Raw genomic sequence first — 56476 nt, forward strand, 5'->3', positions numbered from 1 at the left:
GCACCTGGCAGGACGCATTCCCGGCGCCCAGGCCGCACCGGAGGGGTAATTCCGCCTCCCGATCCTCCGGGCCATGGCGCGCTCAATCCTGGTCGGCCTTTTTCGGGAACAGCCTCTCGAATTCGGGTTCCCCGTGGAGGAGGGCCAGGTCCGGGTCGCGCCAGGCCCAGTCGGAGTCGCGGTAGCCCACCCGCCAGGCCTTCCCGAGGGCGTCGAGGGCCTCGGCCTTCTGGTTCATCTTGCAGAAGGTGCAGGCGGCGTTGTAGAGGATCAGGGGCTCGTTGGGGCGGAGCGTCATCGCCAGCGTCGCCTCCCGTTTCGCCTCCTCGGAGCGGCCCATCTCGGCGTAGTAGGAGGCGACCAGGCCGCGGGCCCGGGCATCCTCGGGCACCTCGTGCAGGTGGGTCTCGAAGGCCTGGATGGCCCGGATCCTCAGGTTGCCCAGGGATTCCTTCTTCGCCAGGGCGCCCAGGGCGTTCATGATCGGCGGGTACACGTTGTAGTCGGTGCCGCTGGCCTCGATGGCCTCCTCGGCCAGGCCCACGACCTCCTGGTACAGGCCCGAGGCGAACAGGCAGCGCAGCAGCAGGTAGTAGGCCCCCTCGCAGTCGCGCTTCCGGCTGATCGCCACGCGGACGATCTGGATCGCGTCGGGGTTCTCGCCGCGGGAATAGAGGATCCAGGCCTGGGCCACCATGGCCTCCGGCAGGTCGGGGCGCAGCGACACCGCCTTCTCGGAAGCCGCCCGCGCCCGCTCGATCCAGGTCTGGTCGCGCTCGTAGAGCCAGTAGCACTGGGCGCAGGCGTTGGCGATGGCCGCGTGGGCCAGGGCGAATTCGGGATCCTGCCGCGTGGCGTCGTGGAACATGTCCAGGGCGAACTCGAGGTCCTGCCGGGTCAGGCGGCGGGCATAGCTCCGGCCGCGCAGGTAGTGGTCGTAGGCCTGCAGGTTCTCCGTGGGCCTGGCCGCGAGGGCCTCCTTCTCCTGGGGCGTCAGCTTGATGCGCAGCGCCTCGGCGATCTTCCGCGCGATCTCGTCCTGGACCTCGAAGACATCCTTCATCTCGCGGTCATAGCGCTCCGACCAGACGGGATGGTCCGTGCGCGTGTCCACCAGCTGGGCATTGATCCGCAGGCGCTCCCCGGCCCGCCGGATGCTGCCCTCGAGCACGTAGGCGGCGCCGATCTGCTGGCCGATCTGGGCCGTGGTGGCGGCCTTGTCGCGGTAGGCGATCACCGTGGACCGCGAGAAGGTCTCCAGCCCCTGGATCTTGGAGAGCTCGGTGATGATGTCCTCGGTGATCCCGTCGCGGAAGTACTCGTCCTCCTTGGCGCCGCTCAGGTTCTGGAAGTAGAGGACGGCCACGGAGTGCTTGGCGCGGGCCGGCGCGCTGCCCTTGGAGTCGGCCAGCTCGGCCAGGCGCCGCTGGCCGGAATCCAGGTCGCGCTTCAGGCGGAGCAGGTCCGTCTTCAGGTCGGTGGCGGTCTGGTAGCGGAGGTTGCGGTCCTTCTCCAGCGCTTTGCCGATGATCTGCCCCAGGGCGGCGGGAACCTCGGGGTTCAGTTCGGACAGGGGCGGCGGGTCGCGGTTGAGGATGGCGTCGAAGACGATGGCCTGGGTGTCCCCCTGGAAGGGCAGCTCGCCGGTGACCATCTGGTAGAGGACGGCGCCCAGCGAGAAGAGGTCCGTGCGGGCGTCGGTCAGCTGCCCCCGGGCCTGTTCCGGGGACATGTAGTGCACGGTCCCCAGCACCATCCCGGCGACGGTGAGATCCCCCCGGTCCAGCTCGGTCTCGACCCGGGAATCCTGGGTGGCGCCGCCCATGCGGTGCGCCAGGGAGGGCATCTTCGCCAATCCGAAATCGAGGATCTTGATCCGCCCGCTGGCGTTGAGGATGAGGTTGACGGGCTTCAGGTCGCGGTGGACGATGCCCTTCGCGTGGGCCGATTCCAGCGCGTCGGCGATCTGGATGCCCAGGTCGAGGGTCGCGTCGAGGCCCAGAGCCCGGCGGCCGATCCGCTCGGCGAGGGTCTGGCCCTCGATGAGCTCCATGATGATGAAGTGCTGCCCGTCCTGCTGCTCGATGGAGTGCACGGTGCAGATCCCGGGATGGTTCAGGGTGGAGGCGGCCCGCGCCTCCCGCTGGAACCGCTCCAGGATGGAGGGATCCCGCTGCATCTCCTCGGAGAGGACCTTCATGGCCACGTGGCGCCCGAGGAGGGTGTCCTCGGCCTCGTAGACGATCCCCATCCCGCCGGAGCCGAGCTGCCGCGTGACCCGGTAGTGGGAGACGGATTTTCCGACCAGTTCGTCTGCCGCCATCATGGAGACCTCGGCTCTTCACGCGGTTGCCTGTCTCTACATATGCTCCGTCCTTCCCCTGTCAAGGGCCGGACTGCGGCTTGGCGGGCCTTTTCAGAAATCGTCAGCGGATTTTGATCCGGCCTTGTTTTTCTTGGTCACGGCCGGTTTCTTCCCCCCGGCGCCGCCGGAGTTGTGACCGATGGCGCAGTGGAGGCCCGGAACCCGGAGTAGCCTGGGGCAGATCTCCACACACCAACACCACGATCTGACCTCCGGGAGGATGTCCATGGGCCACAGTCCCTTCGCCACGGGTCTAGACAAGAACCAGGCCAACCACGTCCAGCTGTCGCCGCTCACCTTCATGGAGCGCGCCGCCATGGTCTTCCCGCGCAAGCTGGCCATCGTCCACGGGGACCGCGCCATCACCTGGTCCGAGACCTACGCCCGCTGCCGCCGCCTGGCCTCGGCCCTGAGGCGCCGCGGTGTGGGCCCCGGCGACACCGTGGCGGCCATGCTGCCCAACGTGCCCGCCATGTTCGAGGCCCACTTCGGGGTGCCCATGGCCGGGGCCGTGCTCAACACCCTCAACACCCGCCTGGACGCCGAGACCATCGCCTTCATGCTCAAGCACGGCGAGGCCAAGGTGCTCCTGACGGACCGGGACTTCGCCCCGACCATCCGCAGGGCGCTGGAGCTGCTGGAGGGCCGGGAGATCCTGGTGGTGGACGTGGACGATCCGGCGGCCAAGGGCGACCTGCTGGGCTCCATCGAGTACGAGCGGTTCCTCCGCGAGGGCGATCCCGACTTCGCCTGGAAGCTGCCGGACGATGAGTGGGACGCCATCTCCCTCAACTACACCTCGGGCACCACGGGGAATCCCAAGGGCGTGGTCTACCACCACCGGGGCGCCTACCTCAACGCCGTGGCCAACGTCCTCAGCTGGAACATGCCGCCCCACTCGGTCTACCTGTGGACCCTGCCCATGTTCCACTGCAACGGGTGGTGCTTCCCCTGGACCGTGGCCGCCCTCTCCGGCGTCAACGTCTGCCTGCGGCAGGTGGATCCCAAGGCCATCTTCGACCTGATCCGGCGCCACGGCGTGACCCACTTCTGCGGCGCCCCCGTGGTCCTCGGCATGCTCATCAACTCCGCCCACATCATCCCCGAGGGGCTGGGCCACCCGGTGTCCGCCGCCGTGGCCGGGGCCGCGCCGCCGGCCGCCATCATCGAGGGCATGGAGAAGCTGGGCGTGAGCATCACCCACGTCTACGGCCTCACGGAGACCTATGGGCCCGCCGGGGTCTGCGTGAAGCGCGAGGAGTGGGAGGACCTGCCCCTGGGGGAGCGCGCCCGGTTGAACGGACGCCAGGGCATCCCCTACCTCCTGCAGGAGGCCATGACGGTGATGGACCCGGCCACCATGGAGCCCGTGCCCGCCGACGGCCAGACCATGGGCGAGATCATGTTCCGCGGCAACATCGTCATGAAGGGCTACCTCAAGAACCCCGCGGCCACGGAGGAGGCCTTCGCCGGCGGCTGGTTCCACACCGGGGACCTGGCGGTGCTGGAGCCCGACGGCTACGTGAAGATCAAGGACCGCAGCAAGGACATCATCATCTCCGGCGGCGAGAACATCTCCTCGCTGGAGGTGGAGGACGTGCTCTACCGCCACCCGGACGTGCTGGTGGCCGCCATCGTGGCCAAGCCCGATCCCAAGTGGGGCGAGGTGCCCTGCGCCTTCGTGGAGCTGAAGGACGGCGCCTCCACCCGGGAGGAGGACATCATCGCCCACTGCCGGGCGCACCTGGCCCGCTTCAAGGTGCCACCCGTGGTGGTGTTCGGCCCCATCCCCAAGACCTCCACGGGCAAGATCCAGAAGTACGTCCTGCGCCAGCGCATGAAGTCCACGGATGCGCTGAAGTGACGGCCTGAGTCAGGATCCGGTCCGGGGCGCCACCGGCGTCCGGAACCTCGCCAGCAGCAGCCCCGCGCCCAGGGAGATGCCGAAGGTGGCGATCCACACTGCCCGGGGGCCGGCCTTGGCGTAGGCCAGCACGCCCAGCCAGGGGCCCAGGGCCAGGCCCAGGGCGAAGCACAGGGAGAGCAGGCCCATGTACTCGCCGCGCCGGTCCGGCGGCGCCAGGGTGGCCACGGCGTCGCTCATGGCCGGGAAGAGAGTCATCTCGCCGAAGGTCCAGATCACGGTGGTGAGAATCAGGAGGCCGGGTCCCGTGGCCCAGGCCGTGAAGCCGAACCCGAAGGCCAGGAACAGCGAGCCCAGGAGGAGCTGGCGGCCGTGGGGCCAGTGGGCCAGGGCCAGGTTGAGGGCCACCTCCAGGGCCACGATGAGCAGGGTGTTCACCGTGAACAGCAGGCCGTAGAAGCGGCTGCCCAGGCCCAGGTCGCGCACCACCCACAGCGGCAGCGTGCCCTCGATCTGGAAGAACACCATCAGCATGGGGACGAAGGGCAGCAGCAGGAAGGCGAGTCGCCGGTCCCGCCAGGGACTCGCGCCCGGCGCAAGGCCCTGGGGCACGGCGGGCCGGGGGGGAGCCTTCAACAGCAGCCCCAGCATGACGGCGCCGGCCAGGGTGCTGAGGCCGTCCGTCCAGAACACCCAGGTGTAGCTGTGGTGGGCGATGACGCCGCCCAGGGCCGGGCCCACCGCCATGCCCAGGTTGACCGACAGGCGATGCAGGGCGTAGACCGCCTTGCGCTGCTCCGGCGCGGCGAGGTCCGCCAGCAGGGCCATGGCGCTGGGCCAGAAGGCCTGGGTGAAGGCCGCCCACAGGAAGATGAGAACGAAGAGCAGGGGGCGGGGACCGGCGAAGGGCAGCACCAGCATCAGCGCGCCGGAGACCCAGAGGCTGGCCTTCAGCACCTGGACATGGCCCAACCGGTCCGCCAGGCGGCCCGCGAAGGGGCCCGCCGCAAGCGCCCCGGTTCCATAGACCATCATGCCGAAGGCCGCCTGCTCCGGCGTCCAGCGGCGCCCCTCCGTGAGGTAGAGCACCAGGAAGGGCAGGGCCATGGTGCCCAGCCGGTTGATCAGCGTGCTGGCGCAGACCAGCCACACCTCGCGGGGGAGGCCTCGGAGGCCGCGCCAGGGGTTCATGAAAAAAAGATCTCCACGAAGGGCACCAAGAAAAGAATCAAGATCACGAAGGATGCTGGGATCGAGGGAGCGTTGAAGCCGGCCTTTCTTCGTGGCCATGCTTCCTTTACTTCGTGCCCTTCGTGGACCCGCTTTTCGCGCGGTCGGACCGGCACCACTCGCTCCAGCTCCCCACGTAGAGGGCCGCGCCGGGCAGGCCCGCCACCTCCAGGGCCAGCAGGTTGTGGCAGGCGGTGACGCCGCTGCCGCAGTGGACCGCCAGGCGCTCCGGGGGCGTGCCGTCCAGCAGGGCCTCGTACTGGGCGCGCAGGGCCTCCGGCGTCTTGAAGCGGCCGTCGGGGCCCAGGTTGTCGGCCCAGTAGAGGTTGATGGAGCCGGGGATGTGGCCGGGGATCGGGTCCAGGGTCTCGTTCTCGCCGCGCCAGCGCTCGGACGAGCGGGCATCCATCAGCTTCCGCGCGGGATCGCGGCGGAGGGTGTCCACGGCCTCCGCGTCCACCATGGGCAGGCGCCAGCGGTCCGCGGGATGGGGCGGAAGCATAGGAACGGCGGGAATCTCGACAGTCAATGTCAAGCCAGCCTCCAGGGCCGCGGCCAGGCCCCCGTCCAGGACGGCCACCCGCTCGTGGCCCAGGGCCCGCAGCATCCACCAGAGCCGGGCGGCGGCATTGCCCCCGCCCTGCGCGTCGTAGGCCACCACCTCGGTGTCCGGTCCGATGCCCCAGGCGCCCACCTGGGCGGCGAAGCGGTCCAGGGGCGGCAGGGGGTGGCGCCCGCCCCGGGCCGGATCATGGCCCGGGTCCGAGGCCGTGCTGAGCTGCCGGTTCAGGTCCGCGTGGAGGGCTCCGGGCAGGTGGCCCGCGGCATACTCCTCCGGGGACTGGCGGACGTCCAGCAGGTGGACGGAAGCGAGGCGGTCACGGAGGTCGGTGGCAGAGATCAGGGGCATCGGACCAGTATGAAGGGTCCGGCGGCGGCGGTACCCTGCTGAATGCGGAAGCCAGGAGCCCCCATGACCGATCCCCATGTTCCCGAATCGCGCTGGCGGACCGTCGCCGCGGCGGCCCTCGTGGGCGGCGGCCTGCTGCTGGCGGGCTTCGTGGCCCTGCGCGGCCTGCGGGGCGGCGGACCGGCCGCCGGCACCGACGTGAGCCAGGTGGCCTTCCGCGACGCGGCGGGGAACCGGCGCACCCTGGCGGACTTCAAGGGCAAGGTGGTGCTGGTGGACGTATGGGCCACCTGGTGCCCGCCCTGCCGCAAGTCGCTGCCGGAGGTGGCGGAGCTCCAGAAGGCCGGCGGCGAGAGCTATGTGGTGCTGCCCATCTCCGTGGACCAGAAGGGCTGGGGCGCCGTCACCCCGTTCCTGTCCCAGAACCCCCACCTGGGCCTCACCGCCTATGTTCCGGACGGGGCCAGCGGCCTGGATCCCTTCGGCGAGATCCGCGGGATTCCCACCACCTTCATCATCGACCGCGAGGGCCGGGTGGCGAAGACCTGGGCGGGCTACGGGGAGGGCATGGCCAAGAGGGCCCTGGAGGAGGCTCTGAAGGGCCGCTGAGGTGGCCGCCCGCCGGGCGCCCGTGGAAGGCCTGGCCGTCTGGGCCCGGCCCCTGGGGCTGCTGGCCCTGATCCTCTTCGGGCCCTTGGCGCTCCTGTCCACGCCCCTGCACTTCCTGGGCCTGACCTGGCTCATGCTCCTGCTCCTGAGCCTCTGGACCTTCCTCGTCGCTGCCTTCATCGGCGCCATGGCCCGGGCGGGCACGCCGGCGACGGTCTGGCTGGAGCGCCGCCTGCGGGCCTGGGTGGCGCGGTTCGCGCCGGATCCCGAGGCCCTCTGGCTCCACTGGGCCCGGCAGGCGCACCGGCCGGAGATGGCCCGGCTCTGCCTGGAGCGGGCCGCGGGCCTGGGCGGGGCCGAGGCCCTGTTCCAGGAGGGGCTGGTCTACCTGGAAGGAGGCTTCGGCCCCGGAGGCCAGCTGGCGGCGGTGGACCGGCTGCGGCGGGCGGCGGAGCGGGGGCATCCCGAGGCGGCCTTCCGGCTGGCGGAGGCCCTCCGGACGGGCCATGGGGTCCTGCGGGACCCGGCCCAGGCCGAGGGCTGGTACCAGCGGGCGGCGGCTTCGGGCTGGGGCCCCGCCGCCGCCTGGCTGGCCCATGCCCATGCGGAGGGGGACGGTGTGGCGAGGGACGCCGAACAGGCCCGGCGCTGGGCCGAGGCCGCGGTGCGCCTGCGGCCCCACGCCTCCGCGAGCCGCAGCCTCCTGCGCCACGACGCGGGCGGGGAGGATCCGCTGGTGCGTGTCGGTGCCGAGGCCGCGGCCCGGGTGGAGGCCGCGGCGGGGCGGGTGGTCGCGCACCGGGCCGGCCGCTGGGCTCTGGGCCTGGGGGCCGTCGTCCTGGCCTGCCTGGCCCTGGGCACCGCGGGGACCTTCTTCTGGGTCGGCTCCTCGAGCCTTCACCACCTGCCCCTGCTCATGCTCGCGCCGCCGGCGCTCCTGCTGGCCTGGCAGGCCTGGCGCCTGCGCAGGGACCGGCCGAAGCAGGGCCGGGACCGGCTCCGCGAGGCGGCCGAGGGCGGCGATCCCGAGGCCTGCTACCGCCTGGGGCTGGCCTACCGCCAGGGAAGCGCCCGCCTGCCCAAGGATGACCTCAGCGCCGCCCTCTGGTTCCGCCGGGCCGCGGAGGCGGGCCACCGCGAGGCCATGCGGGCCCTGGCCGACGCCTACCTGGGGGGGCACGGCGTTCTGCGGGACCCGCGGGAGGCCGCCCGGTGGGCCGAGGCCTCGCGTCAGGCCTTCTCAGGCTGAGGCGGGCGGAAGCTCCGGCCTCCGCATCAGGGCCGCCACGGTGCGGACCACCTGGTCCGGCCCCGCGTCCGTGGGCAGGCTGGGGTGGTCGCCGGGCACGGCCTCGCCCACGCCCAGGAAGGGCAGGCCCGCGACCCGGGCGGCGGCCAGGTCGTGGGGCCGGTCGCCCACATAGAGGTGGGGTCCCGGGCAGCCGTCCAGGGCCCGGCGCAGGAGGTCCGTGCGGTCGTGGCGGGGCAGGGAGCCCAGTCGGGGGATGGCCGGGTCGATGCCCAGGGTGTCGGCCTTGAAGGCCAGCAGGTCCGGGGCGTTGCCGGAGACCAGCCAGACCGGGTGGCGCTCCGCCAGGCGGTGCAGGGCGGCGAGGATGCCGCCGTAGGCCACGGCCTCCCGCCCGCCGGGGGCGAAGGCGGCCTGGAAGCGGGCCACGCAGGCGGCCTGGTAGGCGGCATAGCCTGCCTCGTCGAGCCCCCGGCCGAAGCGCATCCGGTGCAGCTCGTCCACGATCTCCCAGTCCGTGGAGCCCGAGCAGCGGCCCAGGTCCTCCGCAGTGGGAGGGGCGCCCCAGAGTCCGCCCAGGGCCTCCCGCAGCAGCACGAATCCGGAACTGAAGTGGCCGAGGGTCCCGTCGAGGTCGAAGCAGAGCGGCATGGTCCAGGATCGCATGAGATGGCATCCTCGAAGGTGAGGATGGTGGTTCCTTGATCCGACTGGCGCTCCTTCTGGCTCTTTCCCTTTCCGCGGCCCTTCCCGTGGCGGCGCAGGAGGGACTGCGGTACCGCATGCAGCTGTGGATGCGGGGCGATACGGCGCCGATGGAAACGCGCTTCCGCCTGGTGGCCACCGAGGGCACCACCAGCCACAACCGGGTGAAGAAGCCCCGCATGGGCGGCTGGCGCCTGGAGGCGGACCGCGGCCAGGGCACCCCCTATTCCCAGGCCCTGCTGCTGGGCCGGGCGGAGCGGCTGCTCTACCTGGCGGGCCCCGCGCCCCAGACCCGCCGCGAGCCCATCGCGCTGCGCTTCGGCGCCCGGAGCTTGCCCGTCTGGAGCCTGGAGATGCCGAGGGAGCTGCACGCCTCTACCGTTCTGGTGGAGGTGGCGCCGGGTCTGCTGGCCCTCTGCGATCTGAGCGCCCGCTTCGAGCGGGGCGACCTGGCCCGGATCGAGCTGCACCTGGAGAATCTCGACGGCACCGGCTCCCTGGCCCCCGCCGAGGAGGGGACCGTGCTGCTCAGCACCCTGCGCGCCTGGGCCCAGGAGGCGCGGCAGGAACCCGAAGACGGCACCACGGTGCGGTAGCGCACCCCGGGGAGCGTGACTTCCCGGGCCCTCCCCGGGGCAATCCGGGGCACCCGTTCAGACCCCCTGGGGGTATCCTGGAAGGTCGGAGGGAGCATGGCCTTCAGGGACGAATGCGGGGTCTTCGGAATCTGCCCCCAGGCGGAGGCATCGCGACAGACCTACCTGGGCCTCTACGCCCTCCAGCACCGCGGCCAGGAGGCGGCGGGCATCTGCTCAGGCGACGCGGGCGGGCTCCACCTCCACAAGGCCCTGGGCTACGTGGCGGACGTGTTCTCCGAGTCCGTGCTGGATTCCCTGCCCGGCGACGCCGCCATCGGCCACACGCGCTACTCGACCACCGGCGGCAATGTGGCCTCCGCGGCCCACCCCTTTCTCATCCACGGCCGCTTCGGCCAGGTGGCCCTCTGCCACAACGGGAACCTGACCAACACCGAGACCCTGCGCGCGAAGCTCATCGCGGACGGCCACACCTTCACCAGCCCCTCGGATTCCGAGGTGCTGCTGGCCCTCATCAACCGCGCCCAGGCGGACAGCCTGGAGGAGGCCGTGGTGGCGGCCCTGCGCCAGGCCGAGGGTGCCTACTCCCTGCTCATCCTCACGGAGCGCAGCCTCGTCGCCGCCCGGGATCCCCACGGCTTCCGGCCCCTGGCCATGGGCCACATGAACGGCACCACCGTGTTCAGCTCCGAGACCTGCGCCTTCGACCTGGTGGGCGCGGCCTACATCCGCGATGTGGCCCCCGGCGAGATGGTGGTGGTGCCCCGGGACGGCGGCCCGCTGCGCTCCGTCTTCCCCCTGCCCAAGGTCCAGCCGCGGCCCTGCGTCTTCGAGCACATCTACTTCGCCCGCCCCGACTCCCTGGTCTACGGCAAGAGCGTCATGGTCGCCCGCCGCGAGATGGGCCGCAAGCTCGCCCTGCGCCATCCCGTGGAGGCGGACCTCATCGTGCCCGTGCCGGACAGCGGCGTGAGCGCGGCCCTGGGCTACTCCGAGACATCCGGCATCCCCTTCGACTTCGGCATCATCCGCAACCACTACGTGGGCCGCACCTTCATCGAGCCCAAGCAGAACATCCGCAGCTTCGGCGTGAAGGTGAAGTTGAACCCCGTGCGCCACCTGCTGGCGGGCAAGCGCGTGGTGCTGGTGGACGACAGCATCGTGCGGGGCACCACCAGCAAGAAGATCGTGCAGATGGTCCGCGAGGCGGGCGCGAAGGAAGTGCACATGCGCATCGCCTGCCCCCCCACCACGCACTCCTGCTTCTACGGCATCGACACGCCCCGGCGGCAGCACCTCATCGCCTCCTACATGTCCCTGAAGGAGATCGAGGCCTTCGTGGAGGCCGACAGCCTGGGCTACCTCGACATGGAGGACCTGCAGGACTGCATGGGGGATGACGGCAGCGGCTACTGCTACGCCTGCTTCAACGGCGACTACCCGGTGATTCCGGAAACCAAGCCGTGACGCCGTTCAGAGCACGCTGCAGCGGGTGGACTCCTTCGCGCTGAAGGACTTCCCCAGGGCGGAGCCCTGCACATCCGCCTGCTCGTCGAGCATCAAGAGGCGGTTCTGGACCCGCTGGAAGCGGCGCCGGATGTCGATCTTGGTCCAGACGCTGGCCAGGAGCAGCACCCTTGCCCGGACCTCGATGCGGTGATCCATGGCCAGGGGCAGGCCGTCGGGCCCGATCCAGACCGTGGCCTCGTAGTCGGCCTTCTTCAGGTGGCTCCGGGCTTCGTCGTCCAGGTCCAGGTCCATGGCCAGCCGCAGCCGCCGGGCCGGCCGGCCCTCATAGGCCTCGGTCCTCTCCTCCAGCAGCCGCGCCTTCTCCAGCTGCTCCAGCAGGCCCCCGGCGGGCCGCAGCTCGTCCTGGAACTCGCCAGAGTCCCGCTTTCCGGGTCCCGGCCCCCTGGAGGCGCCTTTGGTCTTCGCGGGGGTCTTGGCCGGAGCCTTCTCGGGGGACTTGGGGGAGGCTGGGGCCGGCCGGCTGTCCTCCAGGATCCGGAGGCCCTCCGGCCCGTCCTCCACCACGGTAGTCCGGCGCTCCGTGGTGTCCTTGCCGGACTCCCGCTCATGGCTCTCCGACTCCACCTTCACCCGCACCTTCGCCGGCTCGGGCAGGCCCTTGAGGGCCGCCTTCAGGTCCGAGAGGCCGTCGGCCCGCAGCAGGGCGCCGCAGAGCAGCAGGGACAGGGCCAGGCCAGGGCGCATGGGATCTCCTCGGACAGGGAGGATTACGGGGCGCCCCGCCCTGGGTTGAGCCGCGCTTATCATGGGCCATGTGCCTCATCGCGCTCGCCTACCGCGCCCATCCGGACTTCGAGCTCGTCGTCGCCGCGAACCGCGATGAGTACCACGCCCGCCCCACGGCCCCCGCCGGGGCCTGGGACGACGCTCCCGACGTGTTCGGGGGCCGCGACCTGTCCCAGGGCGGCAGCTGGCTGGCCCTGTCGAAGCGGGGGCGCCTGGCTTGCGTGACCAACGTGCGCCGCATGGTCACTCCGGATCCGGCCGCGCCCTCCCGGGGCGGGCTCGTGTCCGCCTTTGTGCGGGGGGACGCCCCGGTCCGGGCCTACGCCGAGGGGATCGCGGGCCGGGCCATGGCCTTCGCAGGCTTCAACCTGCTGCTCTGGGACGGGAGGGACCTCCGGTATCTGAACAACCACCCGCGCTTCGTGTCCCGGGCGGTGCCGCCGGGGGTGCATGTGGTGTCCAACGCCGACCTGGACACGCCCTGGCCCAAGACCGAGAAGCTCCGGCGGGCCGTGGAGGCCTGGGCGGCCGCCGGGAACGGGGACGAGGCGCCGCTGCTCGCCGCCCTGGCGGACCGGACCCCCGCCCCCGACGCCGACCTGCCGGACACCGGCGTGGGGCTGGAGCTGGAGCGCCGGCTGTCGCCGGCCTTCATCCTCGATCCGACCTACGGGACCCGCTGCACGACCCTGGTCGCCGTCCGCCGGGACGGCTCGGGGCGCTTCACCGAGTGGCGCTTCGATCCCGCGGGCCGGCCCGCCGGGCGCACGGACGAGCGGTGGGCCCCATGACCGGGTCCGGACCGTCGAACACCTCCCAGGGCCGCTTCGAGGACGGCCTCCGCTTCTACGCGGCGGCCCTGGCCCTGGACGTGGACCGCCGGCACAGCGGCGCCATCGTCTCCGCCGCCTGCGACGCCATCCAGTGCTTCCTGGCGGTCTTCGAGACCGCGGCCCAGCGCCACCTGCCCGATCCCGAAGGCGAGACCGCCCGGCTGCGCGGCCAGCTGGAGGCCCTGCTCACGCCCCGCCAGACCCCGGAGGACGCCGCCCGCAACGCCCTGGAGGCCGCCCGTCTGGCCCGGGACCAGGCCGCCCTCCTGCTGCCGCGGCTGATGGACTAGGGTCTGTTTTCAAAGTGGATGCGAGCCGCGACGCCGTCCCCCGCGCGGCCACACCCCACTTTGAAAAAAGGTCGGCTTTATCTCCGTTCATCTCCGTTCATCTCTGGCCTTTTTTTTTCGAAGTGATCCTTGGCTGACCTGGATGCCATCACGAAGCAGTTCATTGGCTGCGCTTTCAAGGTGGGAGCCCCTCACCCAGCGGCTGCTGCTGGCGCTACCGGAGCAAGGCCGCCAAAGATCCGGGGAAGAAATGAAAACCGGAGATGGACAGAGATGAACAGAGATGAAAACAGACCCTAGAAGTTCCCCCGCCCCAGGGGCACGTTCCGGGGCACGGGGTTGCCGCCGAAGCGGTCTACGGGCAGGGTGGCGGAGGCCAGGTCCACCGGGTCCGGCAGCACGCCGCCATGGGCCTTCAGGAAGCGCCGGAGGTCCGCCCGGAACCACACGATGAATTCCTGGAAGGCCACCTGGCGCAGCTCCTCCCTGGTCAGCTCGCCCACCACCTCCACCACCGCCGAGCCGGATTCCTCCGGGGCCCGGTAGGTGCGCCAGGGCTTCGTACCGTCCGCGTTGTCGCCCAGGATCCGGGCCAGGAAGGCGCGGTCCTTTCCGGGTTCCGGCGCCTCGGCGCGGGGCGCATCTCCGGCCAGGAGGCCCGAGGCGAGGCAGAGGCAGGGCAGGAGACGCATGGCTTTGGGATGAGCGCATGCGAGCGGAGGTTCCCGGGTTGGGGCTGTCAGCTCTCAGCTGTCAGCTATCAGTGACTGAAGGCGCCGACAGCTGATAGCCGATAGCTGACAGCCGATAGCTGATAGCTTCAACCCATGCCCATCGCGATCCTCGGACCCACGGCCTCCGGCAAGTCCGCCGTGGCCGTGGCCGTGGCGCGGCGCATCGGCGGCACCGTGGTGAACGGGGATCCCTACCAGGCCCTCGCGGGGCTCCCCATCGGCACGGGGCAGCCGGATGCGGCCGAGCGGGACGGCGTTCCCCACCTGGGCTACGGGGAGCTGCCCCTCTCGACCCGCCCCAACCCCACGGCCTTCGGCGCCTGGGTGCGCGGGCTGCTCGCGGCCTGCCGGGAGCCCGTGCTGGTGACGGGCTCGGGCCTCTACCTACGGGGCATCTGGGGGCAGATGAGCGACCTGCCGGACGTGGCCGCCGCCCTGGTGGACCGGGTGCGGCGCTGGGGTGCGGCGCTCCCCACGCCGGTCCTGCACCGCTACCTGGCTGCCGTGGACCCGGCCCGGGCCGCAGTCCTGCATCCCAATGACACCGCCCGGGTCCAGCGCGCCTTGGCCTTGCACCTGGCCTCGGGCGGGCGGCCTTCGGCCCTGCTGACGGGGGCGGATACGGGCATGCCCGCAGGCTGGCGGGTGCTGGTGGTCGCGCCCGGCCGGGAGCGGCAGCGCGAGCGCGTGGCCGCGCGGGTTGCGGCCCAGGTGGCCGCGGGCTGGCCGCGGGAGGTGGCAGACCTGGTGGCTGCGGGACATGCGGCCGACCTCGAAGCCCTGCGGCCCCTGGGCTACGCGGCCTGGATGGCGGGGGGGGATCCGGCAGACATCCGGGCGGCCGTGGTCCAGGAGACCCAGGCCTACGCCAAGCGCCAGGCCACCTGGTTCCGCAACCAGCTGCCGGGCGCGCCCGCTTGGGATCCCGACACGGAGCCCCTGGAGGCGGCCTTTGCCAGGCTGGGACTGCCGTGACTCCCGTCGTCTGGTACGAAGGGCGCACCTCCCTGGACCTGCTGCGGGGACCGGGCTGGGCCTGGATCGGCCTGCGCTCCGGCGACGGCCTCAACCGCCTTCACAGCGACCTGCTGGTGGCCCTGGACCGCCTCTTCATCGAGCTGCGGGGCGGGGGTGTCCAGCGGATCGCCCTCAGCCATGCCGGCTGGATGGGGGGCCGCGGCCACCACTTCACGGCGGGCGCGGACCTGCATGAGGTGGGCACCCTGGACCCCGTGTCAGCGGAACCCTTCGCCCGGCGGGGCCAGCGCGTGATGGGCCACCTGCTCTGGCCCGGCTGGCGCACCCTGACGCTGATCTCCGGCGTGGCCATGGGAGGCGGCTGCGACCTGGCCCTGCACGGCCAGGAGCGCTGGGCCGTGGCGGCGGACCCGGCCACGGGGAAGGGCGGCCTCCGGCTGGCCCATCCGGCGGCGAAGCACGGCATCCTCACGGGCTTCGGGGGTACGGTGCGCCTGCCGGAGATTCTGGGCCGCGAGGGAGCGGACCGGCTCTTCCGGCATTTCGAGACCTGGGGCGCCGCCGAGGCCCTGACGGCCGGCGCGGTCCAGCGGGTGCTGGACCCCGAAGCGGCGCGCGCGGCGGTGCTGGCCTGGCTGGGCGCTGGCTCCTAGTGCCTCGCGGCCAGCAGGGAGGGGATGGCCAGGGCGGCGAAGATGCCGATGGCGGCGCAGCAGCAGAGCAGGAGGATCGGGGTCAGGGCGGCGCAGATGCCGCGCCAGGTGTCCGTCCTGTGCATGCGGGCCAGACCCATGCCGATCACCACCATGCCCGCGACCTGCACGAGGATGCCGATGTAGGGGATGAGGCCGCCGATCTGGATGAAGGCGGAGGCGTAGCCGTAGGCGCGAACGGTTTGGTTCATGCCCACGCCGGGCCGGAGCCCGCCCCACATCCACAGGAAGAAGTGGTTGAGCATCCCGCCGATGATCATGCCGAGGAACGTGAAGAGGGGCATGAGCAGCAGGATGGCGCCGAAGATGAGGGGCATGACGGCGGCGAGGGTCCGGCCCTCGGGTTTACCGGCCTCCTCCAGGGCGGCGAGGACGATGCCCATGCCCAGGAAGAAGAAGAGCAGGGCCATGATGAGGAAGATGGGGACGGACATCAGCAGGAGGAAGCGCCAGGGTGCGCCAATCCCCGCGGTGACGGGCACGCGGTCGAAGAGCTCCAGCGGGTTGGTGAAGACCAGGCGGAACATGGCGCCCACCCGGGCCCAGAAGCCGGGGATGGCCTCCCGGTCCTCGAAGGGGATGGGGCGCAGAGCCTGCGTCTCCGGAGGCGGCGCGAAGGCCGGGGGCGGCAGGGGGGGCGGTTCGTCCAGGGGGATGATGGGGGGCAGGGCTTCGTTGGGGCCGGTGATCTCGCTCATCCGTCGCTCCGGGGGGGTGCTCCACGCTATCACGCCTCGCGGAAATCCCTCGGCCTCAGGCCCAGCTTCTCCAGGCGGGAGAGCAGGGTGGAGGGGGCCAGGCCCGCCAGGGCCGCGGCGCCATCCGCCCCGGCGATCTTGCCCCGGACGTGGTGGAGCAGGCGTTCCAGGTAGGCGCGTTCCTGGGCCTCCCAGGTGAGGGGGCGCCCGGTCCGCTCCCCCCCGTTCCGGGCCGGAAGGGCCCCGGGAGGCAGGCGCAGCTCCCGGCCCGCCGAGAGGATGGCGGCCCGCTCCAGCACGTTGTGCAGCTCCCGCACGTTGCCGGGCCACGGGTAGACCTCCAGCTGCTCCCGCACGGCGGCGGGCAGGTGGATGGGCGGGCGGCGGTTGTCCCGGGCGAAGCGTTCGAGGAAGGCCTCCGCCAGGGCCGGGATGTCGCCGGTCCGTTCACGCAGGGGCGGGATGTGGATGGGAAAGACGCTGAGGCGGTAGTAGAGGTCCTCGCGGAACCGCCCCTCGGCCACGGCCTTGCGGAGGTCGGCGTGAGTGGCGGCCACGAGGCGCACGTCCACTTTGCGGGGCTTCTCCGCCCCCAGGGGATCGATCTCCTTCTCCTGGATGGCGCGCAGCAGCTTGGGCTGGAGGTCCAGGGGCAGGTCGCCGATCTCATCAAGGAAAAGGGTACCGCCGTCCGCCAGCTCGAATCGGCCTTTGCGGGCCGAGGCCGCGCCGCTGAAGGCGCCCTTCACGTGGCCGAAGAGCTCGGATTCGATGAGGGTCGCAGGCAGGGCGCTGCAGTTCACCTTGATGAAGGGCTTCTCGCGGCGGGGCGAGAGGTGGTGGAGGGTCTGGGCGGCCTTCTCCTTGCCGGTGCCCGTCTCCCCGGTGATGAGCACGGTGGTGGTGGTGGCGGCCACCTGGCCCAGCTGGTCCAGGACGGCCCGCATGGCGGGGCTCCCAGCCCGCATGGGCTCCTGGAGCACGTCCCGCCGCTGAACCTCGCGGAAGTAGCTGACCTCCTCGGCCAGGCTGCGCTCCCGCTCCGCCAGCCGCGCCAGGTGCTCCGCCTGCTTGATGCCCAGGGCCAGCAGGGAGGCGAAGACGCCCACGTGATGCAGGACGCTCTCGGGGTACTGGCGGCACACCATGGCGTCCAGGGTCATGAGGCCGAAGGTCTCGCCCCGGCTGCGGAGCGGCGCCACCAGGCAGCTGTGGCCGTGGGGCATCTCCAGCAGGCCGTGGAAGGTGTCCTCGCCCGGATCGTCCTCCTCGAAGGTGGCGGGCTTGGAGCGGGCCTTGAGGGCATTGATCAGGCGCAGGTTTCCCCGCACGGGGATGCGGGCCTCCGAGAGCTGGGGTGTGGCCAGGGGGCCCACGGCGAAGGCCACCCTCAGGGCCTCGCCCTCGCGGAGCAGCACCGTGGCCAGGTCGTAGGGCACCAACTGGCCCAGGCGCTCGAAGGCGTGGGCCACCATGCGTTCCGGCTCCTCCCCGAGGGTGAGCAGGGCGCCGGCCTCTTCCACCAGGCGCGCCCCGGTGAGGGCGGTTTCCAGATCTGGCGCAGCCATGGGCACCTCTTCTTTGATTATCGGTATGTCGAGAGATAACTCAAATGCCGGGTTCACCTCCTGGCATGGATTTGTGGCGGGGCCCATGCAGCGGACCTGCTTATCGGGGGGTCAGCTTGATCAAGGGTTCTAAAAAGCCTCCATGAAGGACACGAAGGCAGGTTTCGGCATCCGGCCCAGGACATCCGGGCCTTCGGCCCCCGGACGCGCTCCGCGCGACCGGCTTTGCGGGCGGCGGACGTGGCGGCCCCTGGAAGCCACCCGGGACCGCCGCCCGCAAAGGGATGCCGCGGTGGGTCGAGACCCATTCGCGCCCTTTTCGTGCCCGGGAGGGCATCTTCGTGCCCTTCGTGGTGATCTTTCCAGGCGGAGCTTGGCCGGTATGCCGGACAACCATTTTGTACGGTCATGTGCCCTGCTCCGGTGGGAGTTGGCAATCCACAACCCCAGCTCGGACCCTCTGCCCTCGACTAGGGGGCGGGCGCCCACGTTGCCAAGGGCTCCGGTAAACCCCCAACGACATCAAAGGTATACTCCACTGCAAACATTAAGGACCCGCTTGACCCCCGACACGCCTCATTTCGGATCCTACCGACTGCTCGTCCTCCTGGGCGAAGGGGCCATGGGCGAGGTCTGGAAGGCCCTGGATCTCCGCCTCGAGCGGGAGGTGGCGCTCAAGATCCTCAAGGATGCCGACGATCTGCGCCGCAAGGCCCTCATCGGCGAGGCCAAGCTGGCCTGCCAGCTCAACCACCCCAACATCGCCCACATCTACGACGCCGGCGAGGTGGACGGCACGCCCTACATCGCCATGGAGCTGGTGGAGGGGGAGACCCTCCGCGCCCTGGTGGGCCGCCCCCTGGACGGGGCCGCGCTCCAGGACCTGGCCCGCCAGGCGGCCGCGGCCCTCCACCACGCCCACCAGAAGGGCATCGTCCACCGCGATATCAAGCCGGAGAACATGCTCCTCACGGAGGATGGCCAGCTCAAGATCCTGGACTTCGGCATCGCCCGCCGCGGCGTCGAGGACCTGCCCCTGGGCCAGACGTCTCACCACATGACCCTGGTGGAGAGCACGGCGCCGGGCTACAGCCAGGGCACGCCCGCCTACATGAGCCCGGAGCAGGCCAACGGCCAGCCCCTCACGGGCCAGTCGGACCAGTTCAGCCTGGGCGTGGTGCTCTACGAGCTGGCCACGGCCCACCATCCCTTCCGCCGGGCCAGCCTGGTGGACACGCTCTACGCCGTGACGAGGGACGAGCCCCGGCCCCTGTCCGAGCTGCGCCCCGACCTGCCGCGCACCCTCCAGGACGCCATCCACCGGCTGATGTCCAAGGAGGCGCGGAATCGCTTCCCCAACCTCCAGGCCTTGGCGGCGGGGCTCTCCGAGGACAACCCCACGGCCCAGGCGCCCCACCTCAGCCTGTCGGCCCGCCAGCTCCGGCCCTCGAAGCTCCGGTGGGCCCTGACAGCCGCGGCCACCCTCCTGGTGGTGGGCGCGGGGGTGGGCGTGTTCCTCAACCGGCGGGCCCTGGCCACGGGGCTGGGCGCGGCCCGGAGGGCCTCCCGGGAGGACTTCACCAAGGGTCGGCGCGTGGTGGCCATCCTGCCCCTGGAGCAGCTGCAGCCGGACGCGGAGCATGCCTGGCTGAGCAACAGCTTCGCGGACGCCATGGCCTACGGGCTCGTCCGGCGCGAGGACCTGCTGGTGGTGGACCGCCTGCGGGTGGTGGAGGCCATGAACCAGCTGGGCGACACGCCGGGCCGGGCGCCGAAGGCCCTGGGCGAGCTGGGGCGCCAGCTCAAGGCCGAGCTGCTGGTGCTGGGCAGCTATCAGGTGGTGGGCGGCCAGCTGCGCATGGGCGTCCGGGTGGTGGACGCGGCCCTGGGCTCCACCCGGCACCAGTTCCAGCTGGACCGGCCCGTGGCGGACCTGCTCAAGCTGGAGGACGAGCTGCAGCAGCGCCTGCCGCAGGAGATGGGCCTGGGCGGCGATGCCGGAGGGCCCCGCATCCAGGCCCGGAACCCGCGGACCCGCGAGCTCTACACCAAGGCCCTCCAGGTCATCACGGAGGGCAACCAGGACTCGGTGCAGCTGGCCAACTCCCTGTTGCAGACCGCCATCGAGATCGAGCCGGACTACGCCCCGGCCCGGGCCGAGTACGCCTGGACCCTGGCGGAGCTGGGCGCCACGCGGGCGCTGAGCCAGGGGCGCTTCGCCGAGGGCCAGGTCCTGCTGCGCCAGGGGAAGGCCGCCGCCGAGGCCGCCATCGCCTTGGATCCCGGCGCCTCCCAGGCCTACCGGGCCCTCGGCTCCATCCTGCTGCGGCTGGGGGACCTGGAAGGGGCCAGCCGCTCGGCCCTGCAGGCCGTGCGCCTCGATCCGGCGGACCACAAGGCCTACGACGTGCTGGCGGACGTCTTCGCGGGCCTGGAGGGCGAGGACAACCACCAGGCTGCCCGCCGCTACTTCGAGAAGTCGCTCTCCCTGTTCCCCGAGGGCTGGCAGGCCCACCACCGCTACGGCGTGCTGCTGCAGAACGACGGGGAGCTGCCCCTGGCCCTCCAGCATGCGGACCGGGCCCTGGCCCTGCGCCCGGCAGCGGAGTACGCCTACGTCACGGCGGCGGACGCCCTGCTGTGGATGGGCCGGGCGCCGGAGGCGGAGATCCGCCTGCGGGCGGGCCTCCGCGAAGTGCCCGGTTCCAACGTTCTGCGCAGCCTCATGGCCTACGCCGCCTGGGAATGCCAGGACTCCGGCACTGCCCAGGGCTACCTGCGCGAGCTGGAGGGGGCCTGGCCCGCGGACCACTCCAGCACCGTGTTCCTCGCGGGTCTGAAGAAGGCCGTGGAGGGAGATCCCGCCGGCACCGTGGCCCTCTTCCGTGGCTATCGGCAGAAACTCCTGGATTCGGACCTGGCGGCGAAGAAGCACAACGAGAAGCGGGTGCTCTCCGTGAACCTCTACTTCATGGCCCGCACGGCGGCGAAGCTGGGGCAGGCCGCCGAGGCCCGGAGCCTGCTGGACCTGGCGGACCGCCTGCACCCCGGCAAGCGCCGCGTGGCCCAGCAGGACCCGGCCTTCAAGGCAGGTTAGGCGCTCTCAGGCCGCGCTGCGGGCCTCGGCCATCAGGGCCTCGATGCGCCCGCGCACCTCGAGCATGAGCGACTCGCGGTCGGGGTGGGCCGCGGTGTCCACGAGGTCGCCCACCGCCACCACGTAGCGGCCCGGGCGCAGGCGCATGCTCCCCGGGGGCAGGACCTCCCGGCCGCCCACGGTGGCCATGGGCACGATGGGCACGCCCGCATCCAAGGCCAGGGCGAAGCCGCCCTTCTTGAAGGGCAGCATCTCGCCGGTGCGGCTGCGGGTGCCCTCCGGGAAGATCACCACGTTCTTGCCGCCCCGGATCTCGGCGGCGGCCTCCTGGATGCTCTTGATGGCGCGGTCCCGGTCGCCCCGGTCGATGAAGATCACCCCGGCCACCCAGGCGGCCCAGCCCACGAAGGGGATATACTTCACCTCCTTCTTGGCGATGTAGACCGCGGGCACCGGGAGGATCCCGATGAGGACCGGGGGATCCAGCTGGCTCTCGTGGTTCGACATGAAGATCACGGGCTGGCGGCCCTCCCGGACGGCCTCCGGCAGCCGCTCCCAGCCCGTCAGGACCAGGGGGATCCGGCAGAACCAACCCAGGCCGCGGGCGTACAGGGGGCCGATGCCGAAGAAGGCCCGCCGGCGCCCCACGACCGGAACCGCCAGGAGGATGCCGACCACGACGACCGGCACCAGGACCATGCCCCAGACGGCCATCACAACCGCACCCCATCCCGTGTTCCGCCAGTTGGCCACGACGCTCCTCCGTGCTATTCAACCTATCAGTTCTGGAGGCCACCCGTGGGCATCACCGAGCAGATCCTGGCCGATCACGCCGCGCGCAAGGACGCCGACGGCGTCACCTGGTTCACCGAGGCCGACCTGGCGCGGCTGGGCATCCACGACCGGCTCTTCACCATCATGCAGAACGTCCAGCACACGCTGCGGCTACGGAAGGCCAAGCAGGTGGTCGAGAGCCACGGCTGCACGGACCGCTGGAGCCTCGAGGACACGCACTGAGGGCGGACTACGCCCGCTTCAGCCAGCTCTCGCGCCAGTAGAGGATGTTGTTGCGGGGGCAGTTCTTGCTGCACACCCCCCGGCAGGTCACGCCCTTCAGGGAGACCGTGTGGGCCAGGTGGACCATCTTTCCGGTCTCCTCGAGGATGATCCGCTCCAGGGGCTGGTCCACCTGGAAGCGCTTCCCGGCGTGCTCGGACATGCCGGGTTCGAAGGTCAGCCCGCGGTTCTTCCCCTCGGCGTCCAGGGTGGCCCGGATTTCAGGCCCGCTGAGCACCTCCACCCAGTCGCCGGGAAGGAGCCCCAGGTCCCCCGCGGGGGTGCTTCGCCGGGAGCCGGCCAGGGCCCCGGCCGGCCGCCGGCCCAGGAGGTGGAGGAAGCGGTTGAAGGTGGTGCCGAGGAAGATCCGGAGGAAGTCGGGCACCGTCAGCTCGCCCCGGCGGATCTCCAGGAAAAAGTGGGAGAGGTCCCAGCGGGACAGGGGCCGGGAGGCCGCGAGCAGCTCCGTGGACTGGCAGACGTAACGGTCCTCCCGTCGCGTGGGGAGGTCCACCGGGAAGGCCGCGTCTGGAGCCCCGGAAGGCGCCACGGGCCCGTCCGCGCGGAGCCAGGCCTCCTTCCAGAAGAACAGGCAGCCCCGCTGGCACCCATCATGGGCGGACCCGTCACAGCGGAGGTCCTCCAGGAGGATCGTCCCGCCCAGGCGGCGGAAGCCCGCGCCCTCCACGCAGGTCTTGTCCGCGTGGCGGTGGACGCGGGCCTGGGTCCTGCAGAACCGGGCCATCTCCGGCATGAAGGGCAGACCGTCCAGTTTCCCGTCCACATCCAGCGTGGCCGCGATCTCCGCCGCGCCGCGGATGAAGACCGGCTGGCCTTGGGCGTATTCCTGAGGGTTGGTGGAGGTCATGGGGGTCCGCAGGGTGGCGGTGCGCAAAACGCAGGGGGTCTGTGGCCAAGCATAGCCCAGGCCCCCTTGCGCGCACGCCCCTCCCCCCCGGTTACCGGGGTTCCGGCGTCAGGCCTGGGCGACAGCCTCCATGGCCAGGGCCCGGGGATGGAGGATCTGGTTCTCCAGGTAGATGTGCAGGTGCAGGTCCTGCTCCAGGGTCTCGAAGCCGTCATAGAGGGCCCGGAAGGTGTTGCAGCCGTCCGGCGGCACGGTGTAGGCCCCCGTGAGGGCCCGCAGCTCGACCAGCAGGGCGCCCACGGCCTCGTGCTCCATCTCCATGACGCGGATGGGGCTCTGCACGCTGCCGAAGCAGGAGGAGCCGGACTGGCCCGCCTCCATCTGGCGGATGTAGGGGAAGAGGATCTGCTCTTCCTTCATCATGTGGGGCATGAGGTCCGCGACCAGGGCCTGGAAGATCTCGTTCACGCGGGCCTGCTCGGGATGCCGCTCGCCGTGGGCCCGGAGCACCTTGCCCATGAGCATGTCCAGGCGGGGCAGTTCCTCGCGCAGGTAGTCGTGGTGCTTGGCCACGATGTGCTGGGTGAGGTCCGCCAGGGTGGCCTGGGTCCAGTCCCGGGGGGAGGGGATGCCGGCGGCGAAGGGCTCCAGGGTCTCCAGTCCCTTCAGGACCGCCTCCGGGGCCTGGTTCGCCACCTGGCAGGCCTCGCCCAGGCTGCGGTGGCCACCGCAGCAGTAGTCGATGCCCAGGCGCTCGAAGTAGCGCATGGTCTCGGGGCGCTCCAGCACCAGCTCGCCCACCTTGGTGTTCAGTTCCACGTTCATGCCGGCTCCTCGGCGGGGTCCATCCCCTGGCACTCAAGATGAGGCCTTCCACCCGTGAGGATAATCACATCTTGACTAAAAAGGTCAAATTTTCTTAAATAACTCGAACGTCCCATTCAAAGTGTTGATTGTATTTTATTTAATCAACAGTGATGGACTTCGACACGTTCTTGGGGGCGTCGGGATGGACGCCATGGTCGGCCACGGCCAGGCGGTCCAGGTACTCCATCTTCAACACGGACATGCGGAAGGCCAGGCGCTGGAGGACCACGGAGGCGGCGAAGACGAACAGGTTGGCGTCGCCGCAGGGTGGCACCTCGAGGTACTTGGACCAGTAGCGGTCCTGGCCCATGGGTTTTCCGGCCACGGCCAGGGCCAGCTCGGGGTTCTTCTCGGCGATGAGGAGGATGTCCGCGCCGCGGATCTTGTGGGTGTGGATCTGGCTGATGGTGATGCGCACGTCCCGCTCCTCGGCGGGGCACACGAAGAGCAGGGGGTAGTTCGAGAACCGCGTCTCCACCAGCTCCGGCCAGGCCTGGAGGGCTTCGATGCCCCCGGCGAAGGGCCGGCCGTCCCGGTGCTGCTCGTAGACCTCCAGCAGGCCGGCGAGATCCTGGATGGAGAACAGCGTGTTCTTCCCCAGGATGGTGTTGGGCCCGTGCTTGAACTCGGCGGCGTCGTAGCCCTCGGCGTGGTTCAGCACCACCTCGCGGATCTTCAGCGCGCCCTCCCGGGCCAGGCCGATGAGGCCCGTGCCCAGGATGTGGAGGGACGGTTCCAGGTAGAGGCGCTTCGCGGCCTCCTCCACATCGGTCTCGCAGCGGCGCAGGGTCTCGGCGATGAGCTCCTTGGCCCGCTCAAGGTTCGCGGCGATCTTGCGCTCCGTGAGCGAGAAGGAGGCCGCCAGCACGTAGAGGATGGCCACCTGGTTGAGGAAGCTCTTGGTGGCGGCCACGGCGATCTCGGGACCGCAGAGGATGGGCAGGTAGAACTCGGAGAGCTCCTGGGGGATGCGGCTGTTCTCGTTGTTCACCAGCGCGATGCGGCGCAGGGCCGGGACGCGGGCCCGCACATCCTGGAAGATGTCCACCAGATCCTTGGTCTCGCCGGACTGTGTGATGCCGAGGAGCAGGTCGTGAGGCTGGAGGGCGTTCAGGTACATGGACCGGAACTGCCCCGGGTTGCAGGGGAAGACGCCCACCCCAGCCAGACCGTTGAAGAATGTGGCCGCCACCAGGGCCGCGTGGTACGAGGTGCCCGAGGCCACCAGGAAGACGCGGCCGCCCTCCTTCTGGGACTCGCGGATGGCCTGCACCAGGTCCTGGAGGTGCCGCGTGACCCGGCGGCGCTTCTTCCAGACGAAGAGGAGGTCGAAGAGGGCCAGGGCCTGGGAGGCCGAAGGCTCCAGGCGCCCCAGGTCCGCCAGCAGCTGGCGTTCGTCCGAGACCGGCTGGCCGTGGGCGCGCAGTACGTCCGCGTGAGGCTCCACGCGGGCGGCCAGCTCTCGGTGGACGGGGTCCGCCAGCAGGCCTCCGAAGGCCTTCCGCAGGGCCGCCTCCCCCGGGACCTCGTACAGGGCCAGGACCTTGGCCACCAGGGCCTTGCAGAGGTCCTGGCGATCCTCGAAGGCGGCGAAGAGGCCCTCGGTCCCCGCATCGCGGAAGTAGTAGCGCAGCACCTCGTCCAGGTTGTCCGGCGCCGAGGCGATCTCCTGCTCCATGAAGTAGCGGTAGGGCGCCCGCAGCCCCGTGTCGCGCACGTTCAGCTTGGAGCGCTTGGGCCGCGGAACGGAGAAGGCGAGCGACTCTCCGAGGGTGAAGACCAGGTACTCCCGTTCCGTGAACCAGATGCCCTCGCCCTCCGAGAGCGGAATGAGCATGCGGGTTTTGGAGAGCACCGAGGTGAGGTCGCTGGAGACCACCACGAAGTCGCCGTGGGCGTCGCTTCCGATTCCCGCGTATAGCGAGGATCCCGACTTCACCGCCACCACGCCGGGCACCTTGGGATCGGCGAAGGCGGCGGCGTAGGAGCCCTCGGCTTTCGCGTCGGCCTTGCGGGCGGCGTCGATCAGCAGGAAGGCGCCCTCGGGGATGGCGCCCGCAAGTCCGGCGGCGGTATGGGCCGTGTGGCAGGCGGCCAGGGTCGGTCCGGGATCCGCCAGGTTGGCGGCGTAGGCGTCCTCGGTGAGGTGGGTGATCATCTCGCCGTCGTTGTCGGACTTCACGCTGTGGCCCTGGGCCGTGAGCGCGGGCTTGAGCGCGTCCGTGTTGGAGATGTTGCCGTTGTGGGCGCCCACCATCTCGACCTTGCAGCGCACGTGGTGGGGCTGGCTGTTCACGTCCGTCACTGCGCCGTAGGTGGCCCAGCGCACCTGGCCGATGAAGCGCTGGCCGGGCTGCCGGTCGATGCCCAGCTCCGGCACCACGCGGCTGGGGGCGCCGACTTTCTTGAGGAGCGTGATGGCGCCGTCATTGCCGATGAAGGAGGCGCCGGTGGAGTCGTAGCCCCGGTATTCCAGCCGCTTCAGCAGCTCCCCGGCCTCATGGCCCATGGCGGCGACTTCAGTGGCATAGCAGAGCGAGACGATTCCACACACGGGGCGACTCCAGCAGACAGGTCCAAACGACCATCTTGGTGGGTTTCAGGGGCGTGTTCAAACCTGGGAAGAGCTAAAAGATCAACGCCAAGACGCGAAGACGCCAAGAAAGGCTTCCAATCATCTCTTGTCCTTAGGGCTGCCCGAGCGCGCGAAACCGTCGCCTCAACATCTTCGTGTTTTCATCGGTGTGCGCCTGCTCGTACTGCCTGTACTCCGTGAAGGTCATTTTCAGGAGGGACTTGCTCCATTCCTTGTTCTCCACATGCAACCGGTACCACTGGTAGTCGGCCTCATCCCGGATCCAATCCGGAACTGGAGAAGTGCCAAGGTAATCGGCCATCGGGATGCCCCGAATGATGTAGCCATCGACCATTCCTCCGAAGGCATGCGCAAGTTGGGACAGTGGGGAAGTGGATGGACCTCGAACCTGTTCGAAGGGGGTTCCAACCACGTCGAACCCAATGTCACGTCGATAGGTCAACATCAAGCGGTCGAGGAGTCCGCCAAAGGGGAACACCTCGCGCCTGGTGGCTGAATCATAGAAGGGCGCGTGAAGAGACACGATCCACATTCGCTCCTTGAAGGGAGAGCGGTAGATCATGTTTCCCATCCTCGGGAGAGGCCTGTCGGTACCCACCCAATACTCCGTGTGCTTTGTGGTGGCGTGGGCAATGCCGCAATGGACGAGCGCGGGGAGATTCTTCGCGAGAATCTGGCGCTCCAGCACCATGGCCATGCATTCGTCGTAATGATCGGCCTTCTCCAATTCGCGAGTGCGGGCGGACTCGTCGCCGTAATTGACGATCGACCAGTCGATGGCGGGCGCCAGCCCGATCAACCTGAAGGCCCCGCGGGAGGCTGCATGTTCCTTGTTGGATCGCCAGACGGTCTCAAGGATGTCGAAGTATTCTTTGTTGTTCCATATCGGGTTGTCTCGCATGAAAAAGCGAAGCGCCTTGGCCCGATCGAAGGTCGGTTGGGTGACCAGGCGATTTGCCTCTTCGGTCGCTTCAACGGTAAGGAATTCGGTGGCTAGGTAACGCACATCAGTACGCGTGTGTAGCTCTGGAATCAAGTCCAGCACAAGCTGGGCGTCATGGCGGATTCGATGAAACTCTCCGAGAACGACCCATCGTTTTCCCTGGTTGAAGGTGTCAACCACGTAATCCACGGGATTCTTAGGGTGAGACTGCCAATGCGCCAGGAGGGCGGTTGGCATCGGGGGAACAGGGCATTGATTCGCCTGCGCTGCGAGTGATGGGGAAAGGAACAGCGATAGAACGAAGGTCCTGAGGACACTCATTCCCATAAGCCACCTCGGGATTCGGTCCTCATAGGCTATGCGGGCAGGGAAGGTTCTGCGCTGTGGTTGTGATCGAATTCCGCTTAAGGAGGCCATGACTTCGTGGCCTGTTGATCCTTTATTCGTGTTCTTCGTGGAGATCTTTGATTCAGGGTACCGGATCGATGCCCCCGTCCGTCAGGGGCGAGCACCGGATCAGGCGCCAGGTGGTGAGCAGGCCGCCCCGGAGGGTGCCGTATTTCTGGATGCAGCCCAGGCCGTAGTGGCTGCAGGTGGGCGTGAACTTGCACTGGGTGGGCAGGTGGCTGGACAGCGTGGCCTGGTAGGCACGGATGGCGCCCCGGCAGGCCCAGGCCGTGGGCTGGAAGCGCACGGGCAGGAGGGCCTCCAGCACCAGGTAGAGCCCCAGGGCCGGCAGGGGATGGGCCGCCAGCCAGTCCAACCTAGGCCTTCGCGGCATCCGCTTCGGCCTTCACCTTGCGGGCCTCCTCCAGGAAGGCGGGGACGAGGTCCTCCTCCTTCACCTTCCGGATGAGCTCGCCCTTGCGGTAGATGAGGCCCTCGCCCGCGCCGCCGGCCACGCCGAGGTCGGCGTCCTTGGCCTCGCCGGGCCCGTTCACGACGCAGCCCATGACCGCGTAGGTGATGTTCTCGTGGTTGATGGCCTTGAGGCCCTCCTCGATCTCGTTCGCCACGCGGTTGAGGTCGATCTGGACGCGGCCGCAACTGGGGCAGCTCACCATGCGGAAGCCGCCGGTGCGCAGGCCCAGGGAGCGCAGCAACTCGTGGCCCACGCGGCACTCGTCCTCGCCGTCGCCGGTGAGCGACACGCGGATGGTGTCGCCCAGGCCCTCGGCCAGCAGGATGCCCATCCCCACGCTGGAGCGGATGGTGCCACCGAAGGGCGTGCCGGCCTCGGTGATGCCCAGGTGGAAGGGGTAGTCCACCTGCTTCGCCAACAGGCGATAGGCCTGCACGGTGCGGATGACGTCGCTGGCCTTGAGGCTGATCTTGATGTCGCGGAAGCCCTCGCGCTCCAGCACCTCGATGTGGCGCAGGGCGCTCTCCACCATGGCCTCGGGCGTGGCGGTGCCGAACTTCTCCAGCAGATCTTTTTCGAGGCTGCCGCCGTTCACGCCGATGCGGATGGGGATGCCCTTCGATCCGGCCTTGTCCACCACGGCCTTCACGCGGTCCTGGCCGCCGATGTTGCCGGGGTTGATGCGCAGGCAGGCGGCCCCGCCGTCCGCGGCCACCAGGGCCAGGCGGTAGTCGAAGTGGATGTCCGCCACCACGGGGATGGGGCTGCGGTCGCAGATCTCGTGGAAGACTTCGCCGGCCTTCTTGGTGGGCACGCTGACGCGCACGATCTCGCAGCCCGCGGTGGCGTAGTTGTAGATCTGCTGAACCGTGGCCTCCACATCCCGGGTGTCCGTCTTGGTCATGCTCTGGACGGTGATGGGGGCGTCGCCGCCCACCGGGACCTTGCCCACCAGGATCTGGCGGGTCTTCCGGCGGGGGGCGAGGGGCTGGAGTTCCTGGTCGGACATGGGGCCTCGGGCTTCAAAGATTCCAGTGTACCCACCTATGAATCGGCCCGGGGACCGCAGGTTTTTCTTGGAGGGGACCCCCATGTCGGAGGATTCCAGGCAGCGGTGGGTTGCGCGGGGCCTTGGCAGCCTTGCTACACTGGCCGCTCACCCGAGGTCCCCATGATCATGAACACGCGCAACCACAACGACGTGCTGATCCTCTACCCGGAAGGGAAGATCACCCTGGGCGACGGCGACCAGGAGCTGGGCGAGGCGGTCCGCACCTCGCTCTCCAACGGGGCCCGCAAGATCGTGATCAACTTCAGCAAGGTGAGCTACCTGGATTCCTCAGGCGTGGGCGAGCTGGTGGGCTGCTACACCTCCATCAAGGGCAAGGGCGGCGAGCTGCGCATCTGCGGCATGAGCAGCAAGATCTTCAGCCTCATCAAGATGACCAGCCTGCACTCCGTCTTCGAAGTGAAGGACACCGAGGAAGAGGCCCTCGCGGGCTTCTAGGGCGGTGCGTCGCCGCGCCGCCTGCGGACTCAGCCTCCTGGCCCTGGTTTCCGCCGCGGGCCAGGAGGCTGTGTCGGCCCGGCCCGTGACGGCCATCCGGGTCGAGGGGGGCGATGAGAATGACCGGCGCTTCGCCCTGGCGGCCCTGGGCCTGAAGGTGGGCCAGGGCGTGGATGCGGCGGGCTTCCAGCAGGCCCTGGCCGCGGTGCGGCTGGTGGACCGCTACCGGTTCGTGGAGGGCACCCTCGGGGCCGACGGCGTGGTCCTGCTGCGCCTGGATCCCCTGCTCCCCGTGGCCGCCTGGCGCTGGGAGGGAGATCCCCTGCCTGCGGATCTACGCAAGACCCTGCTGCCGGAGCTCCGGAAGGGCCAGCGTCTGGGGCCCCAGCACCTGGCCCTCCTGGAGCGCAGTGCCGAGCAGCGCCTGCGGGAGGCCGGCTACCGCCAGGCCGATGTGAAGGCCACCGTAGAGGAGGGAGGACGCCTGCTGCGGCTGGCCCTCGCCCTCGGCGCGCCCCGGCTCGTCCGGGAGGTGCGTCTGGAGGGAGACCCGGCGCCCTACACGCGCGAGTCCCTGCTGAAGGTCGCCCGCATCACGCCGGGGCGCACCCACTGGACCCCGGCGGTCCAGCGGGAGGCTCAGCGCCGCCTGCGCGCGCGCCTCGTGAAGGACCGGCGTCTGGAGGGCTCCATCCGCCTCGCCCCCGCGGACGGTGAGGGCGGCACCCTGCTTTTGGAGATCCGGCCCGGGCCGAAGGTCACGCTGAAGTCCAAGGGCATGGACCTGCTGGGCCCGCTGTGGGGCCGACCGCGGCTCTCCGAGCTCGTGCCCCTGGCCCGGGCGGAGCGCTATGCGCCGAGCCTGCTGGACGAGGGCGACGGCCGCATCTCCGCCTACTACCGCGACCAGGGCTTCCCCGAGGTGAAGGTCACCCACGAGCGCGTCGTGACCGCAGGCACCGCCGAGCGGCCCGAGGCCGTGACCATCACCTACACGGTGGTCCGGGGCCCCCGCCGGGTGCTGGGCACGGTGCGCTTCGAGGGGAACCGCGAGCTGTCGGACGACGAACTCGCCAGGGCCGCGAGCCTCCCGAAGCGGTTCCTGTTCCTTCCGCCCCACGCCAAGGCCGAAGCCATGAAGGCCCTGGAGGACCGCGTCACGGCCCACTACCTCCAACGGGGCTTCCCGGAGGTGCGGGTGCGCCGCCGGGCGGAAAGCGGCCCTGGCGGCGCGGTGGACGTGCGCTTCGTCATCCGCGAGGGGCAGCGCCGCTTCCTGGATGCCCTGGTGCTGGAGCTGCCGCCGGACCCCGCCTTCCCCAGGGACCGCCTGGCCCGGAGCCTGCTGCTGGCCCTGGCGGACCGCCCCGTGGCCGTGCGCGGCACGCCGCGCTACCGCTCGGACCGCCGCCACCTCCAGGGTTTCGAGGGCACCCTCGAGACCACACCGGAGGGGGCGCGCCTGACCTTCACGCCCGCTCTGCCGCTGGTCCGCAACGACCTGGCCCTGGTGGTCTCGGACCTGCGCCAGCGGCTCTCCTCGGTGGGATCCGCCAATCCCCAGGTGAAGCTCACCTTCGAGGACGACGAGACCCGGCCCATCGTGCGCATCCAGGTACCCCCGCAGCCCCTGGACCGCACCCGGCGCCTGGTGGTGCAGGGCAGCGACCGGACCCGCGCCGAGGCCGTGCTCCGGGAGGCGGGCCTCGCCGCGGACATTCCGCTCGATCCCGCGAAGCTGGATGAGAGCCAGGTCCAGCTCGGCGGCCTCGGCGCCTTCCAGCGGGTGGACCTGCTGACCATGAAGGACCTTCCCGGCCAGGAGAAGGAGCCCTGGCAGCGCGGCGACCTGGCCCTGCGCCTGCAGGAGCGCAGCCCCTGGGTGTTCACGGAATCCTTCGGCTACGACAAGACCCAGGGCTACCACTTCGGCCTGAACGCCCAGCGCCTGAACGTGGGCGGCATGGGCCGGACCGTGGACTTCGGCCTGCGGGCGGGGGACCAGACCCTGGACATCCCGGCCCTGCGCAAGGCCTTCCCCACAGGCGACATCAAGCGCTCCGTGGACAGCTACAGCATCGGCTACACGGATCCCTGGTTCCTCCCCGGCTCGCTGGACACGCTGCTGGCCCGCCGGACGCGCTTCCACATGGAGGGCGCCTACATCGAGGAGGCCCAGGCGGCCTTCTTCGCCCGCCGGCGGCGTTTCACCCCGAGCCTGGAGTGGAAGATCAGCTCCGTGCAGTCCGTCCAGTTCGGCTACCGCTTCGAGCGGGTGGAGGTGGCCTCCAACACCGACAGCGATGGCAAGCCGCTCCTGGCGGACCAGGACCTCTTCCTGCTGGCGCGCACGCCGGCCCGGAGCATCATTTCCGCCCCCTACCTCCAGGTGGTGGTGGACCGCCGGGACCGGCCCTACGACCCCACCCAGGGCACCTTCTTCCTGGGCCGGCTGGAACTGGCGAACCAGCTCTTCGGCACCTCCACCAACAGCAGCTACGTGAAGCTGGACCTGCGCCACCAGTGGAACTGGCCCGTGGGCTTCCACGCGGAGAACGGCGTCGTCATGGCCAGCGTCCGCCTCGGCCTGGCCCGCCCCACGGCCGCCTCCGCCGAGGACCTGCCCCTCTCCGAGCGCTTCTTTGGCGGCGGATCCTTCACCGTGCGCGGCGTAGAGCCGGACCTCCTGGGCGATGTCCAGCGCACGGACTCTCTGGGCAACAAACTCGCGCAGCCCATCCCCTTGGGCGGCCAGGCCCTGGTGGTCATGAACCTGGAATACCGCTTCCCCCTGTTCGGCATGCAGAGCGTGTGGGCCGAGGTGTTCGTGGACACCGGCCAGGTCTACCGGAGCCTCAACCCCGACAAGGGGGTGGAGACTCCCTTCCCGCCCCTTCGCACCACTCTGGGCGCTGGCCTCATCCTCAGGCTCGGCTTCCCCCTCAAGATCGAGTACGCCGCCGACTGGAAGCGCATCATGGGCCGCCCCCGCACCCAGGACGAGCGCGACACCCAGCTCAAGAGCCTGCTGATCTCGGCGGGATTCCAGTTCTGACCGGCCGCCAGCGGACTCCAGCGAGGGGTCCCGTCATCGGGCCGTCCGATCGGGGCCTGAATAGAGGCTCCCGGGACAGTAGGGGGCGCTCCCGGAGGTGGCCTCTACCGTTCGGAGTGCGAAATCGACCGTTCGCCGGTTTTTTCGCACTCCGAGTCAGTTCTGGAGTCTATTTGGTGACCTTCGCTCCGGGTCTCCCACCCCCCCCCTGGACGGGTCTGGGAAATCCGTTGTTGCAGCCGCCATCGCGGAAGGGTTGCAGCCATGGCGGTTTCCCCCAGGCAACCCGGCTATCGGAGGACGCCATGCTGAGTTCGAGATTCGACCCCGTGTGTCATCTGAGATCCAAGGGTACGAAGAATGCACACTGAGTGCTCTACCCATTCCTAGTGAGGATGTTCCTAAAATGCCGGAGCACATGAAAATCAACATCCAACAATATTTTGAGGCAGATGACTCCAGTGGCTTCTGAAAGTGACTTAGAATCTAATGAATTACGGGGAGGGTTACATTTTAGCCTAAAGGCAACATTTTTTGTATTTTAGGCCACTTCCACAGGGGCAGGGATCATTTCTTGGTATTTTCCCTCGTTTATAATCTTCTTTGCCCTTTATCAACCTTTTTAAAGAAAGGCGATTACTCGATTCCTTGTAATACTCGATTTCAGTTGGTTGGAGTTGGTCACGTCGGTAGATTGTATCGTCAAGAGAGAGGATCCTACCGCCTGCGTCACTTATAATGTGGACCGCAATTCGATATGGCTTCGAAGTAATAAGCATAGCAGATATAGTCTGTTTTCTGATCTCAGAATCACTCCAATGAAAATGTGGAGTTGAAACAAAGATGGTCACAGGTGGATCTGTGCGAAATGAAACCGATTTAGGTTTTTTAGAAACAATAGATGGACTCGATAATTCTTCAATTATTCGTATAAGCTCTATTTGTAATTGTGGGTGGAGACTTAATAAAATGCTTGACAAATGACATTGAGATGGGTTTTTGTTGTTTTCGAGTAATGTGACTAATTTAGAAATACCATTATGGATACTTGTTTTCGGGATTGGAAAGCTTTCATCTAACAATTTATTATAAAAATATTCATCTATTGTTTGTGAGTACCCCTCAGAATAAAGCCCAGTGTGTTGGCCGATTGGAGTGTTGGCTAATTGGGTGTAGTCACCAACTTTAAAATACATTCCGACATGATCCACTTCGTCCGCCATCTTGAATGTTTTATTGATTATTGCTTTGGTCCTAATTTCAATGAAGTGTAAAAATTGATGTGGGGAAGTGAATAAATCTTTAAATACCATTAAATCTGATATTGCAAGCGACCAAAATGGGATTCCTGTGGATTGAGTTTCATTGATATTATACGCTTCTATATTGGATGCAATATGCGTAAAATGATCCAGGGTGATGCCTATAGAGGATTTAATGCGAAATTTATCTAATGAAATTTCGAAACATTTGACTTTCTCCCCGTTCGCATCCTCTGAGTATAGGGGAACCGTTGGGGCAGTACTTAAATATTCAAATAGGCGTTTTGCCTGATTATATGGCTTCTGGATCAACGCAGTGATCGAATTCAAGTGCGCTTCGAAATCACTCGCTGGGGATGAATATGTAAATGCGCCAGCTTTTACCTCGATCACAAATAAATGATCATCATAAATGACAATACCATCCGTTTCGCACCAATTTTTACTCGGGGATGCAGTAGGAGGCCATTGATAGTGAATAGATTTTAAAATGGTGGCACCCGGAAGAAGGCTTTTGAAAAGATTAAGTGGAAACTCTTCCGTGACTTCCTTCTGGCGGTCTGCCCAAATTTGCTTATAGCTTGGTTTTAATTCAATTATTTTTTTTTGGATTAATCTATAAATTGATTCAACCAGCCAATCTCCGTCATGGCAATAGAAGTGGCCATTGATTTTAAGGAAAGGGCGTTGTTTGACAGGTAGAATTCGGAGGGGCCATCCCTTGTATAGACCCTCGGCAAGGAAGTCTGCATTCTCGCCCTGGCTCCAACTGAATGCTTCGAGCATGCTAGGTGGAATATTAGTGATTTTTTGGATATCAAATAGCGCATCTCCGAAGAATTTTTCAAAGGCTGAATTTAATTTATCTCTTAATCCAAGGCTATCTATTTTTTTATTAATATACACTTGAAGTTCATCTTCGGTTATGATATAAGAAGGAATCTCGGCTGTTGATTGTGTCTGAATTTCTCTAATTTCTATGGCAGCATTAATGAGTCCAGATCTTAGAGATATAAGAATGGATTCAATTTGCTTTGATATATCATTTGAATCTAAATTCCACAATTCCTTTAACACACTATCGTGAGGCCTCAAGATTGTTTCAAGAAATGGCTTATGATGAACTGAAAAACGAGAGTTTCGCACTCTGATCCAATACATTTGAGACAGCACATAAAGCTCTTCATAGCTTTTATCGAGTGAAGAATCATCAGTTTCAAGATTTCTCTTGGCCGTGCTAGCCATTTGAAAATCTAGGGCTGATTTTTGATATATTTGTTTGATAGTATTTCTAATCGCTTCAAAATCATCAGGGCTGATGTCGCGATATTGCAATACCTCGGGGCCTGAAGATGCGATTACCGATTGAATGTATTCGAGTGTATAAATATAACTAGAATCATCATTTGACCATTCATATTCAGAGACTTTCCCGAGGGCCTTTGAGGCAAAGGCGCCAAACGCATAGCGTAATAACTCTAATGGTTCATATTGATTGATTGAGTCAACTGCAGAGTGAACTAATGCATCTATTTCCGAAATGATTTTGGGGTACTCGGTCACTAAATGTTCCATGTATAGTTTGTGTTGATCAGCGTTCATATTATTGTTCATTACGGTTAACTTCCCAAACCTAACCATTTGGATGGGACCACGAGTTACTACCTCGTCTGGTTTCAGTCGACCTTGTTTTTTTAAACGGTTATTTTTGCCCATTTTGTTGATCCTATTGATTGGTGCGAGAGCGGACACTAGATTTGTGCCATCATTTTTACGCAAGCCTGTCCATATCGCTTGTATTTTTTATTGAATAATCAAATATTACAAATCAAAAATCGTACGACTATGCAATAGGCTTACACAGATTCTACGGTCTTGGGATCGGCGATCAATGCTTCAAGGGGAGGGCGTCTTGCCTAGCTATGAGCACAAGAAGATCATTGAGCATCTGAGACGATTAGATCAACTTCCGCCAGATCCCAATGAATTCTCTCGTTGGATCGAGGCCGGAGATCATCTTGAGTTCTTGCTTCGGAATGCCGCCTCAGATGAAATAGTGATCTACGCGAGTAGTGAATACAGTTTTATACATGCTGCCATTATTCCCAATGGGCAGCTCGCGGCACTGGGTCAAGAAGAATTATTGCATTGGGATGGAACACCCTTCACCCCGATTGCAAGCTATGTATGGGGAGGGGGTGGTAACGACGTTTGGTTGGAACGTCGCATGGACGCGATTGAACGAGATCCAATGAATTGTGTAACTCAATTGGTTTTCCGGCGGACCTTCGAAGGTTGGGCTGGTGTCGATCGGAACTATTTAGAGATAAATCAGGAGTATACTCACTTAACAGGCATTCATTGGAGGCCAGAGGAGCGTGCCTATTGTAATTTCGATGACTGTGGTGATCTTTCGCATGTTGTTTCAATCACGGACGGTTCTAGTGATAGAGGTGGCATTGTATGCGCATCATTCACATGGGGACCTCTTGAAGAGTACTTGGCGGCCAGCGATTCGGCGCTGATCCGTAGATTCGATTTCACTCTTCTTAGAAGAGACTGTTTTACTTCGTGGCCTGACGGCCCCGAGAAGGTAATCAATAAATTCACTCCAATTGTATGCAGGCAAAAAGTGGTTCCCGGAATCGCCGCCTATACCACAGGTATACAGCTCATAACTCCCCGACGTCCAAAGCGATTGGTTTTTGAAGGACTCCGTGATGACAGGCGAGATAAAAAATATGTCGAATTCATAGCGTATGACTGGCGAAATCTTCAAATCACTATTATATCAACAAATCCAAGTAATACAACAAACTATTTCGAGGCTCAGAATAATTCACTTCCTTTCGAACTGTCCCCGGCATTTTTCAAACCCGAGGTAATTCTTAAATATAAAACAGATAAGGAAAAATATTCCGTTGGTGAACGCGATATAACATGCCGTGCAGCATGGCATTTGAAGGCATATGACGTCAACGAGGCGGGTCAAGTTTTTGCCTATATTTGCTATTTGCGCAATTTACCTTACTCTGAGCAACTTCACTGGCAATCGTACAACGAGAAACCTAAAGTAGGGATTTCTGAACGAGCCTTTATAAATGATTTCAAAGGAAAATTCACAACATACAGAGATCCATTGGAAGCCATAATTTCGACTCTTCGGTCTTGGCAAGATGGTTGTTCGCCGTGGTGGACAATTCGTGACGAGAGGCTGTACGAGCGAATAAGCACCCCATTGACTAATAGCAAGGATGAATGGGGAGAGGCCTTCATGGATCTCGCAAAATTGGTTATCGAGGGGTTCGAAGTTGTCAAAATTAGAGAAAAGCTCGGCAATCTTGGTATTGCTTATTCTAATAAGGATGCGGATAAAACGATTACTTTGTTGGAATCAGCCATAAACGGGATTAACAAGGAAGCGGCAGCCAGGACCTTGATCGGGTTGCGTACAACACAACGTATTCGTAGTAAAATCAAGGGCCATGTATCAGGCCGAGAGGCTAACGCCTTGGTGGCTGAAGTAATCCAAGAACATGAAAATTTTGCAAATCATTTCAGATTTGTTTGCACACTGGTTGCTGACGAACTTAAAGTCATCGCAGATACGTTTGCTTGAGCGTTAAAAAAGAAAATAAATTTTTCTAATTGCCTAAATAAAACCTGCCTTCTTCAACATGTTCCTTGTGATGTCGCCAACGATTGTTTGTTTTGCAATATCTCTTGAACTGGAATAGTGCTTTTACCCTTTACCCCATTGGCCAGAACGGTATGAACGAGGATGGGTACGCCGCTGCTACATATGGCGCCCCCCCCCCCCCCGATAGAACCTTGATCAAGAGGACTTCGACTAGCCGTGGCCTCAGTAAGCCGTCCTTTAAAAGACCCCCAGGAAGAGAGGTGGCCAATTAAGCCGCAGGAACGCTCCCTACGCTGACTAAATCATTCGATGTTTCTGTCTGAGGGCTTGGTTAGCTGTCGAACGATCCCTATGTCGATTTCAAATTTGGAATCCGCTCCCATTCGCCGAAGCCCGTGGATGTGTTTTTGACTTCATTTTGGCTCGAAGGTCATACAGAAGAAAGCCAGGATCAGTAGATCCTGGCTTTCTTGGGGTATGTGGTTGGCGCGGGCGGTCTCGAACCATGCGTCCGGCTGGGCACGGGCCCTGATCGCTTCCGGCGCTCCACTGGAGCGCCTCCAGCGGGGCCCTACCTGCCCGCCGGACTTTCTCGGCGGTCCGAGACCGCCCGATTGGGGTACATGGGAAGGCCGCCTTTCGGCGGCCTGTCTTGGTTGGCGCGGGCGGTCTCGAACCGCCGACCCCTACCGTGTCAAGGTAGTGCTCTACCCCTGAGCTACGCGCCAGCGCGAAGCTCCATGGTAGCGGAACGGGGGCGGTTGTCGAGCCTCCAGGCGGGGTGGGGGTCAGCGGTTCCAGTACCAGAGCAGCATGGCGGCGAGGGTGCCGAGGGTCACCAGGGCCCATTCGCCGGCGTAGGGATGGTCCAGCGCAAACCGGGCCAGGGGGGCTTCGGGGTGGAAGTGGGGATGACCATGAGGATGGGGATGGGCGCGGAGGGTCATGGGGACCTCCAATCCTGGGGACCACGGTCCATGCCAAACATGGGTCGTGCGGCCCGCCGGCGCCATCACGACCGGCCCGGCCGCGCGGTCAATGGTGCGTGGCGGGCCAGAAGAGCCAGGCGAACAGGGCCCCGGCCAGGATCAGCAGCCAGTCCAGCGAGGGATCGTGCGCGAAGTCGTGGCGGCGGAGGAAGTGGGCGGCCATGGCTGCCTCCATCCGGGGGACACCCGTCCACCATGAAGGTGGGGCCGGGCCCCGGCGGGCGCCGTGACTTTCCTGGAACTTCGGCTCCGGCTACTCGACGGTGACGCTCTTCGCGAGGTTCCGCGGCTGGTCCACGTCGCAGCCGCGCAGGACGGCGATGTGGTAGGCCAGCAGTTGCAGCGGCACGGCGTAGACGATGGGGGCCAGCCAGGGGTGGACGGCGGGCAGCTCCAGCACGTCCTCGGCGATGCCCTTGAGTCCCGTGTCCCCTTCGGTGACCAGGGCCAGGATGCGGCCGTCGCGGGCGGCGGCCTCCTGGAGGTTGCTGAGGGTCTTCTCTCGGTGGGCGTCCTTCGGCATGAGGGCCACCACGGGCAGGCTCTTGTCGATGAGGGCGATGGGGCCGTGCTTCATTTCGCCGGCGGGGTAGCCCTCGGCGTGGATGTACGAGATCTCCTTGAGCTTGAGGGCGCCCTCCAGGGCGATCGGGTAGCAGGGGCCCCGGCCCAGGTAGAGGAAGTCCTGGGCCTCCTTCCAGCGCTGGGCCCACTGGATGATCCGGGGCTCCAGGCCGTTGAGGCGCTCCAGGTGGGCCGGCAGCTCCCGCAGGCCCTGGAGCAGCTCGGCCTTGAGGGTGGGATCCACGGTGCCCTTGGCCTCGCCCAGCTTGAGGGCCAGCAGGGTGAGCACCGCCAGCTGGGTGGTGAAGGCCTTGGTGGAGGCCACGCCGATCTCGGGGCCGGCGTGGGTGAGGATGGTGGCCTCGGCCTGGCGGGTGGCGGTGGAGCCCATGACGTTGCAGACCGCCAGGGTGCGGGCGCCGCGGGCGGCGGCCTCCTTCATGGCCGCCAGGGTGTCCGCCGTCTCGCCGCTCTGGGTGATGCCGATGAGGAGGGTGCCGGGCTGGATGACCGGCTCCCGGTAGCGGTACTCGCTGGCGTAGTCGACTTCGACGGCCACGCGGCTGAGCTGCTCGATGAGGAACTTGCCCACGAGCCCCGAGTGCCAGCTGGTGCCGCAGGCCACGATGTGGATGCGGTTCAGGCCCGCCAGGTCCTGGTCGGTGAAGGGGAGGTCCAGGGGGATGGGCTCGGCATCCAGCGGCAGCCGGTTCAGCAGGGTGTTCGAGAGCGCCTGGGGCTGCTCGAAGATCTCCTTCTGCATGAAGTGCTTGTAGCCGCCCTTCTCGGCGGCGATGGGATCGTAGGGGATGGTGTGGATGGGCCGCTGCACCTCGCTGCCATCCAGGCGGAAGATGCGGGCGCCGTCCCGGGTCAGCTCCACCAGGTCGCCATCCTCCAGGAAGACCACGCGGCGGGTGTGGGGCAGGAGGGGCACCACGTCGGAGGCCAGGAAGGTCTCCCCCTCGCCCAGGCCCAGCACCAGCGGGGGCCCGCTGCGGGCCGCCAGGATGCGGTCCTTGTCCCCGGCCTGGAGGCAGGCCAGGGCGTAGATGCCCTCCATGCGGCCCACGGCCTCCCGGAAAGCCTCCGGGAAGGAGCGGCCCCGCTTCATGAGGTGGGACACCATCACGGGGAAGCACTCGGTGTCCGTCTCGGACCGGAAGGTCTCGCCCGCGGCCTTCAGCTCGGCGCGCAGCTCCAGGAAGTTCTCGAAGATGCCGTTGTGGACGGCCACCACCTGGCCGTCGCCGCTGCGGTGGGGGTGGGCGTTCTCCTCCGTGGGCCGGCCGTGGGTGGCCCAGCGGGTGTGGCCGATGCCCAGGGGTGCGGCGTCCGCCAGGTCCACCTTGCCCGCCAGGTTCGCCAGCTTGCCCGAGGCGCGGATGATGCGGAACCCGTCGGCGGGATCCGACAGGGCCACGCCGGCGCTGTCGTAGCCGCGGTATTCCAGGCTCCTCAGGCCGTTCACCAGGATGCCCGCGGCACCTTGCTGCCCGATGTATCCGACGATTCCGCACATGGGGGACTCCGATCCGATCACCTCGACCATAGCCTGCGGGGGGCGGGCCTCCAATGTGGCGGGAGGCACACGCCCTGCGGTTCCGGGAGGACCACAGGTGTGGCGCCGGTGCCGCGTCCGGGCCCTCAGCCCCGGATCTGCTGCTCCAGGAGCTTGCTCCGGAGCTGCAGCATGGCCTTGGTGTGCAGCTGCGAGACGCGGGATTCCGTGATGTTCAGGAGGATCCCGATCTCCTTCATGGTCAGCTCGTCGAAGTAGTAGAGCTGGACCACGAACTTCTCCTTCTTGGGCCGGCCCTCCACGGCCGTCCGCAGGATCTCCTTGATCTCCGCGGTCTGGAAGATCTGGTGGGGGTCCTCGGCGTCCGGGTCCGGGACGAAGCTGATGAGGCTCTCGCCCTCGCCGTCTTCGCCCGCCTCCATGAACGTGCCGAGGGTGACGCCCTTGAGCTCGTCGAGGTTCCGGTGGAGCTCGTCCAGGGGGATGCCCAGGTGGCGGGCCACCTCCTCGTCCGTGGCCGCCCGGCCCTTCTGCTGCTCGATGAGGTGGTAGGCGTTCTCGATGTCCTTCTTCTTGCGCCGCAGGCTGCGGGGCACCCAGTCCAGGTCCCGCAGGCCGTCCAGGATGGCGCCCTTGATGCGCAGCTCCGCGTAGGTCTTGAACTTGATGTTGCGGGTGGGCTCGAACTTCTCGATGGCGTCCATCAGGCCCAGGATGCCGCTGTTGATGAGGTCGTCCAGCTCCACGTGGGCCGGCAGGCGCGCGGCGATGCGGTGGGCCACGAACTTCACCAGGGGCACGTAGTCCTTGATGATCTGCTCGCGGTTCTCCCGGTCGAAGGGCTCCGCCGGCTCGCCATCCGCATCGGAGTCTGTCCCGGCGTCCGCCTCCGCGGTGGCCTCGGCCCGCTCCCGCTCGCTCGCCGCCAGGAGGACCGCCCAGGGCCGGAGGGCCGCCGGGGCCGCCGCCACCGTCTGTGCCAGCACCTCGTCCAGCGACGGGCCGGGACCATCAGGCTGATCAGGATGGGAGACCATGCGGATTCCTAGGGGGCATCACCGGGTGCGGGCACCTTCCAGAATGAAGCAAAGTCATCGTATCGCAAGGATCCTTGGCCCAGTAGTTGCTTGACGGCAGCCCCGAGGGCCCGGGCCGCGGGGCTGCCGGGGTAGAGGTCCACCACCCCCCGCTGCTGGCGCACGGCCTGGAGGACGTGGGGATCGTGGGGGACCATGCCCAGCACCTGGAGCCGCTTGCCCAGGAACCGTTCCGTGGCCTCCTGGAGCTGATCGATGGTCTCCCGGCACTCCTCGGCGCTCTGGCCGTTGTTCACCAGCAGCCACACTGGCTTCGAGGGCTCCCGCAGGTGCAGCACCTTCACCATCGCGTAGGCGTCCACCAGGCTCGTGGGCTCGGGCGTGGCCACCAGCAGGACCTCCTGGGCCGCCAGGAGGAGCTTGAGGACCGATTCGTGGATGCCCGCCGCCGTGTCGATCAGGAGCCAATCCACCGTCTCCGCCACCCGCTGGAGGCCCTGGACCAGACGCAGCTCCGTCAGGGTGTCCAGGCGGGTCAGTTCCTGGATGCCGCTGCTGGCGGGCAGAATTTGCACCCCCATGGGGCCCTCCAGCAGGATCTCCTCGAGCACCTTCTCCCCGCGCAACACGTGCTCCAACGTGTACTTCGGTGAGAGGCCCAGGAGGATGTCCAGGTTGGAGAGGCCGAAGTTGGCATCCATGACCACCACCCGCTGGCCCTGGCTGGCCAGGGTCATGGCGAGCCCGGCGGTGACGTTGCTCTTGCCCACGCCCCCCTTGCCGGAGGTGATGGCCACCACCCGGGCGGCGAAGAGCGGCGCCCCGGCGCCCCGGCCCAGGGGAAGGGTGCGCAGGCGCGAGGCCGGCTGGCCGTTCATGTGGCCCCCAGGGCGTGGTCGACAGCCCGGTCCGGCCGGCCCACCCGGTGGGCCTGCGAAGGGAGGAGACAGTCCTGGAAGGTCAACATACCGACACCCGATGGGTGTGGGGGCGAGGGGTGTGCCAAAGATGGCTATCAGCTATCAGCTGTCAGCTGTCGGCTGTCGGCTGTCGGCTATCAGCGGTCAGCTCTCGGTGGTCGGGGAGTGGATCTTCAGGGCATCCCAGCGCTCGGGGGGGTGGAAGCGGCACCGGAGGCCGGCCCAGCTCACGCGCTGGAAGCTCACCGCCCCGGGCCAGGGCACCCGGTCCAGCCAGGTCCGGAGGGCCCGCTGGAGGCGGAGGCGCTGCTCAGGCTCCAGGGCCGTGTCGCCGCCCACCCAGGCCCCGGCACGGCGGGCCTTCACCTCCAGGAGCCGCAGCTCCGGTCCCCGGCTCAGGAGGAGGTCCAGCTCGTAGCGGCCCAGCTTCTGCCGCCAGGCCACCAGGTCCCAGCCCCGGGCCCAGAGCAGCCAGAGCGTCAGCCGCTCGGCGCGCAGGCCCAGGCGGCGGGCCGCCTCACCGCGCCTAGGACCGGGCATGTAGGTGCACCATCTGAAACGAAACTGAACACCACCAAGACACCAAGGCACCAAGAACGACAAAAGAACGCTCTTCTGTTTTTCTTGGTGTCTTGGTGCCTTGGTGGTGAGAACCCGTCTTTTCCCGCGCCATCACTCGTCCCGCCGGGGCAGCAGGAGGCTGCGCTGGACGCGCTCGAGGTTGCCGTGGAGGCGCACGATCTTCCAGGCCAGGATCATGGCGTAGCCCAGCCAGATCCAGAGGAGGCGGGGATCCACGGGGGTGCGCTTGAGGGCCTCCGTGCCCAGGTCCAGGCGCAGGCCCTGGAGGTACCAGGTCACGCCCCCGAAGGCGATGATCAGGTAGCCCCAGCGGATCCAGTAGGGACGCAGACCCTCCTTCACCTTCCAGCGCAGGAGCAGCCAGCGGTCGAAGCGGTCGCTCTTCTCCTCCGTGAAGTGCAGGGCCAGCAGCTGGTCCACCAGGGGCGCGTAGCGGTGGACCTTCAGCTCCTGGACTTCCTCTTCCCCGTTGAGCTTGCGGAGGAAGGCGCTGCGGATCTTCCCGATGCATTCCTCCCAGGGGGCCTCCTCCCGATGCAGCGAGAGGTGCAGGCGCACCAGGCCCACCCACAGCAGGGCCTGGGCCAGCAGCACGGCCCACAGGGATGCGCCCTGCCAGCCCTGGTGGCGCACGAGGTCGAGGAAGCGGGTGAGATCCATGTCGGGAGTGTAGCGGCGATCCGCTACCATGGCCGGGTCGGCGGAAAGCTGATGCGGAGGTTGGCCATGGCGGAGGATTTCAAGACGGCGGCGGCCTGGGCCAAGGACCTGGGCGTGCCCGAGAAGAAGCTGAAGGACGCCATCAAGGTCCTGGGACTCGAGCCCGACGCCAAGAAGGGCGTCTGCGCCTACTACGCCAAGGCCTCCGCCGAAAAGGCGAAGAAGGCGATCAAGTAGGTCAGACCTTCGCCCAGGCCACCTCGCCGGCCGCTAGGAAGGCCTCGCCGTCCATGCCCCGGTCCTCGGCGCGCTGCATGAGGCGCTGGAGGACCTCCGCCGTGGCCTCGGCGTCCTGGAGGGCGCGGTGGGCCCGGGTGTTGGTGATGCCGAGGAACTCGCAGAGCTCCGCCAGGCTCCGGCGGGGCAGCTCGGGGATGAGCTTCTTGGCCAGCAGGCGCGTGCAGACGAGGCGGTGGCGCCGCCAGATGCCCTCGGGCAGCCAGGCCTTGAGGAAGCTGCCGTCGTAGGGGGCGTGGTGGGCCACCCAGATGCGGCCTTCCAGCTTGGGCGCGAGCTTGAGGGCCACCTGCTCCCAGGGCGGCGCGCCCGCCAGCATGGGCAGGCTGATGCCCGTGAGGCGCTGGATCTCCTCCGGCAGGAACCCCTGGATGGCGGCCAGGCTGGACCAGCGGTCCTCCACCACGGGGCCGGCGAGGCGCACCATGCCCACCTCGGTGATCTCCGAGGGCTGGATGAAGCGCCCGTCCTTGCCCCAGCGGGCCTTGGGGCTGCCGCCCGTGGTCTCCAGGTCCAGCACCGCGAAGCGCAGCTCCCGCAGGGCGGGGGCGGCGGTTTCGAGGAGCGGCGCCTGGGTCATGCGCTGACCAGGGTCTTCAGGCCGTCCTTGAACAGCACGTCCACCTTGCGGCCCAGGCGCCGCTGCACACGGCCGAGGCCGAAGGCGGGGTGGTCCATCCAGGCGCCCTCCTCCCAGCGCTCGGTGATGGCGTAGGGCCGGGCCTGCGCGCCGCCCTGCTCCCGGGCCACGGCCTCCTGGAACTGGGCCACCAGCGAGCCGGGCCGCGGGCCGCCGGCCTTGGCCGCCGCCGGGATGCGGGGGGCGCGGGGCAGGGGCTCGGGCTTGGCCGCGCGGAACTTGTGCACGGAGCGGCAGTTTCCGCAGATGAGCTTGTCGGGCACGCCGTTGGTCACGGTCAGGACCTGGTGGCGGGTCTCCCCGCCACAGCGCCCGCAGGGCGCGTCCACATCCTGGCCGGCGTAGTAGGTCTTCGTCATCGCTCAAGCCTAGCAGGGCGGGGCGGTCGGATCAGCCCAGCAGGGCCTTCACCTGGGCCAGGCGCTGCTCTTTCTCCCCAGCCTGGCCGCGCAACTTGGCCACGGCGGCCTCGGGGGCCTTGGTGACGAAGCTCTCGTCCGCCAGGCGGGCGCGGAGGGGCTCCAGCTCCTTCTCCAGCTTGGCCAGCTCCTTCTCCAGCTTGGCCTTCTCGGCCGCCGGATCCTTGAGGCCCGCCAGCTCCAGGGCCACGGCGCCGCCGGCCACCACGGCCACGGCCCGGGTGGGCGAGGCCAGGTCGTCCTGGGTGAAGGTGACGGATTCCAGGCGGGCGATGGATTTCAGCGCATCGGCGAAGGGCGCCAGCTCCAGGAGCGAGCAGAAGGCGCCCACGCGCTTGGCGGGATCCACGCCCTGCTCGGCCTTGAGGCGCAGGAAGGCCGTGAGCACCTCCTGGAAGCGGGGGATCAGCGTGGCGTCCCCGCCCTGGGTTTGGAGGATTTTTTCGCCCGCGGGCCATGCCCTCAGAGCCAGCAGAGCTGGCTCTGAGGTAGGTAATCGCTGCGCGATTACGGCTTCATGGATTTCTTCGGTGAGGAAAGGAACAAAGGGATGCAGGGCCCGCAGCAGGATGTCGAGGAAGTGCAGGATGGCCGCCTTCTGCGCGGCGGTGCCGCTCTGGAGCTGCACTTTGGCCAGCTCGATGTAGGTGGCGCAGAAGTCGTCGTAGACCAGGTGGTAGAGCCGCTCCGCCGCGTCGTGGAAGCGGAAGGCTTCGATGGCCTCGGTGGCCGCGGAGAGCTCAGACCTCAGCCGTCCACACATCCAGAATTCGGCTTCGCCGAATTCCGCATGGGTTGTCAGCGAGATGTCCTCTCCGAGGTTCATCTGGACGAACCGTGCCGCGTTCCAGAGCTTGTTGCAGAAGTTGCGCGAGGCTTCGAGGCGCGCGGGGCTCATGGCGATGTCCGTGCCCGGCGCCGCCATGATGGAGAGCGCGAAGCGCAGGGCGTCCGTGCCGTACTCCTCCATCACTTCGAGCGGATCGATGACATTGCCCTTGGTCTTGGACATCTTCTGGCCGCTGGCGTCGCGCACCAGGCTGTTGAAGTAGACCTTGCGGAAGGGCACGTCGCCCATCCAGGTGAGGCCCGCCATGGCCATGCGCGCCACCCAGAAGAAGAGGATGTCGTAGCCCGTGATGAGCACGCTGGTGGGGTAGTAGCGCTTCAGGTCCTCCGTCTCGTCCGGCCACCCGAACACACTGAAGGGCCACAGCGCCGACGAGAACCACGTGTCCAGCGTATCGGGGTCCTGAATCAGTTCCTTTGCTCCACATGCGGGGCATGTGGAGGGCTGCTCCATCTCCACATGGAGCTCGCCGCACCCCGCGCAGGTCCAGGCCGGGATGCGGTGCCCCCACACCAGTTGGCGGCTGATGCACCAGTCCTGGATGTTGGTGAGCCAGTGCTTCCACACGGCCACGTGGTGCTCCGGCGTGAACTGGATCGCGCCGGTTTCCACGGCCTCCAGGGCCTGGGCCGCGGCCTCCTTCACATCCATGAACCACTGCTCGCTGATGAGCGGTTCCAGCACGGCGCCGCTGCGGTCGCTGAGGCTGATCTTGTGGGTGTAGTCCTCCACCTTCACCAGGAAGCCCTGCTCCTCGAGGTCCGCCACCACGCGCTTGCGGGCCTCGAAGCGGTCCAGGCCGGCATAGGTGCCCGCGGCTTCGGTCATCTTGGCGTCGAAGCCGATGATGGTGATGGAGTCGAGCTTCAGGCGCTGGCCTGCGGCGAAGTCGTTGGGATCGTGGGCCGGCGTCACCTTCACGCAGCCCGTGCCGAAGGCGGGATCCACGAAGCTGTCGGCCACCACGGGGATCTGGCGGCCCGTGAGCGGGTGGTCCATGAGCTTGCCAACCATGCCCTGGTAGCGCTCGTCGTCCGGGTGCACGGCCACGGCCGTGTCGCCCAGCATGGTCTCGGGCCGCGTGGTGGCGACCACCACCTCGCCGCTGCCGTCCGCGAGGGGGTAGCGCAGGTACCAGAGCTTGCCCTTGCGTTCCTCGTATTTCACTTCCAGGTCGCTCAGCGCCGTCTGGAGGGCGGGATCCCACTGGATCATGCGGGGGCCGCGGTAGATGCGGCCGGCCTTGTAGCTCTCCACGAAGACCTTGCGCACGGCCTTGTTGAGGGCCGGGTCCAACGTGAAGCGGTTGCGGGTCCAGTCCACGGAGCAGCCCAGGCGCTTGAGCTGGTGCTCGATGGCACCCTGGTTCTTCGCCTTCCAGTCCCAGATGCGCTGCTCGAAGGCCTCGCGGCCCAGCTTGTGGCGGTCCGTGCCCTCGGCCTTGAGCTGGCGCTCCACCATCATCTGGGTGGCGATGCCGGCGTGGTCGGTTCCGGGCACCCACAGGGCGTCATAGCCCTGGGCCCGCTTGAAGCGCGTGAGGACGTCGTGCAGCGTGTTCACCAGGGCGTGGCCCATGTGCAGGTTGCCCGTGATGTTGGGCGGCGGGATGACGATGGACCAGGGCTCCTTGCCACTGGCAGGGGCCGCCTCGAAGGCCCTGGCGCCCTCCCAGACCGAGTACCAGCGCGTCTGCGCGGTCCTGAAATCGAATGCCTTGTCCATCTCGCGCATCGCCATCCTTTGCCTTGGCCTTTCCTGGCTCCAAATCGGCTTTGCCGATTTGGAGATATGAACGCAACAACGTTTGGAGCGGCCAGCCCAATGGATCAGTTTACCCGTGGGAGGAGGAGGCTTCCAGGCGGGAGCGCCGGGCTTCCGATAAATGCGATATGATGGTCGTCATTCTTTCGGGATGGGACGGGAGGGCGTATGAATCCTCGTCGGATCGCAGCTCTGGGGCTGGCCAGCCTGCTGGCGGCGGGGGTCTGCGCCGGGCAGGAGCGGCCGCTGCCGGCGCCCCATGTGAAGGCGAAGCTCATCTGCCACGACTGCCACCAGAAGGAGAAGCCCACCACGGCAGCGGTGCCGGACGAGGCCTGCATGGTGTGCCACGGGGACTACCCGGCCATGAAGGCCCTGACGAAGGACGCCAAGCCCAATCCCCACGCCGCCCCCCAGGTCCCGCCCCACGAGCCCTATCCCTGCACGGACTGCCACCGCCAGCACAGGCCGCCGGTGGTGAAATGCCTGGAATGCCACGAGGGGAAGTTCACGTTCAAGATCAAGTGAGGGCCCGGCGGTGACAGGATAGAGGGGTCTCTGTGAGCGCCCCATGTCCCTCCGCCTTCTCCTGCCCGCCTCCATGCTGATCCTCGGGGCCCTTCCGGCCCAGGCCGGGGCCCTGCTCGAGGGCCAGGTGCTCCCCTTCCGCCAGGTGGAGGTCAGCGCGCCGGTTTCGAGCCAGATCACGGAGATGCGCGTGAAGGAGGGTGAGGCGGTCAAGGCGGGCCAGGCCCTGGCCCTGCTCTACGGGAAGCTGGAGGAGCTGGAGATGCAGCGGGCCAAGGCCCTCCTGGAGCGCCGGGAGTTCGAGGCCAAGGGGGCGAAGCGCCTCTACGACAGCAAGGTCATCCCCGAGGCCCGGGCCCTGGAATCGCGCATCGACCTGGAGTTGGCACGGCTCCAGTACGAGACGGCCGCGGAGCAGGTCCGGCTCCGCACCATCCTGGCACCCATGGATGGGGTGGTGGTGACCCGCTACCGCGACGCAGGCGAGGCCGTCTCCGGGGCCCAGCCCCTGTTCCGCCTCATGGACTTGAGCCGGGTGCTGATCCAGTGTGCGGCGGATCCGTCCTCCCTGGCGGGGCTCGTCCCCGGGCGGAAGGTGCGGGTGCTCGTCCCCGAGGCCGGAGGGGCCGCCAGGGTCGAGGGGGAGGTGGTCCTGGTGGATCCCTGCGCCGATGCCACGGGCAAGATCCGCATCCGGATCCTGGTGCCGAACCCCGAGGGGCGGATCCGCGCGGGACTGAAGGCCCAGGTCCAGGTTCCCGAGGGACTCTAGAGCTTCTTGTGGGTCCCGTCGCACATGGGCTTGGTGCCGCTGTGCTTGCAGCCGCAGAACCACTTCGTGCCCGTCACATCGGCCGTGTAGGCCATGGGGGTGAAGGGCCCGCCCTTGTGGGAGCCGTCGCAGAAGGGCTGGTTCTTGCTCAGGCCGCAGGCGCACCAGTGGTAGGTCTTGCCCGCCTCGACCTCCACCTGGTAAGGGGCCTTCTGGGGGACGTGGGGCTCGGGATCGGACATGAGCTTCTCCTGAGGTTGGGAAGGTGCGCCAAGTTACTCCCCGGCCTGGAGGGGCACAATCCCATTTTTCCCTTCCGGGGATCCCCTACTCGTCCTGCCGCCGCTCCCACATCTCTTCCCACTCGAGGTCCGTCCACCACTCCACCTCCAGGCCCTCGCAGGTGGTGCCGAAGGAGGGACAGGCGATGCAGCCGTCGCCGCGATGGACCTCCGCGTCGTGCAGGGGGGGGTAGGCGGCCAGCAGGGCCAGGCCCGTCTCCCGGGCGGCGGCCTCCGCCTCGGTCGGGGGACGGGAGGGCAGGTCCCGCACATGGAAGCGCCGGAGGCGCTCCTCGCCCTCCGGGAACATCACGGAGTTCTCGGCGTCGATGTGCCGCCAGAGGGAGCGGCTGTAGTCCACGGCCAGCTCCTCCACGCGCTTCCGGTCCTCGGCGGACGAAAGTGGGGCGCCCAGCAGGCCCTCCAAGCCGTCCAGCAGGCCGGCCATGCGGCGGTGCTGGTCCGTGAGGGCGGGGATCGGCCCGCGGTCCGGGGGCAGCTCGGCCCGCTCGGCCAGGGCGCGGAAGAGCACCTGCTCCTCCTTGTCGTGGTGGAAATCCCCGGCGAAGCGGCGGAAGAAGGCCATGAAGCGGGCACCGTCCGCCGGGTCGCCCTGGCCGCCCAGGCGGGCCGCCACGAAGGCGCGGAGGGAGCCCAGCACCTGCTCGATGAGGTCGTGTTCCGCGCGGAGATCTTCGATGAGCTGCATGACTACAGCTTAACGGACGCGCCCTCCACCCGCATGCCCAGGGCGTTCAGCAGCCAGTGGTCGTGGCTGCCGCCGGGATTGGGCGTGGTGAGGAGCTTCTCGCCGGTGAAGATGGAATTGGCGCCCGCGAAGAAGCAGAGGGCCTGCAACTCGTCACTCATCTGGGTGCGGCCGGCGCTGAGGCGGATGCGGCTCTTCGGGAAGAGGATGCGGGCCGTGGCGATCATGCGCACCAGTTCCAGCGGGGGCAGGGGCGGGACGCCGGCCAGGGGCGTGCCGTCCACGGCCACGAACTGGTTGATGGGGATGCTCTCGGGAGCCGGTTCCAGCTCCGTCAGCTCCTGGAGGAAGTGGATGCGCTGGTCGGTGGTCTCGCCCATGCCCACGATGCCGCCGGAGCAGACCTCCAGGCCCGCGGCGCGCACGGCCGCGATGGTCTCCAGGCGCTCGTCGAACTTCCGGGTGTGGATGATGGTCTCGTAGAAGTCGCGGCTGGAGTCGATGTTGTGGTTGTAGACCTGGCAGCCGGCGGCCTTGAGGCGCCGGGCCTGGGCCTCGTCGAGCATGCCGAGGGTGACGCAGACCTCCATGCCCATGCCGGAGACGCCGCGCACCATGTCGAGCACGGCGTCGAAGTTGGCGTCGTCCTTCACCTCGCGCCAGGCCGCGCCCATGCAGTAGCGCGTGGAGCCGCTGGCCTTGGCCTCGGCGGCCCCGGCCAGCACTTTGGCCACGTCCTTGAGGGGCTCGACCTTGAGATCGGTCTGGTAGCGGGCGCTCTGGGGGCAGTAGGCGCAGTCCTCGGGGCAGGCGCCGGTCTTGATGGAATCCAGGGTGCAGAACTGGATCTCCTCCGCGTTCCAGTGGGCCCGGTGGGCCGTGGCCGCCCGGTAGAGCAGCTCCGGGACGGGCAGGTCGTGGATGGCGCGGATCTCGGAAGGCGTCAGGGACATGGACCACTCGCAAAGGGCCCATTCTATCCATAAGAACTGGCGCGGCGATTTATCGACCCGTGGATCACTTATTGATCTGCACTGGTCTGCGTCATACCCTGGAATATGCCCGGTGGCTCCCGGGGTAGACTGGCGTAGACGGGTCGTCCCGGGACCGGGATCCCCTGTGCTAGATTGGGGGGCCGCAGATGGCCCAGAACCCCTTGAGAGGAGTGCCTTTGGCCGCCCGTTCCGACCTGTCCGCGCCCGCCACGACCCTGACCCGGGAGCAGCGCGTCCGCCTCTTCCGCACGATCTATGCGGCGCGCCGCATCGATGACAAGGAGATCACCGGCAAACGCCAGAACAAGGTCTTCTTCCAGATCAACGGCGTGGGCCACGAGGCCATCCAGGCCGCGGCTTCGATGGTGTTCAAGCCCGGCCACGACTGGTTCTTCTTCTACTACCGGGACCGGGCCCTGGCCTATGGGCTGGGCTACTCGGCCCGGGAGATGTTCCTGGGCTCCGTGGGCTCCGTGGAGGATCCCGCCAGCGGCGGCCGGCAGATGCCCAGCCACTGGGGCAACCCGAGGCTCAACATCTTCACCACCTCCAGCCCCACGGGCAGCCAGTTCCTCCAGGCCGTGGGCGCCGCCGAGGCGGTGCTGAGGGCCGGGCAAGGGGGCCTCCAGGACGTGCTTGGCATCAAGCCCGACGAGGTGGTCCTGGTCACCACCGGGGACGGAACCTGCAGCGAGGGCGAGTTCTGGGAGGCCATCAGCAACGCCGTGAACCTCAAGGCCCCCGTGGTCTTCCTCGTGGAGGACAACGGCTACGCCATCAGCGTGCCCAGCGAGGTGCAGTACCCCGGCGGCAACGTGGCGGCCCTGCTCCAGGGCTACGAGGCCCACGGGCTGAAGATCATCGACGGTGTGGACGGCTGCGATCCCCTGGCCAGCTTCGAGGCCATGAAGGCCGCGGCGGACCATGCCCGCAGCCGGAAGGGGCCCGCCCTGGTGCGGGCGAAGGTCATCCGGCCCTACAGCCACTCGCTCTCCGACGACGAGCAGCTCTACAAGCCCAAGGCGCAGCGGGAGGCCGAGGCGCAGCGTGACCCCGTGGCCATCTTCGCCCACCAGCTCCTTGCCTGGGGTGACCTCACCCCCGAGCAGCTCCAGATGCTCAAGGAGGAGGTGCAGGCCGAGATCGACGCAGCCTGGGAGGAGGCCGAGGCCGCGCCGAAGCCCGAATCCGGGAGCTTCTACCGGAACCTCTACAGCGAGGAGGTGGATCCCACCTCGGCGGCCTTCGACACCGAGGACGCCGCGGGGGACCAGACCACCGGCGCCAAGACCATGATCGACCTCGTCAACGCCACGCTGAAGCACGAGATGGCGCGGGACCCGCGCATCCTCGTCTTCGGCGAGGACGTGGCCGACGCCAGCCGGGCGGAGATCCTGGACGAAGTGAAGGGCAAGGGCGGCGTCTTCAAGGCCACCCACGGCCTCCAGAAGCAGTTCGGCAGCCACCGGGTCTACAACTCGCCTTTGGCGGAGGCCACCATCGTGGGCCGCGCCATCGGCCTCGCCGCGCGGGGCTTCAAGCCCGTGGTGGAGATCCAGTTCTTCGACTACATCTGGCCCGCCATGCAGCAGCTCCGCGACGAGCTGGCCACCATCCGCTGGCGCTCCAACGGAGCTTTCAAGGCACCCGTGGTGGTGCGGGTCCCCATCGCCGGCTACCTCATGGGCGGCGCCACCTACCACAGCCAGTGCGGCGAGAGCATCTTCACGCACATCCCCGGCCTGCGCGTGGTGTGCCCCAGCCGGGCCCTGGATGCCGCGGGCCTGCTGCGTACGGCCATCCGCTGCGACGATCCCGTCCTCTTCCTGGAGCCCAAGCACCTCTACCGGCAGACCCACAACAAGGGCAACGATCCCGGCCCGGACTTCATGATTCCCTTCGGCAAGGCCCGCACCGTGCGCGAGGGTGCCAGCCTGTCCGTCATCACCTTCGGCAACACCGTCCACCGAGCGGTCCAGGCCGCACGGGAGGCCGAGAAGGAGGGCATCTCCGTCGAGATCATCGACCTCCGCACCCTCAGCCCCTACGACTGGGCCGCCATCGAGCGCACGGTGAAGAAGACCCACCGCGTGCTGGTGGCCCATGAGGACACCCTCAGCTGGGGCTACGGCGCGGAGATCGCCGCCCGCATCGCCGACGAGCTGTTCTTCCACCTGGACGCCCCGGTGCGCCGCCTGGCCGCCAAGGACACCTGGGTGGCCTACCACCCGGCCCTGGAGGACGAGATCTTGCCCCAGCCCAAGGACTTCCTGGAGGCCTACCGGAAGCTGGCGAAGGTCTGAATCTTCGGGCCTCCCGGGGCGGAGGACGATAGGATGGGCCACCCCCTCTGGAGGCGCCATGCGGATCCTGCCCCTCGCCCTCTCGCTGTGCTCCACGATGGCCTTCGCCCAACTGGGCGCGCCGAACGCGGGCCCCGCCGGGTTCCAGCGCACGTGGAGCCTGGGGTTCCAGAGCTACGGCCCCACCCTCTCGGGCCACTTCCAGGGCACCCAGGACGGCCAGCCCATTGCCGTGGACCTCGAGGGGGATCTGGGCCTGGGCAAGGACAAGACCACGCCGGGCTTCTTCCTGGACTACCAGGGTCCCCGCTTCGCCTTCCAGCTCTCCCAGGGATCCGCCGAGTACCGGGGTGACCGCATCGTGAGCCGGACAGTCACGGTGGATGGAACCTCGTACACCGCCGGCACGCGGGTCGTGTCCCACCTGAAGCTGGCCAGCGTGGACGGCGTCTGGACGATCAAGTTCCTCCAGGACGCGGACACCTGGCTTGGCTTCGACCTGGGGATGCAGGCCTGGACCGTGGACCTGGACGCCACCAGCGCGCCGGCGGTGGGCGCGCCCTCCCGATCGGACATCCGGGTCACGGCCCCCGTCCCGCAGATCGGGCTGTCCGGCGGGTCTCGGGGCTACAACGGGGCCGTGGAGGCCAAGGCCTACGTCCACTTCCTGGGCTACAAGAGCGCCAAGTACACCCTCTACGGCGCGGATCTCCGGATCTACCCGGTGAGCTGGTTCGGACTCCGCGCCTTCTATGAAGGGGGCCGGCTCGACGTGCCCAAGGGCTCCATCAAGGACGACCTGGACCTCGAGCTCGACCGGAAGGGGGTCGGGCTGGGGGCCGTGGTCCGATTCTGAAAAATCGGAACCCCTCCACATAAAAAAGCGGTGGACGGCGGCAATCCTGTCATGCTGTTTGGCGTGACCCGCCAGGGGCGGACCTCACGAACGCAATGACGGCCTTGTCTGGGGAAAGTCATCGCATCACCATCAACCAGACGTTCTGCAGGAAACAGTTATGGCTCAAGGCACCGTCAAGTGGTTCAACGCCGAGAAGGGCTTCGGCTTCATCACCCCCGATGAGGGCGGCGCTGACCTCTTCGTCCACCACACCGCCATCCAGGGTGGCGGCTTCCGCACGCTGGACGAGAATCAGCGCGTCAGCTTCGAAGTCGCCCAGGGCCAGAAGGGCCCCCAGGCGACCAACGTCGTCAAGCTCTAATCTACCGTTCAACCATGGGAAAGGCGGCCTCCGGGCCGCCTTTCTCTTTGTCTCTTTGGGGTTGTCTGAGGTGCCGGGCGGGACCTCAGTGGTGGCCGTGGTCATCCGCCATGGTCGGCTTGCCGATGAACTCGGCCTTGCGGCCCAGGAAGATGACCCAGAGGGCGAAGAGGACGAGGACGGAGCCGCCGAGGCAGAAGAGCGGCGTGCGGAGGGCCGCCAGACCGGTCCACCAGAAGCCCGCCAGGCCGACGAGGACGCCCAGGAGGCCAGTTCCGATGAGGGCGAGGCCCCAGCGGGCGGAGGCGATGGGGGCCTGGCCCACCTCTTCGGGCAGGGTGCCCAGAGGGTTCTTCACCTCCGCGGCCACATGGGTGCCCTGGAAGATCAGGATCGAGAAGAGGATGAAATAGAAGACCAGGAAGAGCATCGGCGTACCTCGCCTTTCTTCCTATCACGATTTCCAGGGCCCCGGGCGGAATTCGGTGCAGGGGTCACAACCTGCGGGACCGCGGGAACCTGCTCAGGCCCGCTCATCCAGGATGGTCCGGCCCGCCTGGATGATCGCTTCCTTCCGGCTCAGCCACTGGTGTTCCCGGCGGTTCCGCTGGAGATAGACCGTCAGGCAGGCCCCGGCCAGGAGCAGGAAGAGGACGGCCAGGCCCAGGAGGATGGGTGCCGCCTCCCCCGGGGCCTGGGGCCAGAGCGTGGGGAGGCCGGCCGACCCGGCCAGGCAGGCCAGGCCGAGGATCGCGGCCTGGGCGGCCCGCAGGCGCCAGGGGCGGATCTGCTTTTCCACGGCGACCCGGGAGAGGTCCCGGACGAAGTCGAGCTGCTCGTCCGCGTTCGGGGTTCCATGCGCCGCCTCCAGCTCGAGTTTGGCCAGCGAGAGGGCGAGTTCTCCCGAGGCGTCGTCCAGCCGCGCGGTCCGGCTCCGGATGGTCATGGTGGGGCTCCTTTCAGTTCAAAAGCGGAAGACCGGCCTCAGTGCAGGGAGAGGTCGCCTCCCCGGGGGTTGCGGAGGGTGAGGACGAAGGGCAGGGCCAGGAGGAAGACCACGACCAGGAAGCCGAAGACGTCCACGAAGCTCATGAGGAAGGACTGGCGGGTCACCTCGGCGCCGATGAGGCCCTGGGCCAGGCCCCGCACGGAGACCGGGTCCAGGCCCGCCCGGGGGAAGAGTCCCTGGGTGAGGCTGGCGTAGCCGGCCTGGAGCGGCCCGCTGAACGGGGTGATGTGCTCGGCGAGCCGCGTGTGGTGGAACTGGGCGCGCTGGGCCAGGAGGGTGCTGGCGAGGGCGATCCCCACGCTGCCCCCCTCGTTCCGCATGAGGTTGAACAGGCCCGAGGCCGTGCCCACGAGCGCCGGCGGAATGCGCTGGACCGCGGCCGTGGCGATGGGGACGAACACGAAGCCCAGCCCCAGGCCGTGGAAGATCCAGGCGGTCACGAGGTAGGCCATGCCCGTCTGCAGGTTCACGTGCGTGAGGAGCCAGGCCGAGTAGGCCATGGAGGCGGCCCCGGCGGCCACGATGAGGCGCACATCCACCTTCCCCATGGCCAGCCCCACCGCGATCATGGCCACCACGGACGCGACCCCGCCCGGGCTCAGGATGAGTCCCGCCCAGGTGGGGGTGAAGCCCAGCAGGTTCTGGACGAACAGCGGCACCAGGATGAAGGCCGCGTAGAGGCCGACGCTGATGATGAAGATGATGGCCATGCCTCCCGCGAACTCCGGCAGCCGGAACAGGCGCAGGTCCACCAGCGGGTTTTCGGCAGTGAGGGAACGCCAGATGAAGAGGGCGATCCCCAGGGCGGCGAGGCCCGCGCAGGCCTTCATGGCGTTCGAGGCGAACCAGTCCAGACGCTCGCCGCGGCTGAGGAAGAGTTCCAGGCAGCCCAGGCCCACGGCCACGAAGATCAGGCTCCAGTAGTCCACCGCGCCTTCGGGCCGCGTGAGGTAGTCCGGGTCTTCCACGAAGACGAAGGCCAGGTAATAGGCGAGGACGCCCACGGGGATGTTGATCCAGAAGATCCAGGGCCAGGTCCAGTTGTCCGTGACCCAGCCGCCCAC

At 67.2% G+C, this 56476-nt stretch carries 52 protein-coding genes and 1 tRNA gene (2 of these 53 running past the window's edge); 21 read left to right on the forward strand and 32 right to left on the reverse strand.

From position 1 onward, the window contains the following. On the forward strand, window positions 1-49 hold the 3' portion of the coding sequence (locus G398_RS0101500; RefSeq protein WP_026852274.1) for a hypothetical protein. 1067 nt of this gene lie to the left of the window's left edge; 49 of the gene's 1116 nt are visible here — the last part of the coding sequence; its start codon lies beyond the left edge, outside the window; the stop codon is at window positions 47-49. Between the two features lie 33 nt (window positions 50-82). On the opposite strand, the gene G398_RS19080 is transcribed toward G398_RS0101500, so the two are convergent. Continuing rightward, the gene (locus G398_RS19080; protein ID WP_026852275.1) at window positions 83-2326 is read right to left on the reverse strand and encodes a protein kinase domain-containing protein; all 2244 of its coding nucleotides are present in this window, start codon (window positions 2324-2326) and stop codon (window positions 83-85) included. Window positions 2327-2591: 265 nt separating this feature from the next. Between G398_RS19080 and G398_RS0101510 the strand changes: the two genes are divergently transcribed. Then, window positions 2592-4229: an acyl-CoA synthetase gene (locus tag G398_RS0101510; protein WP_026852276.1), complete on the forward strand. Its 1638-nt coding sequence runs from the start codon at window positions 2592-2594 to the stop codon at window positions 4227-4229. A 9-nt stretch (window positions 4230-4238) separates the two neighbouring features. On the opposite strand, the gene G398_RS0101515 is transcribed toward G398_RS0101510, so the two are convergent. Next, window positions 4239-5420, reverse strand: coding sequence for an MDR family MFS transporter (locus tag G398_RS0101515; protein WP_026852277.1), 1182 nt, complete (start codon window positions 5418-5420; stop codon window positions 4239-4241). 106 nt (window positions 5421-5526) lie between these two features. Continuing rightward, the gene (locus tag G398_RS0101520; RefSeq protein WP_026852278.1) at window positions 5527-6369 is read right to left on the reverse strand and encodes a sulfurtransferase; all 843 of its coding nucleotides are present in this window, start codon (window positions 6367-6369) and stop codon (window positions 5527-5529) included. Window positions 6370-6432: 63 nt separating this feature from the next. On the opposite strand from G398_RS0101520, the gene G398_RS19085 reads away from it, so the two are divergent. Together G398_RS19085 and G398_RS0101530 are read left to right on the forward strand one after the other, a co-directional pair. Beyond that, window positions 6433-6978 carry a TlpA family protein disulfide reductase gene (locus G398_RS19085; protein WP_052571115.1) on the forward strand — a complete coding sequence of 182 codons (546 nt, stop codon included), beginning with the start codon at window positions 6433-6435 and terminating at the stop codon, window positions 6976-6978. Window position 6979: 1 nt separating this feature from the next. Then, a complete protein-coding gene (locus G398_RS0101530; RefSeq protein WP_026852279.1) occupies window positions 6980-8227 on the forward strand; it encodes a tetratricopeptide repeat protein in 1248 nt (415 codons plus the stop codon). On the opposite strand, the gene G398_RS0101535 is transcribed toward G398_RS0101530, so the two are convergent. Further along, complete coding sequence (locus tag G398_RS0101535) at window positions 8219-8893, reverse strand: HAD family hydrolase (protein ID WP_026852280.1); 675 nt, start codon at window positions 8891-8893, stop codon at window positions 8219-8221. The two genes, G398_RS0101530 and G398_RS0101535, sit on opposite strands and share 9 nt — an antisense overlap. Window positions 8894-8928: 35 nt before the next feature. Between G398_RS0101535 and G398_RS0101540 the strand changes: the two genes are divergently transcribed. Further along, entirely contained in the window at window positions 8929-9528 is a 600-nt protein-coding gene (locus tag G398_RS0101540) for a hypothetical protein (protein WP_157492236.1), read from the forward strand. 96 nt (window positions 9529-9624) lie between these two features. Beyond that, window positions 9625-10995, forward strand: a complete 1371-nt coding sequence (purF, locus tag G398_RS0101545; RefSeq protein ID WP_026852282.1) for an amidophosphoribosyltransferase — start codon at window positions 9625-9627, stop codon at window positions 10993-10995. Window positions 10996-11001: 6 nt separating this feature from the next. Here purF and G398_RS0101550 read toward each other — a convergent pair whose 3' ends face one another. Next, the gene (locus G398_RS0101550; RefSeq protein ID WP_026852283.1) at window positions 11002-11742 is read right to left on the reverse strand and encodes a hypothetical protein; all 741 of its coding nucleotides are present in this window, start codon (window positions 11740-11742) and stop codon (window positions 11002-11004) included. Window positions 11743-11810: 68 nt separating this feature from the next. Here G398_RS0101550 and G398_RS0101555 point away from each other — a divergent pair, with 68 nt between their 5' ends. Then, a complete protein-coding gene (locus G398_RS0101555; RefSeq protein WP_026852284.1) occupies window positions 11811-12575 on the forward strand; it encodes an NRDE family protein in 765 nt (254 codons plus the stop codon). Then, window positions 12572-12907 carry a hypothetical protein gene (locus tag G398_RS0101560; RefSeq protein WP_026852285.1) on the forward strand — a complete coding sequence of 112 codons (336 nt, stop codon included), beginning with the start codon at window positions 12572-12574 and terminating at the stop codon, window positions 12905-12907. The genes G398_RS0101555 and G398_RS0101560 overlap by 4 nt, the downstream gene beginning before the upstream one ends. A gap of 296 nt (window positions 12908-13203) precedes the next feature. Here the strand turns inward: G398_RS0101560 and G398_RS0101565 are convergent, their stop codons facing one another. Further along, the gene (locus G398_RS0101565) at window positions 13204-13599 is read right to left on the reverse strand and encodes a hypothetical protein (RefSeq protein ID WP_026852286.1); all 396 of its coding nucleotides are present in this window, start codon (window positions 13597-13599) and stop codon (window positions 13204-13206) included. 135 nt (window positions 13600-13734) lie between these two features. Here G398_RS0101565 and G398_RS15410 point away from each other — a divergent pair, with 135 nt between their 5' ends. Both G398_RS15410 and G398_RS19090 read left to right on the forward strand, forming a co-directional pair. Continuing rightward, on the forward strand, window positions 13735-14616 hold the full coding sequence (locus G398_RS15410; protein WP_043483012.1) for a tRNA (adenosine(37)-N6)-dimethylallyltransferase: 882 nt from the start codon (window positions 13735-13737) through the stop codon (window positions 14614-14616). Beyond that, a complete protein-coding gene (locus G398_RS19090) occupies window positions 14613-15272 on the forward strand; it encodes an enoyl-CoA hydratase/isomerase family protein (RefSeq protein ID WP_026852287.1) in 660 nt (219 codons plus the stop codon). The genes G398_RS15410 and G398_RS19090 overlap by 4 nt, the downstream gene beginning before the upstream one ends. On the opposite strand, the gene G398_RS0101580 is transcribed toward G398_RS19090, so the two are convergent. Together G398_RS0101580 and G398_RS0101585 are read right to left on the reverse strand one after the other, a co-directional pair. Next, entirely contained in the window at window positions 15269-16030 is a 762-nt protein-coding gene (locus tag G398_RS0101580) for a YIP1 family protein (RefSeq protein WP_026852288.1), read from the reverse strand. The two genes, G398_RS19090 and G398_RS0101580, sit on opposite strands and share 4 nt — an antisense overlap. Before the next feature lie 29 nt (window positions 16031-16059). Further along, on the reverse strand, window positions 16060-17598 hold the full coding sequence (locus G398_RS0101585) for a sigma 54-interacting transcriptional regulator (protein ID WP_052571116.1): 1539 nt from the start codon (window positions 17596-17598) through the stop codon (window positions 16060-16062). A 559-nt stretch (window positions 17599-18157) separates the two neighbouring features. On the opposite strand from G398_RS0101585, the gene G398_RS21795 reads away from it, so the two are divergent. Continuing rightward, window positions 18158-20695 carry a serine/threonine-protein kinase gene (locus tag G398_RS21795; RefSeq protein WP_169720599.1) on the forward strand — a complete coding sequence of 846 codons (2538 nt, stop codon included), beginning with the start codon at window positions 18158-18160 and terminating at the stop codon, window positions 20693-20695. 6 nt (window positions 20696-20701) lie between these two features. Here the strand turns inward: G398_RS21795 and G398_RS15425 are convergent, their stop codons facing one another. Then, the gene (locus G398_RS15425) at window positions 20702-21448 is read right to left on the reverse strand and encodes a lysophospholipid acyltransferase family protein (protein ID WP_157492237.1); all 747 of its coding nucleotides are present in this window, start codon (window positions 21446-21448) and stop codon (window positions 20702-20704) included. A 45-nt stretch (window positions 21449-21493) separates the two neighbouring features. Between G398_RS15425 and G398_RS0101600 the strand changes: the two genes are divergently transcribed. Continuing rightward, a complete protein-coding gene (locus G398_RS0101600; protein ID WP_026852290.1) occupies window positions 21494-21712 on the forward strand; it encodes a hypothetical protein in 219 nt (72 codons plus the stop codon). Between the two features lie 7 nt (window positions 21713-21719). Here the strand turns inward: G398_RS0101600 and G398_RS0101605 are convergent, their stop codons facing one another. The 6 genes from G398_RS0101605 to ispG all read right to left on the reverse strand — a co-directional run bounded on the left by G398_RS0101605 (window position 21720) and on the right by ispG (window position 28896). After that, entirely contained in the window at window positions 21720-22619 is a 900-nt protein-coding gene (locus tag G398_RS0101605; protein ID WP_157492238.1) for a hypothetical protein, read from the reverse strand. Between the two features lie 108 nt (window positions 22620-22727). Next, window positions 22728-23444, reverse strand: coding sequence for an iron-sulfur cluster repair di-iron protein (ric, locus tag G398_RS0101610; protein ID WP_026852292.1), 717 nt, complete (start codon window positions 23442-23444; stop codon window positions 22728-22730). 139 nt (window positions 23445-23583) lie between these two features. Further along, on the reverse strand, window positions 23584-26040 hold the full coding sequence (locus tag G398_RS0101615; protein ID WP_157492239.1) for an SIS domain-containing protein: 2457 nt from the start codon (window positions 26038-26040) through the stop codon (window positions 23584-23586). A 133-nt stretch (window positions 26041-26173) separates the two neighbouring features. Then, complete coding sequence (locus G398_RS0101620; protein WP_157492240.1) at window positions 26174-27205, reverse strand: hypothetical protein; 1032 nt, start codon at window positions 27203-27205, stop codon at window positions 26174-26176. A gap of 289 nt (window positions 27206-27494) precedes the next feature. After that, entirely contained in the window at window positions 27495-27719 is a 225-nt protein-coding gene (gene yidD, locus G398_RS0101625) for a membrane protein insertion efficiency factor YidD (RefSeq protein ID WP_052571140.1), read from the reverse strand. A 70-nt stretch (window positions 27720-27789) separates the two neighbouring features. Continuing rightward, on the reverse strand, window positions 27790-28896 hold the full coding sequence (ispG, locus tag G398_RS0101630) for a flavodoxin-dependent (E)-4-hydroxy-3-methylbut-2-enyl-diphosphate synthase (RefSeq protein ID WP_026852296.1): 1107 nt from the start codon (window positions 28894-28896) through the stop codon (window positions 27790-27792). A gap of 162 nt (window positions 28897-29058) precedes the next feature. Between ispG and G398_RS0101635 the strand changes: the two genes are divergently transcribed. Beyond that, on the forward strand, window positions 29059-29394 hold the full coding sequence (locus tag G398_RS0101635) for an STAS domain-containing protein (RefSeq protein ID WP_026852297.1): 336 nt from the start codon (window positions 29059-29061) through the stop codon (window positions 29392-29394). A gap of 4 nt (window positions 29395-29398) precedes the next feature. Next, complete coding sequence (locus tag G398_RS0101640) at window positions 29399-32449, forward strand: BamA/OMP85 family outer membrane protein (protein WP_026852298.1); 3051 nt, start codon at window positions 29399-29401, stop codon at window positions 32447-32449. 518 nt (window positions 32450-32967) lie between these two features. Here the strand turns inward: G398_RS0101640 and G398_RS21800 are convergent. Next, window positions 32968-35274 carry a YecA family protein gene (locus G398_RS21800; RefSeq protein ID WP_281173045.1) on the reverse strand — a complete coding sequence of 769 codons (2307 nt, stop codon included), beginning with the start codon at window positions 35272-35274 and terminating at the stop codon, window positions 32968-32970. A 349-nt stretch (window positions 35275-35623) separates the two neighbouring features. Here G398_RS21800 and G398_RS15430 point away from each other — a divergent pair, with 349 nt between their 5' ends. Then, window positions 35624-37330 (forward strand): hypothetical protein, encoded by a 1707-nt coding sequence (locus tag G398_RS15430; RefSeq protein WP_043483092.1) that lies wholly within the window; start codon window positions 35624-35626, stop codon window positions 37328-37330. A gap of 674 nt (window positions 37331-38004) precedes the next feature. Here G398_RS15430 and G398_RS0101645 read toward each other — a convergent pair. From G398_RS0101645 to G398_RS0101680, 7 genes are all read right to left on the reverse strand, one after another. Beyond that, window positions 38005-38079 (reverse strand) — tRNA-Val (locus G398_RS0101645). Window positions 38080-38139: 60 nt separating this feature from the next. Then, window positions 38140-38298 carry a hypothetical protein gene (locus tag G398_RS20580; RefSeq protein ID WP_157492241.1) on the reverse strand — a complete coding sequence of 53 codons (159 nt, stop codon included), beginning with the start codon at window positions 38296-38298 and terminating at the stop codon, window positions 38140-38142. Window positions 38299-38593: 295 nt separating this feature from the next. Beyond that, window positions 38594-40426: a glutamine--fructose-6-phosphate transaminase (isomerizing) gene (glmS, locus tag G398_RS0101660; RefSeq protein WP_026852299.1), complete on the reverse strand. Its 1833-nt coding sequence runs from the start codon at window positions 40424-40426 to the stop codon at window positions 38594-38596. 125 nt (window positions 40427-40551) lie between these two features. Beyond that, window positions 40552-41463 (reverse strand): FliA/WhiG family RNA polymerase sigma factor, encoded by a 912-nt coding sequence (locus tag G398_RS15435; RefSeq protein ID WP_052571126.1) that lies wholly within the window; start codon window positions 41461-41463, stop codon window positions 40552-40554. A gap of 8 nt (window positions 41464-41471) precedes the next feature. Further along, entirely contained in the window at window positions 41472-42341 is an 870-nt protein-coding gene (locus tag G398_RS15440; protein ID WP_052571127.1) for a MinD/ParA family protein, read from the reverse strand. A gap of 186 nt (window positions 42342-42527) precedes the next feature. Beyond that, window positions 42528-42923 carry a YraN family protein gene (locus G398_RS15445; RefSeq protein ID WP_052571130.1) on the reverse strand — a complete coding sequence of 132 codons (396 nt, stop codon included), beginning with the start codon at window positions 42921-42923 and terminating at the stop codon, window positions 42528-42530. A 132-nt stretch (window positions 42924-43055) separates the two neighbouring features. Next, complete coding sequence (locus G398_RS0101680) at window positions 43056-43655, reverse strand: hypothetical protein (protein ID WP_157492242.1); 600 nt, start codon at window positions 43653-43655, stop codon at window positions 43056-43058. 36 nt (window positions 43656-43691) lie between these two features. On the opposite strand from G398_RS0101680, the gene G398_RS20945 reads away from it, so the two are divergent. Further along, complete coding sequence (locus G398_RS20945; RefSeq protein ID WP_169720600.1) at window positions 43692-43862, forward strand: hypothetical protein; 171 nt, start codon at window positions 43692-43694, stop codon at window positions 43860-43862. Window position 43863: 1 nt separating this feature from the next. On the opposite strand, the gene G398_RS0101690 is transcribed toward G398_RS20945, so the two are convergent. From G398_RS0101690 to G398_RS0101700, 3 genes are read right to left on the reverse strand one after another with little or no spacing between them, the layout of a single operon-like run. Continuing rightward, window positions 43864-44502 (reverse strand): 3'-5' exonuclease, encoded by a 639-nt coding sequence (locus tag G398_RS0101690; protein WP_026852301.1) that lies wholly within the window; start codon window positions 44500-44502, stop codon window positions 43864-43866. Continuing rightward, window positions 44499-44921, reverse strand: coding sequence for a hypothetical protein (locus G398_RS0101695; RefSeq protein WP_026852302.1), 423 nt, complete (start codon window positions 44919-44921; stop codon window positions 44499-44501). Before G398_RS0101695 ends, G398_RS0101690 begins: the two co-directional genes overlap by 4 nt. Window positions 44922-44952: 31 nt before the next feature. Continuing rightward, window positions 44953-47565: a valine--tRNA ligase gene (locus tag G398_RS0101700; protein WP_052571131.1), complete on the reverse strand. Its 2613-nt coding sequence runs from the start codon at window positions 47563-47565 to the stop codon at window positions 44953-44955. Between the two features lie 198 nt (window positions 47566-47763). Between G398_RS0101700 and G398_RS15450 the strand changes: the two genes are divergently transcribed. Next, entirely contained in the window at window positions 47764-48123 is a 360-nt protein-coding gene (locus tag G398_RS15450) for a cytochrome c3 family protein (RefSeq protein ID WP_043483013.1), read from the forward strand. A gap of 43 nt (window positions 48124-48166) precedes the next feature. Next, entirely contained in the window at window positions 48167-48895 is a 729-nt protein-coding gene (locus G398_RS0101710) for an efflux RND transporter periplasmic adaptor subunit (protein ID WP_026852304.1), read from the forward strand. Here the strand turns inward: G398_RS0101710 and G398_RS0101715 are convergent. The 3 genes from G398_RS0101715 to bioB all read right to left on the reverse strand — a co-directional run bounded on the left by G398_RS0101715 (window position 48892) and on the right by bioB (window position 50838). Further along, entirely contained in the window at window positions 48892-49137 is a 246-nt protein-coding gene (locus G398_RS0101715) for a CDGSH iron-sulfur domain-containing protein (protein WP_026852305.1), read from the reverse strand. The genes G398_RS0101710 and G398_RS0101715 overlap by 4 nt on opposite strands. Before the next feature lie 85 nt (window positions 49138-49222). Continuing rightward, entirely contained in the window at window positions 49223-49885 is a 663-nt protein-coding gene (locus tag G398_RS0101720; RefSeq protein ID WP_026852306.1) for a hemerythrin domain-containing protein, read from the reverse strand. A gap of 2 nt (window positions 49886-49887) precedes the next feature. Beyond that, a complete protein-coding gene (bioB, locus tag G398_RS0101725) occupies window positions 49888-50838 on the reverse strand; it encodes a biotin synthase BioB (RefSeq protein ID WP_026852307.1) in 951 nt (316 codons plus the stop codon). 212 nt (window positions 50839-51050) lie between these two features. Between bioB and G398_RS0101730 the strand changes: the two genes are divergently transcribed. From G398_RS0101730 to G398_RS0101740, 3 genes are all read left to right on the forward strand, one after another. After that, the gene (locus G398_RS0101730) at window positions 51051-53183 is read left to right on the forward strand and encodes an alpha-ketoacid dehydrogenase subunit alpha/beta (protein WP_342669687.1); all 2133 of its coding nucleotides are present in this window, start codon (window positions 51051-51053) and stop codon (window positions 53181-53183) included. Window positions 53184-53241: 58 nt separating this feature from the next. Further along, window positions 53242-54039 (forward strand): hypothetical protein, encoded by a 798-nt coding sequence (locus G398_RS0101735; protein ID WP_026852309.1) that lies wholly within the window; start codon window positions 53242-53244, stop codon window positions 54037-54039. A gap of 160 nt (window positions 54040-54199) precedes the next feature. Then, window positions 54200-54403: a cold-shock protein gene (locus G398_RS0101740; protein ID WP_026852310.1), complete on the forward strand. Its 204-nt coding sequence runs from the start codon at window positions 54200-54202 to the stop codon at window positions 54401-54403. An 85-nt stretch (window positions 54404-54488) separates the two neighbouring features. On the opposite strand, the gene G398_RS0101745 is transcribed toward G398_RS0101740, so the two are convergent. The 3 genes from G398_RS0101745 to G398_RS0101755 form a co-directional block, all read right to left on the reverse strand. Continuing rightward, complete coding sequence (locus tag G398_RS0101745; RefSeq protein WP_026852311.1) at window positions 54489-54833, reverse strand: hypothetical protein; 345 nt, start codon at window positions 54831-54833, stop codon at window positions 54489-54491. Between the two features lie 93 nt (window positions 54834-54926). Beyond that, entirely contained in the window at window positions 54927-55349 is a 423-nt protein-coding gene (locus tag G398_RS0101750) for a hypothetical protein (RefSeq protein ID WP_026852312.1), read from the reverse strand. Between the two features lie 38 nt (window positions 55350-55387). Further along, a protein-coding gene (locus G398_RS0101755) for a DHA2 family efflux MFS transporter permease subunit (protein ID WP_026852313.1) crosses the window boundary here: on the reverse strand, window positions 55388-56476 show its 3' portion. The gene runs 462 nt beyond the window's last position; 1089 of the gene's 1551 nt are visible here — the last part of the coding sequence; its start codon lies off the right edge, out of view — the gene reads right to left on this strand; it ends in the stop codon at window positions 55388-55390.

The organism is Geothrix fermentans DSM 14018 (assembly GCF_000428885.1).
In the GTDB taxonomy this organism is placed as follows: Bacteria; Acidobacteriota; Holophagae; order Holophagales; family Holophagaceae; genus Geothrix; species Geothrix fermentans.

Bases quoted from the DNA above. Each gene is read 5' to 3' on its own strand.
- G398_RS19080 (WP_026852275.1), bottom strand. From the start codon at position 2,326: ATGATGGCGGCAGACGAACTGGTCGGAAAATCCGTCTCCCACTACCGG.
- G398_RS0101510 (WP_026852276.1), top strand. From the start codon at position 2,592: ATGGGCCACAGTCCCTTCGCCACGGGTCTAGACAAGAACCAGGCCAAC.
- G398_RS0101515 (WP_026852277.1), bottom strand. From the start codon at position 5,420: ATGAACCCCTGGCGCGGCCTCCGAGGCCTCCCCCGCGAGGTGTGGCTG.
- G398_RS0101520 (WP_026852278.1), bottom strand. From the start codon at position 6,369: ATGCCCCTGATCTCTGCCACCGACCTCCGTGACCGCCTCGCTTCCGTC.
- G398_RS19085 (WP_052571115.1), top strand. From the start codon at position 6,433: ATGACCGATCCCCATGTTCCCGAATCGCGCTGGCGGACCGTCGCCGCG.
- G398_RS0101535 (WP_026852280.1), bottom strand. From the start codon at position 8,893: ATGCGATCCTGGACCATGCCGCTCTGCTTCGACCTCGACGGGACCCTC.
- purF (WP_026852282.1), top strand. From the start codon at position 9,625: ATGGCCTTCAGGGACGAATGCGGGGTCTTCGGAATCTGCCCCCAGGCG.
- G398_RS0101550 (WP_026852283.1), bottom strand. From the start codon at position 11,742: ATGCGCCCTGGCCTGGCCCTGTCCCTGCTGCTCTGCGGCGCCCTGCTG.
- G398_RS0101555 (WP_026852284.1), top strand. From the start codon at position 11,811: ATGTGCCTCATCGCGCTCGCCTACCGCGCCCATCCGGACTTCGAGCTC.
- G398_RS0101560 (WP_026852285.1), top strand. From the start codon at position 12,572: ATGACCGGGTCCGGACCGTCGAACACCTCCCAGGGCCGCTTCGAGGAC.
- G398_RS0101565 (WP_026852286.1), bottom strand. From the start codon at position 13,599: ATGCGTCTCCTGCCCTGCCTCTGCCTCGCCTCGGGCCTCCTGGCCGGA.
- G398_RS15410 (WP_043483012.1), top strand. From the start codon at position 13,735: ATGCCCATCGCGATCCTCGGACCCACGGCCTCCGGCAAGTCCGCCGTG.
- G398_RS0101580 (WP_026852288.1), bottom strand. From the start codon at position 16,030: ATGAGCGAGATCACCGGCCCCAACGAAGCCCTGCCCCCCATCATCCCC.
- G398_RS0101585 (WP_052571116.1), bottom strand. From the start codon at position 17,598: ATGGCTGCGCCAGATCTGGAAACCGCCCTCACCGGGGCGCGCCTGGTG.
- G398_RS0101605 (WP_157492238.1), bottom strand. From the start codon at position 22,619: ATGACCTCCACCAACCCTCAGGAATACGCCCAAGGCCAGCCGGTCTTC.
- ric (WP_026852292.1), bottom strand. From the start codon at position 23,444: ATGAACGTGGAACTGAACACCAAGGTGGGCGAGCTGGTGCTGGAGCGC.
- ispG (WP_026852296.1), bottom strand. From the start codon at position 28,896: ATGTCCGACCAGGAACTCCAGCCCCTCGCCCCCCGCCGGAAGACCCGC.
- G398_RS0101635 (WP_026852297.1), top strand. From the start codon at position 29,059: ATGATCATGAACACGCGCAACCACAACGACGTGCTGATCCTCTACCCG.
- G398_RS20580 (WP_157492241.1), bottom strand. From the start codon at position 38,298: ATGACCCTCCGCGCCCATCCCCATCCTCATGGTCATCCCCACTTCCAC.
- glmS (WP_026852299.1), bottom strand. From the start codon at position 40,426: ATGTGCGGAATCGTCGGATACATCGGGCAGCAAGGTGCCGCGGGCATC.
- G398_RS15435 (WP_052571126.1), bottom strand. From the start codon at position 41,463: ATGGTCTCCCATCCTGATCAGCCTGATGGTCCCGGCCCGTCGCTGGAC.
- G398_RS15440 (WP_052571127.1), bottom strand. From the start codon at position 42,341: ATGAACGGCCAGCCGGCCTCGCGCCTGCGCACCCTTCCCCTGGGCCGG.
- G398_RS15445 (WP_052571130.1), bottom strand. From the start codon at position 42,923: ATGCCCGGTCCTAGGCGCGGTGAGGCGGCCCGCCGCCTGGGCCTGCGC.
- G398_RS0101680 (WP_157492242.1), bottom strand. From the start codon at position 43,655: ATGGTAGCGGATCGCCGCTACACTCCCGACATGGATCTCACCCGCTTC.
- G398_RS20945 (WP_169720600.1), top strand. From the start codon at position 43,692: ATGGCGGAGGATTTCAAGACGGCGGCGGCCTGGGCCAAGGACCTGGGC.
- G398_RS0101690 (WP_026852301.1), bottom strand. From the start codon at position 44,502: ATGACCCAGGCGCCGCTCCTCGAAACCGCCGCCCCCGCCCTGCGGGAG.
- G398_RS0101695 (WP_026852302.1), bottom strand. From the start codon at position 44,921: ATGACGAAGACCTACTACGCCGGCCAGGATGTGGACGCGCCCTGCGGG.
- G398_RS0101700 (WP_052571131.1), bottom strand. From the start codon at position 47,565: ATGCGCGAGATGGACAAGGCATTCGATTTCAGGACCGCGCAGACGCGC.
- G398_RS15450 (WP_043483013.1), top strand. From the start codon at position 47,764: ATGAATCCTCGTCGGATCGCAGCTCTGGGGCTGGCCAGCCTGCTGGCG.
- G398_RS0101710 (WP_026852304.1), top strand. From the start codon at position 48,167: ATGTCCCTCCGCCTTCTCCTGCCCGCCTCCATGCTGATCCTCGGGGCC.
- G398_RS0101715 (WP_026852305.1), bottom strand. From the start codon at position 49,137: ATGTCCGATCCCGAGCCCCACGTCCCCCAGAAGGCCCCTTACCAGGTG.
- G398_RS0101720 (WP_026852306.1), bottom strand. From the start codon at position 49,885: ATGCAGCTCATCGAAGATCTCCGCGCGGAACACGACCTCATCGAGCAG.
- bioB (WP_026852307.1), bottom strand. From the start codon at position 50,838: ATGTCCCTGACGCCTTCCGAGATCCGCGCCATCCACGACCTGCCCGTC.
- G398_RS0101735 (WP_026852309.1), top strand. From the start codon at position 53,242: ATGCGGATCCTGCCCCTCGCCCTCTCGCTGTGCTCCACGATGGCCTTC.
- G398_RS0101740 (WP_026852310.1), top strand. From the start codon at position 54,200: ATGGCTCAAGGCACCGTCAAGTGGTTCAACGCCGAGAAGGGCTTCGGC.
- G398_RS0101745 (WP_026852311.1), bottom strand. From the start codon at position 54,833: ATGCTCTTCCTGGTCTTCTATTTCATCCTCTTCTCGATCCTGATCTTC.
- G398_RS0101750 (WP_026852312.1), bottom strand. From the start codon at position 55,349: ATGACCATCCGGAGCCGGACCGCGCGGCTGGACGACGCCTCGGGAGAA.